At 71.7% G+C, this 57,671-nt stretch carries 39 protein-coding genes (2 of these 39 cut by a window edge); 33 read left to right on the top strand and 6 right to left on the bottom strand.

The features are described from left to right. From P1V51_11320 to P1V51_11345, 6 genes are all read left to right on the top strand, one after another. Positions 1-8,788, top strand: the 3' portion of a protein-coding gene (locus tag P1V51_11320) for a MopE-related protein (GenBank protein ID MDF1563626.1). The gene continues 1,286 nt to the left of window position 1, outside the view; 8,788 of the gene's 10,074 nt are visible here — the last part of the coding sequence; its start codon lies beyond the left edge, outside the window; its stop codon occupies positions 8,786-8,788. A gap of 72 nt (positions 8,789-8,860) precedes the next feature. Beyond that, positions 8,861-9,325: a pilus assembly protein N-terminal domain-containing protein gene (locus P1V51_11325; protein MDF1563627.1), complete on the top strand. Its 465-nt coding sequence runs from the start codon at positions 8,861-8,863 to the stop codon at positions 9,323-9,325. Between the two features lie 31 nt (positions 9,326-9,356). Continuing rightward, positions 9,357-10,514, top strand: coding sequence for a hypothetical protein (locus P1V51_11330; GenBank protein MDF1563628.1), 1,158 nt, complete (start codon positions 9,357-9,359; stop codon positions 10,512-10,514). 23 nt (positions 10,515-10,537) lie between these two features. Beyond that, positions 10,538-11,047 (top strand): hypothetical protein, encoded by a 510-nt coding sequence (locus tag P1V51_11335; protein MDF1563629.1) that lies wholly within the window; start codon positions 10,538-10,540, stop codon positions 11,045-11,047. Between the two features lie 17 nt (positions 11,048-11,064). After that, complete coding sequence (locus tag P1V51_11340; protein ID MDF1563630.1) at positions 11,065-12,675, top strand: tetratricopeptide repeat protein; 1,611 nt, start codon at positions 11,065-11,067, stop codon at positions 12,673-12,675. Between the two features lie 31 nt (positions 12,676-12,706). After that, complete coding sequence (locus tag P1V51_11345; protein MDF1563631.1) at positions 12,707-13,114, top strand: hypothetical protein; 408 nt, start codon at positions 12,707-12,709, stop codon at positions 13,112-13,114. Here the strand turns inward: P1V51_11345 and P1V51_11350 are convergent. Beyond that, positions 13,111-14,490 carry an adenylate/guanylate cyclase domain-containing protein gene (locus P1V51_11350; GenBank protein MDF1563632.1) on the bottom strand — a complete coding sequence of 460 codons (1,380 nt, stop codon included), beginning with the start codon at positions 14,488-14,490 and terminating at the stop codon, positions 13,111-13,113. The two genes, P1V51_11345 and P1V51_11350, sit on opposite strands and share 4 nt — an antisense overlap. Positions 14,491-14,655: 165 nt before the next feature. On the opposite strand from P1V51_11350, the gene P1V51_11355 reads away from it, so the two are divergent. Beyond that, positions 14,656-21,702 carry a carboxypeptidase regulatory-like domain-containing protein gene (locus tag P1V51_11355; GenBank protein MDF1563633.1) on the top strand — a complete coding sequence of 2,349 codons (7,047 nt, stop codon included), beginning with the start codon at positions 14,656-14,658 and terminating at the stop codon, positions 21,700-21,702. 28 nt (positions 21,703-21,730) lie between these two features. Here P1V51_11355 and P1V51_11360 read toward each other — a convergent pair whose 3' ends face one another. Beyond that, positions 21,731-22,867 carry an FAD:protein FMN transferase gene (locus P1V51_11360; GenBank protein MDF1563634.1) on the bottom strand — a complete coding sequence of 379 codons (1,137 nt, stop codon included), beginning with the start codon at positions 22,865-22,867 and terminating at the stop codon, positions 21,731-21,733. A gap of 79 nt (positions 22,868-22,946) precedes the next feature. Between P1V51_11360 and P1V51_11365 the strand changes: the two genes are divergently transcribed. Genes P1V51_11365 through P1V51_11375 form a run of 3 tightly spaced genes read left to right on the top strand, consistent with a single transcriptional unit; the run spans position 22,947 to position 26,625 of the window. Then, positions 22,947-23,834, top strand: a complete 888-nt coding sequence (locus P1V51_11365; protein ID MDF1563635.1) for a hypothetical protein — start codon at positions 22,947-22,949, stop codon at positions 23,832-23,834. After that, a complete protein-coding gene (locus P1V51_11370; GenBank protein MDF1563636.1) occupies positions 23,831-25,249 on the top strand; it encodes a hypothetical protein in 1,419 nt (472 codons plus the stop codon). The genes P1V51_11365 and P1V51_11370 overlap by 4 nt, the downstream gene beginning before the upstream one ends. A gap of 11 nt (positions 25,250-25,260) precedes the next feature. Then, complete coding sequence (locus tag P1V51_11375; GenBank protein MDF1563637.1) at positions 25,261-26,625, top strand: hypothetical protein; 1,365 nt, start codon at positions 25,261-25,263, stop codon at positions 26,623-26,625. Between the two features lie 4 nt (positions 26,626-26,629). Here P1V51_11375 and P1V51_11380 read toward each other — a convergent pair whose 3' ends face one another. Continuing rightward, positions 26,630-27,409 carry a hypothetical protein gene (locus tag P1V51_11380; protein ID MDF1563638.1) on the bottom strand — a complete coding sequence of 260 codons (780 nt, stop codon included), beginning with the start codon at positions 27,407-27,409 and terminating at the stop codon, positions 26,630-26,632. A gap of 44 nt (positions 27,410-27,453) precedes the next feature. Between P1V51_11380 and P1V51_11385 the strand changes: the two genes are divergently transcribed. From P1V51_11385 to P1V51_11465, 17 genes are all read left to right on the top strand, one after another. After that, positions 27,454-29,916 (top strand): FAD-dependent oxidoreductase, encoded by a 2,463-nt coding sequence (locus P1V51_11385; protein ID MDF1563639.1) that lies wholly within the window; start codon positions 27,454-27,456, stop codon positions 29,914-29,916. Continuing rightward, entirely contained in the window at positions 29,910-31,760 is a 1,851-nt protein-coding gene (locus P1V51_11390) for a PAS domain S-box protein (protein ID MDF1563640.1), read from the top strand. Before P1V51_11385 ends, P1V51_11390 begins: the two co-directional genes overlap by 7 nt. After that, complete coding sequence (locus P1V51_11395; GenBank protein ID MDF1563641.1) at positions 31,753-33,159, top strand: sigma-54 dependent transcriptional regulator; 1,407 nt, start codon at positions 31,753-31,755, stop codon at positions 33,157-33,159. The genes P1V51_11390 and P1V51_11395 overlap by 8 nt, the downstream gene beginning before the upstream one ends. A gap of 163 nt (positions 33,160-33,322) precedes the next feature. Beyond that, the gene (locus tag P1V51_11400; protein ID MDF1563642.1) at positions 33,323-35,116 is read left to right on the top strand and encodes an FAD-dependent oxidoreductase; all 1,794 of its coding nucleotides are present in this window, start codon (positions 33,323-33,325) and stop codon (positions 35,114-35,116) included. Continuing rightward, positions 35,117-35,266: a cbb3-type cytochrome oxidase assembly protein CcoS gene (ccoS, locus tag P1V51_11405; protein MDF1563643.1), complete on the top strand. Its 150-nt coding sequence runs from the start codon at positions 35,117-35,119 to the stop codon at positions 35,264-35,266. Continuing rightward, positions 35,263-35,754, top strand: a complete 492-nt coding sequence (locus tag P1V51_11410; GenBank protein ID MDF1563644.1) for a ubiquinol-cytochrome c reductase iron-sulfur subunit — start codon at positions 35,263-35,265, stop codon at positions 35,752-35,754. Before ccoS ends, P1V51_11410 begins: the two co-directional genes overlap by 4 nt. Next, positions 35,751-36,572 carry a cytochrome b N-terminal domain-containing protein gene (locus P1V51_11415; GenBank protein ID MDF1563645.1) on the top strand — a complete coding sequence of 274 codons (822 nt, stop codon included), beginning with the start codon at positions 35,751-35,753 and terminating at the stop codon, positions 36,570-36,572. The genes P1V51_11410 and P1V51_11415 overlap by 4 nt, the downstream gene beginning before the upstream one ends. A gap of 3 nt (positions 36,573-36,575) precedes the next feature. Beyond that, complete coding sequence (locus P1V51_11420; GenBank protein MDF1563646.1) at positions 36,576-37,103, top strand: menaquinol oxidoreductase; 528 nt, start codon at positions 36,576-36,578, stop codon at positions 37,101-37,103. 10 nt (positions 37,104-37,113) lie between these two features. After that, complete coding sequence (locus P1V51_11425) at positions 37,114-38,823, top strand: c-type cytochrome (protein ID MDF1563647.1); 1,710 nt, start codon at positions 37,114-37,116, stop codon at positions 38,821-38,823. A 2-nt stretch (positions 38,824-38,825) separates the two neighbouring features. Then, positions 38,826-40,226 (top strand): cbb3-type cytochrome c oxidase subunit I, encoded by a 1,401-nt coding sequence (locus P1V51_11430; GenBank protein ID MDF1563648.1) that lies wholly within the window; start codon positions 38,826-38,828, stop codon positions 40,224-40,226. A gap of 13 nt (positions 40,227-40,239) precedes the next feature. Further along, positions 40,240-40,785, top strand: a complete 546-nt coding sequence (locus P1V51_11435; GenBank protein ID MDF1563649.1) for a cbb3-type cytochrome c oxidase subunit II — start codon at positions 40,240-40,242, stop codon at positions 40,783-40,785. A 3-nt stretch (positions 40,786-40,788) separates the two neighbouring features. Then, positions 40,789-40,980 carry a hypothetical protein gene (locus P1V51_11440; protein ID MDF1563650.1) on the top strand — a complete coding sequence of 64 codons (192 nt, stop codon included), beginning with the start codon at positions 40,789-40,791 and terminating at the stop codon, positions 40,978-40,980. Then, entirely contained in the window at positions 40,977-41,189 is a 213-nt protein-coding gene (locus P1V51_11445; GenBank protein MDF1563651.1) for a hypothetical protein, read from the top strand. Before P1V51_11440 ends, P1V51_11445 begins: the two co-directional genes overlap by 4 nt. Then, complete coding sequence (locus P1V51_11450) at positions 41,176-42,423, top strand: 4Fe-4S binding protein (GenBank protein MDF1563652.1); 1,248 nt, start codon at positions 41,176-41,178, stop codon at positions 42,421-42,423. The genes P1V51_11445 and P1V51_11450 overlap by 14 nt, the downstream gene beginning before the upstream one ends. Continuing rightward, a complete protein-coding gene (locus P1V51_11455; GenBank protein MDF1563653.1) occupies positions 42,420-42,548 on the top strand; it encodes a hypothetical protein in 129 nt (42 codons plus the stop codon). Before P1V51_11450 ends, P1V51_11455 begins: the two co-directional genes overlap by 4 nt. An 11-nt stretch (positions 42,549-42,559) precedes the next feature. Beyond that, positions 42,560-43,237 (top strand): sulfite exporter TauE/SafE family protein, encoded by a 678-nt coding sequence (locus tag P1V51_11460; GenBank protein ID MDF1563654.1) that lies wholly within the window; start codon positions 42,560-42,562, stop codon positions 43,235-43,237. A gap of 21 nt (positions 43,238-43,258) precedes the next feature. Next, complete coding sequence (locus P1V51_11465) at positions 43,259-45,637, top strand: cation-translocating P-type ATPase (GenBank protein ID MDF1563655.1); 2,379 nt, start codon at positions 43,259-43,261, stop codon at positions 45,635-45,637. On the opposite strand, the gene zupT is transcribed toward P1V51_11465, so the two are convergent. Then, a complete protein-coding gene (gene zupT / locus P1V51_11470; protein MDF1563656.1) occupies positions 45,634-46,434 on the bottom strand; it encodes a zinc transporter ZupT in 801 nt (266 codons plus the stop codon). The two genes, P1V51_11465 and zupT, sit on opposite strands and share 4 nt — an antisense overlap. Before the next feature lie 74 nt (positions 46,435-46,508). On the opposite strand from zupT, the gene P1V51_11475 reads away from it, so the two are divergent. From P1V51_11475 to P1V51_11490, 4 genes are all read left to right on the top strand, one after another. Next, on the top strand, positions 46,509-47,159 hold the full coding sequence (locus tag P1V51_11475; GenBank protein MDF1563657.1) for an MOSC domain-containing protein: 651 nt from the start codon (positions 46,509-46,511) through the stop codon (positions 47,157-47,159). A gap of 83 nt (positions 47,160-47,242) precedes the next feature. Next, positions 47,243-48,223, top strand: coding sequence for a hypothetical protein (locus tag P1V51_11480; protein ID MDF1563658.1), 981 nt, complete (start codon positions 47,243-47,245; stop codon positions 48,221-48,223). 70 nt (positions 48,224-48,293) lie between these two features. Beyond that, positions 48,294-49,973 (top strand): metallophosphoesterase family protein, encoded by a 1,680-nt coding sequence (locus P1V51_11485; protein ID MDF1563659.1) that lies wholly within the window; start codon positions 48,294-48,296, stop codon positions 49,971-49,973. Between the two features lie 154 nt (positions 49,974-50,127). Next, on the top strand, positions 50,128-50,481 hold the full coding sequence (locus P1V51_11490; protein ID MDF1563660.1) for a DUF5684 domain-containing protein: 354 nt from the start codon (positions 50,128-50,130) through the stop codon (positions 50,479-50,481). Positions 50,482-50,564: 83 nt separating this feature from the next. Here the strand turns inward: P1V51_11490 and P1V51_11495 are convergent, their stop codons facing one another. Continuing rightward, positions 50,565-51,845 carry a FecR domain-containing protein gene (locus tag P1V51_11495; GenBank protein MDF1563661.1) on the bottom strand — a complete coding sequence of 427 codons (1,281 nt, stop codon included), beginning with the start codon at positions 51,843-51,845 and terminating at the stop codon, positions 50,565-50,567. Continuing rightward, positions 51,838-52,425, bottom strand: a complete 588-nt coding sequence (locus P1V51_11500; GenBank protein MDF1563662.1) for a sigma-70 family RNA polymerase sigma factor — start codon at positions 52,423-52,425, stop codon at positions 51,838-51,840. Before P1V51_11500 ends, P1V51_11495 begins: the two co-directional genes overlap by 8 nt. Before the next feature lie 94 nt (positions 52,426-52,519). Between P1V51_11500 and P1V51_11505 the strand changes: the two genes are divergently transcribed. Together P1V51_11505 and P1V51_11510 are read left to right on the top strand one after the other, a co-directional pair. Next, positions 52,520-52,831 (top strand): Smr/MutS family protein, encoded by a 312-nt coding sequence (locus tag P1V51_11505; protein ID MDF1563663.1) that lies wholly within the window; start codon positions 52,520-52,522, stop codon positions 52,829-52,831. A 90-nt stretch (positions 52,832-52,921) separates the two neighbouring features. After that, a protein-coding gene (locus P1V51_11510) for a carboxypeptidase regulatory-like domain-containing protein (GenBank protein ID MDF1563664.1) crosses the window boundary here: on the top strand, positions 52,922-57,671 show its 5' portion. Its footprint extends 1,673 nt past the window's final position; the window shows 4,750 of its 6,423 coding nt (coding positions 1-4,750); the start codon lies at positions 52,922-52,924; its stop codon lies beyond the right edge, outside the window.

Below are 57,671 nucleotides of genomic sequence, written 5' to 3' on the forward strand. Positions count from 1 at the left end.
CAAGGGGAGCATCTGCACCAGCGGCCTGGGTCAGTGCCTGGCCACCGGCACCAAGGTCTGCGACACCACGGACACGGCCGGGGCCACCGTCTGCTCGGCCACGCCGGGCGCGGTCGGAACCGAGGTCTGCAACGGTCTGGACGACGACTGCGACGGCTCGACGGACGAGGACGCCCAGTGGACCGACAAGGGCACGGTCTGCAGCGTGGGCACCGGCCAGTGCACCGCCTCGGGCACCCGGGTCTGCGACACCGGCGATCCAGCCGGGCCGACCGTCTGCTCGGCGACGCCCGGTGGCTCGGGGGCCGAGGTCTGCAACGGCCTGGACGACGACTGTGACGGCCTCACCGACGAGGACGCCCCCTGGGCGAACAAGGGCACGGTCTGCTCCAACGGCGCCGGGCAGTGCGAGACCAGCGGCACCATGGTCTGCGACACCGCCGACCCGGCCGGCCCGACGGTCTGCTCGGCGATCATCGGCGCCTCGGGGGTCGAGGTCTGCAACGGCCTGGACGACGACTGCGACGGCCAGACCGACGAGGACGCCCTCTGGACCGACAAGGGGCAGGTCTGCGCGGTGGGCGTCGGCCAGTGCGTGGCCACCGGCACCCGGGTCTGCGACACCGCCGACCCCGCGGGGCCGACGGTCTGCTCCGCGACGCCGGGCGCGCCGGGCACCGAGGTCTGCAACGCCCTGGACGACGACTGCGACGGCTCGACCGACGAACTCACCTGGGCCGACAAGGGCACGATCTGCACCTCCGGCGCCGGCGCCTGCCAGCAGACGGGCACCCGGGTCTGTGACACCGCCGACCCGACCGGCCCCACGGTCTGCTCGGTGGGCGGGGGCGCCCCCGGCACCGAGATCTGCAACGGCTTCGACGACGACTGCGACGGCCAGACCGACGAGGGGACCTGGGCCGATCTCGGCGACATCTGCCGGGTGGGCACCGGCGCCTGCGAGGTCGTGGGCGTGCTCGTCTGCGACACGGGCAACCCGGCCGGCCCCTCCATCTGCTCGGTGAGCGCCAGCGCGCCCGGCAGCGAGGTCTGCAACGGCCTGGACGACGACTGCGACGGCAGCACCGACGAGGAGGCCCAGTGGGCCGACAAGGGAGCGGTCTGCACCGTGGGGGCCGGCCAGTGCTCGGCCACCGGCACCCGGGTCTGCGACACCGCGAACCCGGGCGGACCGACCGTCTGCTCGGCGACCGCCAACGCGCCGGGCAGCGAGATCTGCAACGGCCTGGACGACGACTGCGACGGCAGCACCGACGAGGACGCCCAGTGGACCGACAAGGGGACGGTCTGCACGGTGGGCACCGGCCAGTGCGCCTCCACCGGCACCCGGGTCTGCGACGGCGCGAACCCCGCCGGGCCGACCATCTGCTCGGCGGTGGCCGGCGCCTCGGGGACCGAGATCTGCAACGCCCTGGACGACGACTGCGACGGCAGCACCGACGAGGACGCCCTCTGGGCGGACAAGGGCGCCGGCTGCACCGCGGGCACCGGCCAGTGCACCGCCAGCGGCGTGAAGGTCTGCGACGTGGCCAACCGCGCCGGCGCCACGGTCTGCTCGGCCACGCCTTTCGCGCCGGGCAGCGAGGTCTGCAACGCGCTGGACGACGACTGCGACGGCAGCACCGACGAGGACGCCCAGTGGACCGACAAGGGGACGGTCTGCGTGGTCGGGAGCGGCCAGTGCGCGGCGACCGGCACCCGGGTCTGCGACACCGCCAACCCCGGGGGGCCGACGGTCTGCTCGGCGACGCCGGGCGCGCCGGGCAGCGAGGTCTGCAACGCCCTGGACGACGACTGCGACGGCAGCACCGACGAGCTCGTCTGGGCGGACAAGGGGGACATCTGCACCTCCGGCAGCGGCGCCTGTGAGCGCACCGGCACCCGGGTCTGCGACACCGCCAGCCCCGCGGGGCCGACGATCTGCTCGGCGACGCCGGGCGCGCCGGGCGTCGAGGTCTGCAACGGCCTGGACGACGACTGCGACGGCTCGGTGGACGAGGACTCCTGGACCAACCTCGGTGTGGTCTGCAAGGTGGGCGACGGCATCTGCGAGAACCTCGGCGTGCGGGTCTGCGACACCGCCAACCCCGGCGGCCCCACGGTCTGCTCGGTCAGCCCCGGCTCGCCGGCCATCGAGGTCTGCAACGGCCTGGACGACGACTGTGACGGCCTCACCGACGAGGGCGCCGCCTGGTCGAACAAGGGCACCCCCTGCCTCGACGGCACCGGCCAGTGCCAGGTCAGCGGCACGATGATCTGCGACGCCGGCAACCCCGGGGGGCCGACCGTCTGCTCGGCCACCGCCGGCGGCGGGGGCGCCGAGGTCTGCAACGGCCTGGACGACGACTGCGACGGCCTCACCGACGAGGAGGCCCAGTGGGCGGACAAGGGCGTGGGCTGCACCTCGGGCACCGGCCAGTGCGTGGCCAGCGGGGTGAAGGTCTGCGACACCGCGAACCCGACCGGGCCGACGGTCTGCTCCGCGACCGCGGGCGCACCGAGCGCCGAGATCTGCAATGCCCTCGACGACGACTGCGACGGCAGCACCGACGAGGACGCCCAGTGGTCGGACAAGGGCACGGTCTGCACCAACGGGGCCGGCACCTGCGAGACCTCGGGTACCAAGATCTGCGATGCGGCCAACCGGGCGGGGCCGACGATCTGCTCGGCCGTCGCCGGCGCCCCGGGCAGCGAGGTCTGCAATGGCCTGGACGACGACTGCGACGGCAGCACCGACGAGGATCCCCAGTGGTCGGACAAGGGTGTGGGCTGCACCGCCGGCACCGGCCAGTGCGTGGCCAGCGGCGTGAAGGTCTGCAACACCGCCGACCGGGCCGGCGCGACGGTCTGCTCGGCCACCGCCGGTGCCCCGGGCGCCGAGGTCTGCAACGGCCTGGACGACGACTGCGACGGCAGCACCGACGAGGAGCCGCAGTGGGCGGACAAGGGCGCCGTCTGCTCCAACGGGGCGGGCACCTGCGAGAACAGCGGCACCAAGATCTGCGACACCGCCGACCCGGCCGGGCCGACGGTCTGCTCGGCGATCATCGGGGCCCCCGGGGTCGAGGTCTGCAACGGCCTGGACGACGACTGCGATGGCAGCACCGACGAGGGCGGCGCCTGGGCGGACAAGGGCGTGGGCTGCACCGCCGGCGTGGGACAGTGCAGCGCCAGCGGCGTGCGGGTCTGCGACACGGGCGATCCGGCCGGGCCGACGGTCTGCTCGGCGACCCCCGGTTCGCCGGGGGCCGAGGTCTGCAACGCGCTGGACGACGACTGCGACGGAGCCACCGACGAGGTCGTCTGGGCGGACAAGGGCACCATCTGCACCAGCGGCACCGGCACCTGTGAGCGGACCGGCGTGAGGGTCTGCGACACCGCCGACCCGGGCGGTCCCACGGTCTGCTCCGTGAGCAGCGGCGCGCCGGGCAGCGAGGTCTGCAACGGCCTGGACGACGACTGCGACGGCAGCACCGACGAGGACGCCCTCTGGAGTGACAAGGGGACGGGCTGCACCTCCGGCACCGGACAGTGCCTGGCCTCGGGCACCAAGATCTGCGACCCGGGAGATCCGGCGGGGGCGACCGTCTGCTCGGCGACGCCGGGCGCGGCGGGCACCGAGGTCTGCAATGGTCTGGACGACGACTGCGACGGTGGCACCGACGAGGTGGTCTGGGCGGACAAGGGGACGATCTGCACGGCCGGCACCGGCACCTGCGAGCAGACCGGCGTGCGGGTCTGCGACACCGGGAACCCGGGGGGCCCCACCGTCTGCTCGGTGAGCGGCGGGTCTCCGGGGATCGAGGTCTGCAACGGCCTGGACGACGACTGCGACAGCAGCACCGACGAGGGGGCGCTCTGGTCCGACAAGGGCGCGGGCTGCACCTCGGGCACCGGCGTCTGCCAGGCCTCGGGCACCAAGATCTGCAACGCGGGAGATCCCGCCGGCGCGACCGTCTGCTCGGCGACGCCGGGCGCGCCCGGGAGCGAGATCTGCGACGCCCTGGACAACGACTGCGACGGCGCCATCGACGAGATCGTCTGGGCGGACAAGGGCACCATCTGCACCGCGGGCACCGGCGCCTGCCAGCAGACCGGCACCCGGGTCTGCGACACCGGAAACCCGGCGGGCCCGACGGTCTGCTCGGCGACCGCCAGCGCGCCGGGCGCCGAGATCTGCAACGGCTTCGACGACGACTGTGACGGCAGCACCGACGAGGGCACGTGGGCGAACAAGGGCACCATCTGCACCGTGGGCGCCGGCGCCTGCGAGGCGGTGGGCGTGCTGATCTGCGACACCGCGGATCCGGCCGGCCCATCGATCTGCTCGGTGACGGCGGGGGCGCCGGGGAGCGAGGTCTGCAACGGCCTGGACGACGACTGTGACGGCCTGACCGACGAGATCCTCTGGGCCGACAAGGGCACCACCTGCAGCGTCGGGACCGGCCAGTGCACGGCCTACGGCGTGAAGGTCTGCGACACCGGCACCCCCGGTGGGCCCACCGTCTGCTCGGTGAGCGCCGGCGCGCCGGTGGCCGAGCTCTGCAACGGCCTGGACGACGACTGCGACGGCAGCACCGACGAGGAGGTGCAGTGGGCCGACAAGGGCACGGTCTGCACCGTCGGCGCCGGCCAGTGCGCGGCCACCGGCACCAAGATCTGTGACGCGGGCAGCCCCGCCGGCCCCACCGTCTGCTCGGCGACCCCCGGCGCGGGCGCCACCGAGGTCTGCAACAGCCTGGACGACGACTGCGACGGCAGCACCGACGAGGTGACCTGGGCCGACAAGGGGCAGGTCTGCACCGTGGGCACCGGCCAGTGCGTGGCGACCGGCACCCGGATCTGCGACACCGGCAGCCCCGCGGGGCCGACCATCTGCTCGGCGACCGCCGGCAGCGGCAGCGCCGAGATCTGCAACGGCCTCGACGACGACTGCGACGGCGGCACCGACGAGGACGCGCTCTGGGTCAACAAGGGCGAGGTCTGCACCAGCGGCACCGGCACCTGCCTCCGGAGCGGCACGCTGATCTGCGACACGGGGAACCCGGGCGGCGCGATGGTCTGCTCGGCGACCGCGGGCGCCCCCGGCACCGAGGTCTGCAACGGCCTGGACGACGACTGCGACGGCTCGACCGACGAGCTCACCTGGGCCGACAAGGGTGACATCTGCACCGTGGGCACCGGCGCCTGCCAGCAGACGGGCACCCTCGTCTGCAACGCCGGCAACCCCTCGGGCCCGACCATCTGCTCGGCGAGCGCCGGCAGCGGCAGCGCCGAGATCTGCAACGGCCTGGACGACGACTGCGACAGCCTCACCGACGAGGGCGCCCTCTGGGCCGACAAGGGCACCGGCTGCTCGGCGGGCACGGGCATCTGCGCCGCGAGCGGGGTGAAGGTCTGCGACACCGCCGACCCCGCCGGGGCGACCGTCTGCTCCGCGACGCCGGGGGTGGCGGGCGCCGAGGTCTGCAACGGCCTCGACGACGACTGCGACGGCAGCACCGACGAGGTGACCTGGGCCGACAAGGGTGACCTCTGCACCGTCGGCACGGGCACCTGCGAGGCGACCGGCGTGCTCGTCTGCAACACCGGCAACCCCGCGGGGCCGACCGTCTGCTCGGCGAGCGCCGGCGCGCCGGGCACCGAGGTCTGCAACGCCCTGGACGACGACTGCGACGGCAGCACCGACGAGCTGAGCTGGACCGACAAGGGGCAGGTCTGCACGGTCGGCGCCGGCCAGTGCGCGGTCACCGGCACCCGGATCTGCGACACGACCTCCCCCGCGGGGCCGACCGTCTGCTCGGCGAGCGCCGGGGCGCCGGGCACCGAGGTCTGCAACTCCCTCGACGACGACTGCGACGGGCTGACCGACGAGGTGACCTGGGCCGACAAGGGGCAGCTCTGCACCTCCGGCACCGGCCAGTGCGCGGCGACCGGCACCCGGATCTGCGACACCGCCGATCCGGCCGGCCCGACCGTCTGCTCGGCGACCGCCGGCGCGCCCGGCACCGAGGTCTGCAACGCCCTGGACGACGACTGCGACGGCCTGACCGACGAGGTGACCTGGGCCGACAAGGGCGACATCTGCACGGCGGGCACCGGCGCCTGCGCGCGGACGGGCACCCGGATCTGCGACACCGGCAGTCCCGCGGGGCCGACCGTCTGCTCGGTCAGCGCGGGCAGCGGCAGCGCCGAGGTCTGCAACGGCCTGGACGACGACTGCGACACCCTCACCGACGAGGGCGCCCTCTGGGCCGACCTGGGCGTCGGCTGCATCTCCGGGGACGGGGTCTGCGCCCGCCCGGGCATCAAGATCTGCGACACCGGCTCACCGGCCGGGCCCTCGGTCTGCTCGGCGACGCCCGGCGCCCCGGGGACCGAGGTCTGCAACGGCCTGGACGACGACTGCGATACCAGCACCGACGAGGGCGGCGCCTGGGCCGACAAGGGTGACGCCTGCACCGAGGGCGTCGGCATCTGCCTCGCCGCGGGCGTCCGGGTCTGCGACCTGGGCGACCCCGCGGGGCCGACCGTCTGCACGGCGAGCGCCGGCGTGCCCGGGAGCGAGTCCTGCAACGGCCTGGACGACGACTGCGACAACAGCATCGACGACAACCTGGCGGCCCCCGGCTGCCTCGAGCAGGACGGCGTCTGCAACGGCTCGGTCCAGACCTGCGGCGGCGGCCTGGGGTGGCTGGCCTGCACCGGACCGGAGTACGGCGTGCAGTACGAGCCCACCGAGCTCACCTGCGACGGCCTCGACAACAGCTGTGACGGGAACACCGACGTCGGCATCCCCTCGCAGCTCTGCGGGCTCCAGAGCGGCGTCTGCAACGGCGCCGTGGCCACCTGCAGCGGCGGGGCCTGGGGCGCCTGCGGCGCCGCCGAGTACGGCCCGGAGTACGAGGCGTCCGAGGCCAGCTGCGACCAGCTGGACAACGACTGCGACGGCACGACCGACGAGGGCTGGCTCAACGGTGGCAAGTACGACCAGCACACCGCCTGCGGCAACTGCTACACCGACTGCACCGCCATCTACGCCCGGCCGAACGCCTACGGGACCTGCGACGCCAGCGGGTCCCCGAACTGCGTGATGACCTGCTGCACGATCGGCGATCCCAACCCGGCCTGCGACGGGCTCTACGACTACGCCGACGCCGACCTCGTGGTCAGCAACGGCTGCGAGTTCCAGGACGCGCCCGACGCCGTCTACGTCTCGACGCCGGGCAACGGCGGCATCGACGCGCCTACCTGCGGTCCGGCGAACACCCCCTGCGCGACCGTGAGCTACGGCATCAACATCGCGGACACCACGGCCGGCAAGTCCCGGGTGCTGGTCAGCGGCGGCGCCTACTACGAGAACCCGGTCATGGCCGATGGCATCAGCGTGCTCGGCGGCCACAACCCGACCACCTGGGCCCGGGATCCGGCGGCGAACACCACCGTCATCTACGGCTCCGCTGGAGCGGTGTCCACGCCGGACGACCGCGCGGTGGTGACCTTCTCCGGGATCACCCGGCCCACCGAGCTCTCGGGCTTCGTGATCTTCGGGGAGTTCGTCAACGGCGTCTCGGGCAACAGTGCGGTCATCGACTGCTCGGACTGCGACGCCAACGTCATGATCCTGGACAACACCCTCTACGCCGGAAACGCGGGCAGCGGCGCCGACGGTGGCGACGGTGCCACCGGCAGTGATGGCGTGAACGGCTTCGTGGGCATCGACGCCACCGAGGACGGCACCTGTCCGGCCTGGCCGAAGAACACCCAGCCGCGGAGCGTGGGTGGGTCGGGTGGCATTCTCCTCTGCGGCGCCACCGCGGTCTCGGGCGGCCAGGGCGGCCGGGCCTACTGCCCCGACTTCGACGAGTCCTCTCCTCTCACGGACCCCTTCGAGAACTTCCCGACGGCCGACGCCTTTGGACTACCGGGCCTCGGCGGCGCGGGCGGCAGCGGCGGCAGCGCCGGCTGGGACGGTATGTCCTACGACCCTTCGGGTCCCTCGCCCTGCTCCTGCTACCAGCCCTCGTCGCCGGCGGTGATGGAGGGCGGCGACGGCCTCGACGGAGCGACCGGCTCGAACGGCGGAGGGGGCGCGGGATGTGCCCTCGCCGGCGGCGCGGTGGTGGCGGGGCGCTGGGTCGGCAACCCGGGCGCCACCGGCCAGGACGGTGACGACGGCTCCGGCGGCGGCGGCGGTGGTGTCGGCGGCGGAGTACAGCAGGTCAACTGCAGCCCTGGCGACGCGGGCACCCACGACCTCGGCGGCTCCGGTGGCGGCGGCGGCTCGGGTGGCTGTGGCGGTGGCGGCGGGGATGGCGGTAGCGCCGGAGGCGGCTCCTTCGGCATCTTCCTCCACTTCGCCTCGATCCCAGCCGGTGCGCCGCAGATCGCGGGCAACACCATCGTCACCGGCTTCGGCGGCATCGGGGGCAGCGGCGGCAACGGTGGCTTCGGCGGCATCGGTGGCACCGGGGCCGCGGGCGGCGCCCTGGGCGACGCCGGGTCCCTCTACTGGTGCGCCGCGGGCGGCGGTCGGGGCGGGGAGGGTGGAAACGGTGGGAACGCCGCCGGCGGCGGCGGCGCGTGCGGCGGCGTCTCGGTGGGCATCTACTCCTGGGGTCAGGGGGGCACCGACTTCTCCGCGATCAACGCCGCCAACACCTTCCAGCTCTCGGGCAACGGCGGGACGGGAGGCAGCGGTGGGCTCTCCCTCTCCGCCAACGGAACGGACGGCGCCAGCGGCGTGCACCAGGCCACCAACTTCTAGGGGTCACCAGGCCTCCCCCGCGGCCGCGTCTCCACGGGCGCGTCCGCGGGGAGGGGCCTAGACTCCAGGGGCATGAACCCCTGGAACTCCTGGACGACCCGCATCGCTGCTGCCCCCCTGGGCTTCGTCGCCGGCGCCGTGCTGGCCCTGGTCTGGACCGGCGGCCACCACGCCCAGAAGCGCCGCTGCCACCCGCCGGTGAGCGCGGCCCACGCCTCGGTCGGCGGCTACCACGCCCGGCCGGCAGAAGGCCCGGTCCTCCGTCGCGCGGTGGTGGTCCCCGTGGGTCAGGCCCTGACGATCCACGTCGAGGGCGGCCTGAAGAGCGTGGTCCACGACGCGGCGCTGGCCGAGGTGGCGGAGGTCACGCCCCTGGTCGACGGCTCGCTGCGGATCGAGGGCCAGGCGGCCGGGGAGGGGAGCTTGAGCGTCTGGCGGCCCGACGGCGGCAAGACCGTGTACCGGGTGGAGGTCCTCGGTGAGGACTACCGGCCTTACCAGCCGCCCTGCGGCAAGCGCAGCCTCTGGGTCCATTGATAGAATCAGCCCCTCTTCGCTGGAGGGGTCCATGAGGTTCCGGCTCGTCATCGTCGTCGCGCTGCTCTCTTCGGCGCCGCTGATCCTCCTCGTTGCCGGCTGTGATGCGCTGGCCTGCGGACCGGCGCCGGGCACGGTCTGCGCCGATGACGGTCGACCCGAGCCGCCCTGCTACGTCTGCCAGAACGGGGCGTGGCGGGAGCAGCACTGGGACCCCGCCACCGACGGCGGCACCTACCGACCCGCCTTCAAGACCTGCAGCAGCTCCGACCTGCCGCCGATGGCGACGGTGGACTGGGAGCACCCGGTGCTCACCGGCGCGGTGCTGCTCGCCGGCGCGCCCGACCACTCGGCCCAGGACGTGATCGCGATCGAGGATCAGAGCACGACGATCCCCGGGAAGTTCGCCTACGGGGACATCTCCAAGGATCTCGAGGGAGAGTACGTCGAGGTCTACCTCGACGACTGCTCGGGGCAGCTTCGGTTGATCGGCGAGACCCTCACCGACAGTGATGGCCGGATCGCGCTGAGCGTGCCCTGGAACGAGCGGCCGCCCGTGGGGGCTCATCGCCTCCACTTCCGGGTGAAGGGCGACGACAGCCGCACCTCTTCCTGGCTGCGGGTCGTGCCGCCGGGGACGAAGGCGATGGTCGCCGACATCGACGGGACCCTCACCACCTCGGACCTCGAGCTCTTCCAGGACATCTTCTCCGAGTACTTCGATCAGCTCGGCGCCGGGGCCTACGTCCCGGAGGCGCGGGCGGGGGCCATCGACCTGACCCTGCGGCGGCGGGTCGAGCAGGGCTACCTGCTGATCCTGGTGACCGGGCGGCCCTACTACCTCACCGACATCACCCGGGAGTGGCTGGAGACGACGGGGGTCGCCCCGGCCCACCTCCACGTCACCGACTCCAACGCCGAGGCCGTGCCCAGCGACACCGGGGTGGGGGCCTTCAAGGCCGACTACCTGAACGGCCTGAAGGCGATGGGCCTCGACCTGGTCGCGGCCTACGGCAACGCCACCACCGACATCTACGGCTTCGAGCAGGCCGGGATCGACAAGGCAAGCACCTTCATCCTGGGCAAGCACGGCGGCGAGAGCGGCACCGTGGCGCTCGGCGAGGACTACCTGCAGCACCTGCAGGACATCGCCGCCGAGCCCCCGGCGACTCAGCCCTTCGACGGGTGACCCGCAGCCGGTAGTCTGCGGCCATGACGGCCGCGATCGGACTGACCCTGCTCCTGCTCGCCGGAGGCGATACAGTCGCCCGGGTGAGCGCCCCCGTCCCCTACGCCGAGGCCGAGAAGGCCGCGCTGGCCAGCGCCGGGGAGGCGGCGAGCTACCCGCGCCCCGCCGGCGTGCGCCTGCGCATCCTGGAGCCGGTGAAGCGCACCGAGCACGCCTGGATCCTGGAGGCGGTGCTGGAGAACCAGGGGGAGGCGGCCGCCGAGGTCGTGGTCCTCTCCCTGCCCCTGCACGTGGAGCTGGGCGGAGAGGGCGTGACCCGGGTCCCCCACGAGGGCCCGCCGCCGCCGCCCCCCGTCCCGCCTCGCCCCGAGCGGCTGACGATCCCCGCGGGGGGCTCGATCCTCTTCGCCCACGGGTTGACGCGGGCGTACTACCGGCTGGCCGGGGACGCGAAGCCGGTCCTCCGCTGGTCCTTCCACTTCTGGGACGAGCCCAGGCCCTCCGGTGAGGTGGCGCTCGACCCCCGCCCCTGAACCGCGAGGCCGCGACGATGATCCCCCTGCGACCGCGAGCGAGCCTGCTCTCCCTGCTGGCCCTCCTGCTCCTGCTCACCTCCGGCTGCGCCTTCGGGAAGGCGATGAAGGCCGGCGACGAGCACCTGGCGGCCGGCCGCTACTCCCAGGCCCTGAACGCCTACGAGAAGGCCCTGAAGCTCAAGCCCGAGTCGATGGAGGCCCAGGCGAAGGTGGCCCAGGCGCAGGCGGGGCTCTTCGAGGAGAGCTCGCGCAAGGCGACGGCCCTGCTCCAGGGGGGGGACATCCTCGGGGCCATCGAGGTGGGCAGCGAGGTCCACCGCCGCCTGCCTCCCAGCGCGGCCAAGGACGAGCTGATCAACGGCATCGCCGCCGGCGCCAACGCCCGGATCGATCAGGAGGTGGGGCAGGGGGAGTACGGCGTCGCCCTGGTGGTGATCGACGCCGCGGCGAAGGGGCTGCCGACCTGGTCGGCGGCCATGGAGGGGCGCCGCCAGCAGGTGGTGGCCCGCTGGGTCGAGGTCCTGGAGGGGCTCGGCGAGTCGGCCCGGAAGGCCGGGCGCCCGGGGGACGCGCTCCTCTGCTACGCCCAGATCGCCCGGCTCACCGGCGTGCCCGCCCACCTCGCGCGCCGGGACGAGCTCCGGCGCCAGCTCGACGACGAGCTGCGCTATGTGATCCAGCCGCGGGGGCAGGTGCGGGACGAGGGCTTCATGGCCGTGGCCCCCCGCCTGGCGACGCGGGATCCCGGGCCGCTCCTGCAGGTGCTCGGACCGCGGGAGAAGGGGAGGGCGGCGGTGCAGCTGGGCTTCTCCCTCGGCCGCCCCACCTTCCAGACCTACCGGAGCGACGACTCGAAGTCGGTCGAGTACCAGAGCGGCACCCGGCAGGTGGCGAACCCCTCCCACGAGAGCAAGCAGAACGAGGTCACGGATCAGGAGCGCCGCCTCAACGAGGCGCAGGACGAGGTGCTCACCCAGACCGAGTACGTCGAGCAGTACTCGGAGGACGTCGCCCGCGAGGGCCCCTCCCCGAACACGAGCACCGGCGCCGAGCAGAACCTCTCCAACGCCAAGAATCGCCTGGAGGCCGCCCGCCGCAAGGAGAAGGAGGAGCGGGACCGGCTCCAGAAGCTGCGGGAGGAGCTGCGGGACACCCCCGCCTTCAACGAGGAGCCGGTCTACTCGGTGCACACCTTCCCGGTGGCCACCTACACCCTGCGGGCCGAGATCCGGCTCCAGGGCGACCTCACGCACGGGGACGGCCGGCCGGCGCAGGGCTTCGGCGACCAGCTCGTCACCTCGGCGAGCGACGAGACCTACCCGGCTCAGCCGGTCGCCGGGGTGGCGGAGGATCCGCTCGCGCTCCCCTCCCAGGGGGAGCTGGCCGACCGGCTCTGGGAGCAGGCCCGCCTGCGGATCGAGGCGGAGGTCCGCCGGAGCTTCGACGAGCACCGCCACGCCTTCCTCGCCCAGGCCCGCGCGGCGAAGAGCGAGGCCGAGGTGATCGAGGCCCTGGTCGCCTACGTCCTCCTCGACCCCTCCTCGGTCGAGCCGGAGGTCGGTGACTGGCTCTACCGCCTGCGGCGGATCGGCGGCGTAGCGGATCTGCTCGCCCGGTCCAGGTGAGGGGACTACACTCCCGCGTCTGGGAGACCCCATGACGCGAGAGAACGATCCGACCCTCCTCCCGACCTGGGCCGCCGTCGAGATGGAGCACGAGCACATGTACACCCTCTTCTCCAACCTCGAGGAGGCCGAGGAGCGGGACGAGGCCCTCGAGGCCCTCGGCCAGCTCGAGACCTGGCTCCAGCGCCACTTCGCGCAGGAGGAGAAGCCGGGAGGCTTCCTGGAGAGGATCTGCACCGGGCCCGGCGAGGCCGACGCGCTGCGGGAGGAGCACCGCTCGCTGCTCGTGCTCATCGAGCGGACCCGGGATGTGGTCGCCGACGTGACCGCTCCCTGGAACGAGGTCGCGCAGAAGATCATGGGTGACATCGGTTCAGGGCTGCGCGCCCACGAGAACCGGGAGCGCACCCTCGCCCACCGCCGCCTGGGCCTGAGCTAGCCCGGCAGCGCCAGGGAGAGCAGGGCGGTCGAGCCCGAGCGCCCACGCAGGACGTGGTCGCCGGCCGGCCGGAGCACCAGGGCCTCGACGTCCACCGCGCTGGCCACGTCGGCGGTGAGGAGCACCGGGGCGCCGAGCTCCTTGGTCAGGGCCTCGACCCGGCTGGCGGTGTTCACCGTGTCGCCGATGACGGTGAAGTCCATCCGGTTCTCGCTGCCCACGTTCCCGGAGAGCACCGGCCCTCGGTGGACGCCGATGCCGATGGCCAGCGGCGCGTGGCCGTCGGCGGTCCACTCACCGTTGAAGCGCTCCAGGGCCGCCAGCATGTCCTGGGCGCACTCCAGGGCACGGGTGGCGTCGGTGCCGTCCCCCTCGGGGACCCCGAAGACCGCGAGGATGCTGTCCCCGATGAACTTGTCCACCATCCCGCCGTGGCGGAAGACCACCTCGGTCATGGTCGTGAGGTAGCGGTTGAGCCCCGACACCACCTCCTCGGGGGAGAGCTGCTCGGAGATGCGGGTGAAGTCCCGGATGTCCGAGATGAGGATGGTGGCCACCCTGAGGTCGCCGCCCAGGCTCAGGCGGTGCCGGCCGATGATGATCTGGTCGACGATCTGCCGGGGCAGGTAGCGGCTCATCACCTTGCGCTGGTTCTCGAGGGCCTCGCGCTCCTGGCCGGCGTTCCGGACGGCGGCCAGCGCCAGCACCAGCATGGGCAGGGTGAGGATCGGCCCGAAGATCGAGGCGTTGAAGCCCAGGCCGAGGGCCGGGAGGATGTTGGAGACGAACACCGCCAGCAGGGCGCCGGCGATCGGCCCGAAGGCCCACCGGGCCCGGCTTCGCTGTCCCGAGCCCGCCTCCGCGCGGGCGTAGGAGCGCACGATGATCACCACGCTCGCCAGCACGCAGAGCACGATCTCCAGGGCGTTGGCGATGAAGGCCACCGAGGGCAGCAGGTAGGTGGTCATGTCCCCGCGGTTGGCGGCGTCGACCAGGGCCAGCGGGTCGTCGCTCAGGACCAGGGTGAAGAAGACGGCGCTCCCGGGCAGGCCCAGGAGGAGGGTCCAGTAGTTGCGGCGGTCGAGGGGGCCGAAGGGGTCCAGGAGCTTGCGGGTGAGCAGGTAGAGGAAGGGGCCGAGGTAGCCCGCCAGCAGCATGGGGAGGGCCTGGAGGTGAGGGGAGTCGTCGATCAGCCCCGAGTGCCGGATCCCGACCGTCGCCGCGTACCAGGCGCTGACGATGAAGGTGGCGCCCACCAGGCGCGAGAGCTCCTTGCTGGTGCGCTCCAGGATCAGGCCGATCGCCGCGCCGAAGAGGTGGGCGGTCGCGGCGACGAGGCCGAGGCAGAGAGCGAGGACCTGGAGGGGTTCGAACATGGGACTCCCGGGGCCAGCCTACTACAGCACCGGATGCGGAAACCCTCCGGCTTGGGTATGAATGGGCCGGGGCGTGTCGCCCCCATTGCACCTGTTTTCGGGGGTGGACCGATGTTCGAGTGGAGGGCCTCGATGGCTCGCGGCGGAATACTTCTCGCTCTGCTGATGACGATCGGCGGCTGCGGTACCGAGGTGGCGACCCGGGACAACCCCTTCGACCCCCAGTCCACCAACCCGGCGCCGGGCGCGCTGATCGGCCTCGTCGAGGTGCCGGACCGCGCCGACGCCTCGGGGCTCACCCTGGAGCTGGCCGGCGAGGAGGCCGTCGCGCCGGCGACCACGGACGCGAGCGGCGCCTTCCTCTTCGCCGCGCTGAACCCGGGCCGCTACAACCTCACCCTGGAGGAGACCGGCTACCAGCCCGTGCAGGTCTTCGGGATCGAGATCCCGGCCGGTGAGACCGTCGACCTGGGCCGCCTGATCCTCACCACCACCACCGAGACCTCGCCCAGCGGCATCCAGGGCGTGGTGCTCCTCGAGGGGGCGATCGGTGGAGACCACAGCGGCTCTCACGTCCGGGTGATCGGGCGCAGCTACGACACCTTCTCGGCGCCGGACGGCTCCTTCTCCCTGGTCGTCCCCGAGGGCACCCACGATCTGGAGCTCTCGCACCGGGACCACGTCACCCAGCAGCTCTTCGGCGTCGTCGTCGCGGCGGGGACGCTCGTCACCCTCGCCGAGCCGGTCCTGCTGCCGGTGAACCCGGCCTCGGTGACGGGCAACGTCTCGGCCCTCACCTGTACGGTCGATCCGGCCGACGCCGTGGCGGTGGCCGCCGAGGGCGCCCTGGTCTCGGTGCAGGGCACCGGCGTCACGGCGGTGGTGGCCCCCGACGGGGCCTTCACGCTGACCGGGGTTCCTCCCGGATCCCACACCCTCCACTTCGGCCTCGCCGGACACGAGCCCGCCTCCACCACCGTCCTCGACCTCCACGGCGGCCAGGCGGCGACCCTCCCGGAGACCGTCGTCCTCACGCCCTCCCGGGGGACGGTCGACGGCACCATCCTCCTCACCGGCCAGCCCGAGCACGCGGGCACCGTGGTGCAGCTCACCGGCACCGGCTTCGTCTCGATCACGGGGACCGACGGCGGCTTCCGGATCGGCGAGGTCTGCGCCGGGCAGGGCTACGAGCTCCGCGCCGTCCCGACCCGCAGCGGTTTCCTCCCGGCGGTGGTCGGCGGCATCGAGGTCCTCGCCGGGCAGCGGACGACCCTCCCCACCCAGACCCTGGCGCCGCAGTCCGGTGATCTCAACCTCGGCAACGGCAGCGGCCTGACGAACGATCCCACGCGCGTCGTCCCCTACACCCTGCAGGCCGCGACCGGCACCACCGAGATGCGGATGAGCGAGGACCTCTCGCTCTTCACGGACGCGGCCCGGGCCGCGGAGGGGTGGGGGCCCTACGCCCAGAGCGGGACCTTCACCCTCTCGGCCGGGGAGGGGCGCAAGTGGGTCTACGCCCAGGTGCGAGACGCCGCGGGCGCGGTCTCCGGCCGCCTCGAGGCCACGATCCTCCTCGACCTCACGGCGCCGACGAACCCGGCCATCCTGATCGAGGACGGCGGGATCTACAGCAACGATGGCGACGGCGCGCTCCTCCTCACCCTCACCGCCAGCGAGGCCCCGGATCTCGCCGCCGGCGTGGACGAGGTGAGCGGCCTCGCTCTGCTGCGCCTCCTCAACCATGACCTCCAGTCCGCGGGCACCCCGCCGAGCGACCCGGCGGATCCCGCCTGGGCGGCCGTGACCCCCATCGCCTACAGCCGGATCGTCGATCACCCCCTCCTGCGCCCCTCCACCGACGAGGCCAAGGAGGTCTGGGTGCGCTTCTCCGATCGGGCGGGGAACTGGAGCCTGCCGATCAGCGCGTCGGTCATCCTCGACCGCCAGGCCCCGAGCGGCACCACCCTCGCCATCACCGGCTCGGCTCCCGGCTGGGCGAAGAGCGAGCGGGTGACCCTGAACCTCACCGCCACCGACGCCAACCCCGGCCTCCAGATGCGCCTCGCCCACGACAGCGGCTTCGCGGGGGCGGTCACGACCCCCTTCGCCCCGACGGTCGCCTGGAACCTCCTGCCGGGCGACGGCAGCAAGGAGGTCTGGGTGACCTTCGTCGACGCCGCGGGGAACGCCGCCCAGGCCCTCTCGGCGAGCATCCAGCTGGACACCCTCGCGCCCACCGGCGTCTCGGTGAGCATCGCGCAGGCGCCCTACAGCCCCACGCGCGACCTCACCCTCGGCCTCGCCCAGGCGGGCGCGACCCAGATGGTCGTCTCGCTGAAGGCCGACTTCACCGACGGCGCCGGGCAGCCCCTTGCCTGGCTCCCGGTCGCGCCCACGGCCTCGATCCAGCTCCCGGACCTGGACGGTGAGCACGCCGTCCACGCGAAGTTCCGGGACGCCGCGGACAACGTCTCCATCGCGCCGGCGGCGACGGTCGTCCTCGATCAGCTCACCCCCGACGCCCCCCTGCTCTCGGTCGAGGGGGGGCCGTGGGTGGCCTCTCCGGCCATCACCGCCACCATCGTCGCGGTCGGGCGCCCGATCGACGCCCACGAGATGCGGGTCGATCTGGTCGACCAGGTCTCGGGCTCGACGACCACCGGCACCTGGCGGCCCTACGCCCTCCTCCTGGGCCTCTCCCCGCCCGGTGCCGACGGCGGCAAGCAGGTGGTGGCCCGGGTGCGGGACGCCGCCGGCCACGTCTCGCCGCCGGCCACCGTCGACCTCGTCCTCGACACCTCCCCGCCCTCGCTCAGCGTCTTCGAGATCGAGGGCGGCGCGGCGGCGGTGCGCTCGCCCTTCGTCACCCTCACGGCCACCGCGGCCGGGGCCTACCAGATGCGCGTCTCCGATCGCGCCGACTTCGCGGGCTCGGTCTGGCAGAGCTACGCCCCCACGCTCCCCTGGCGGCTGCCGGCCAGCGACGGAACCCACACCGTCTTCGTCGAGGTGCGGGACGAGGCGGGCCACGTGGCCGGCGCCAGCGACGACATCCTCCTCGACACCACGCCGCCCGGGGCCCTCACCCTCACCCTGGCCGACGGCCAGACCTGGGACACCGACGGCCAGGTCAAGGTCGCGGTCAGCGCCGTGGACTCCGGCTCGGGGCTGGCTCAGCTCTGGCTGGATCACGACTCCTCCTTCTCGAACGCCACGGTCGTGTCCTGGCTCCCGGCGGGCGCGCCCTCGCTGGTGGTGGATCCCTGGGCGCTGCTCCCCGGCGACGGCCAGCGCGCCGTTCACGTCCGCGTGATCGACGCCGTGGGCAACCGCAGCGACGCCGCCCGGAGCATCGCCGTCGACGCCACGCCCCCGGAGGGGAAGGTCGTGATCGACAACGGCGCCACCTGGTCCACCGACACCACCCTCACCCTGAGCCTCAACACCGGGGACGCGGTGGACATGGCGGTCGTGGAGAGCGGGACCGCGCCCGACTGCAGCGTGGGGGGGCTGCCCTGGGAGTTCGTCACCTTCACCAAGACCTGGCCCACCACCGCCACCCAGGGGCTGCACACGATCTGGGTCTGCTTCCGAGACGCCGCGGGCAACACCTTCCGGGTCTTCGACGACATCCTCCTCGACACCACGCCGCCCACCGGGACGATCCGGATCGACGCCGACGCCACCTGGGCCACGAGCACGCAGGTCGTCCTCGGCCTGACCGCTCCTCCGGACACGACCCACATGGCTCTCGCCAACGCCGCCTCCCTGGCCTGCGGCACGGTGGTCTGGGAGCCCTTCGCCCCGAACAAGAGCTGGACCCTGCCGGCCGGCGACGGCCCGGCCACGGTCTCGGTCTGCTTCAAGGACGCCGCCGGGAACGTCGCCGGCTCCTTCTCCGATGGCATCCTGCTCGACACCACGCCGCCCCAGACGCCGACCCTCCTGATCGAGAACGGCGCCACCTGGACCAACGCCCCGGCCCCGGGCCACACGGTGCAGATCAGCCCCTCGGCCGTCGGCGCCACCTGGGTCCGGATCGCCACCGACGGGATCCTCGACACCGAGCCCCTCGAGGCCCTGGCCGGTCCCTTCAGCCGCAGCCTGCCCACCGGGGACGGCCCCAAGACGGTCTGGGCCATCTTCGAGGACGACGCCGGCAACCAGAGCGTGGCGGTGAGCGACACGATCCTCCTCGACACCGCCGCCCCCACGGGGAGCGTCGTCGTGAACCAGGACGCGCCCTACACCAGCTCGCTCGTGGTGAACCTGACGCTCACCATGACCGAGCCCCACGAGATGCGGATCTGGACCGACGGCACCGAGGACGAGCCCTGGGTGCCGGTGGCCACCACGACCCTGGCCAACCTCCCGCCCGGTGACGGGACGGCGACCGTGCGGGCCCGCTTCCGGGACGCGGCGGGCAACGAGAGCGGCGTCTACCAGGACACCATCATCGTGGACACCGTGCCGCCCTCGGCGCCCCAGGTGATCACCGCCGACACGGTGGTGCCGCTGCCGGACAACAGCGTCTTCACGGTCCAGACCTTCGGGCCGGTGCTCGAGGCGAACTTCGATCGCTACGAGATCCTCGGCGGCAAGCTCTCGAGCTGGACCGCCCTGGCCGGCGGCCAGTCCACGACCTCCTTCGACTTCAACCTGCTCGCCAGCCCCTCGGCCGAGACCGGCGTGCCGAACCTCCTGCGGATCCGCGCCCGGGATCTGGCCGGCAACGTCGGCCCCGAGGGGTCGGTGATCGTGACCACCGACATCAACCTGCCGAACGCCGCCACCGCCAACCTGGCCTGGGTGGTCAACGGCAACGGCTCGGTCACCCTCCACTGGCAGCCCGGCAACAGCCCCGACGTGGTCGGCTACAACGTCTACTACGGACCGGCCTCCGGCACCCTCACGGGTCAGTACGCCCACCAGGGCCCCTCCCCGGTGCGGGTGGGGGTCACCGACCGGGCCCTCCTCTCGGGGCTGGTCAACGGCACCCAGCTCTTCGCGACCGTCCGGCCGGTGGATCACGCCGGCAACGAGGGCCCGGTGCCGATCATCGCCGGTGAGGTCCGGGGGCAGCCCTCCGAGCACCCCATCAACCTGGTCGGCGACGTCACCACCGGCATGGAGCGCATCTCCAACACGATCGTCGAGGACGACCTCGTCTACCTCGCCGGCACCAAGAGCACCGACACGATGCTGGAGGTCTACGATCTGGGATCCCTGGCCTCGCCCCTCCAGGGAGGGGTGATCCAGGCGGCGCCGGCGCTGCCGGTGCAGACCGCGACCTTCACCTACGCCGACAACCTCGACTTCCGCTCCTACTACACGACCGGCCCCTCGATCTCCCTGGACGGCCCCTACCTCTTCCTGGCCTCGGGGCCCTACCTGCGCATCTACCGGCTCAGCCAGCCGGAGGCGCCGGCGCTCCTGACCACCCTCGACTTCTCCCCGCGGATCCTCCACGACGTGGTGGCCGAGGGGGAGCGGGCCTTCCTCTCGGTCCGCACCGACGTGACGACCGAGAAGGCCGCGCTGGTGGCCCTCGACCTCGGCAAGCTCTACGACCTGAACCCGGCGACCGTGCCCTCCCCCCTCGATGTCATCGGCGAGAGCGTGGCCGCGGGCGGCTGGCGTCCCTCCAGCCTGGCCTGGACGCGCGACAAGATCGTGCAGTTCAACTCCAGCTCCGGCAGCTTCCTGACCTACGACGTCGCCGACGCCCTCGACGACGACGTCCTGACCGTCTTCGACGACGCCGACTACATCGGAGGCGCCGTGGGGCGCTCCTCTCCGATGCCCGGCGGGGCCGTGGTCAGCGGGAACCGGCTCTACCTGACCAACACCCAGGACTTCGAGGTCTACCCCCTGGAGTCCGTCTGGTCCGGCTCGGCGCTCAACGGCGGCAGCGCGATCCACGTCACGGGGGTCGTCTCCCAGGGTCAGCTGGCGCTGGCCGGCGGCCAGGTCTTCTTCCCCTCGTCCCCGGACAACGGGATCCGGGTGCTCGACCTGGTCGACTTCCCGGCGGGCCGCGAGGTCTCCCGCTACCTCTTCACCGGCTACCAGCCGACCGGGGTGACCCTCGCCGGCAACTATGGCCTGGTGGCCCGCTGGGGCGGGCTGCTGACGGTGGTCGAGCTGGGCGTCCCTCGCCAGCCCCACGAGCTCACCAGCGCCCTCGGGGGTGGGAGCACCCACGAGGTGCGGGGCGGCTTCGTCTACGGTGGCAGCGGCAACACCGTCGATCTCCAGTCCGGCTGGCCCCCCGTCGTGGACAACTCGGAGGGCAACTGCAGCTACAACGCCGCCTTCTACGACGACATGGTGATCCGGACCACCAGCGGCTCACCGGTGATCGCCCACCGGGACAAGGTCATCGATCGGGACCCCTCGACCATCTTCAACGCGGCCTTCGATCGCTACGGCCTCGACGTCACCGACGGGGGGCTGCGGCCCGGCGTGAAGGCCCTCGGGGTCGCCGCCCACGGCAACTACCTCCTCGTCGCCTCGCAGTGGTCCGATGGGATCTACCTCGATGTCTTCCTCGGCTCTCCCCTGCGGGACCGGATCCAGGCCACCGAGCTCGACATGAGCTACCTCATCGAGACCTACAAGCTCACCGACTGGACCTCGGCCGACGCCTGGGTCGAGCTCTCGGTCCACCGGGGACGGCTCTTCGTGTCCCTGGACGCCTACAACTTCGTCAACGCCCCGGCGACGGGCCTCTACATCATCGACCTCGCGCCGGCCCTCGACGACGATCCCGCCACCTCCATCGGGGCGAGCCAGATCCAGGGCGCGGTCGGGATCTCCCGGGTCCGCACCGTGGACGTGAGCGGCGGGACGGCCTACGTCGCCACCGGCGTCGGGCTCGAGATCGTCGACGTCTCGGCCGCCCTCGACGCCAGCCTGGCCACCCTCGTGCCGGCCAACCCCACCACCCTCACCCTCGGCTCCACGGGGGTCTTCTCGGTGGTGGTCCACGGCAGCTACCTCTTCTCCCTCGGCCGGTCGGGCTGGCCCCTCGCCTTCCACGACGTCTCCGACCCCTCGGCTCCCCTGGGCATGGGGACGGTGCCGGTGACCCAGAAGGCCACCAACTGCGGCCTCCCCGGGGGGCTGACCCGGGGCAGCCTGAGCGTCCACGGCTCCACCCTCTATTCCTCGGCCAGCGGGTCCATCCAGCTCTTCGCCCTCGAGTAGCCGACCGAGACCCACGAGGTCCCGACGATCACTCCTGAAGAGCGGGCCTCGCCGTCGTGGCGTCGGGGCCCTTCGGGTCCTTCAGGGTGGCCGGGTCGATGAGCGCGGCGAGGAGCCCCGGGGTGCCGGAGGTCTGGAAGTCGGTGTCGGAGAAGAAGAGCACCTCGATCCCCTCGATCTGCTTCGCCTCCACCAGCGCGAAGCGGGGTCCGCGGACGAAGAGCGCGGTGGCCCAGCCGTCGGCGAGGGTCGCGTTCGGGGCCTGCACGGTCACCGAGGAGAAGCCCCGCGCCGGCTGCCCGGTGCGGGGATCGAGGATGTGGTGGTAGCGGACGCCGTCCTTCTCGAAGTAGCGCTCGTAGTTGCCGCTGGTCGCCATGCCCCGATCCTCCAGCTCCACCACGCTGTGGACGGCCGAGCTGCGCGGATCCCGGATGCCGACTCGCCAGGGCCGATCGCCGCGCTTGCCCGAGGCATAGAGGTCTCCTCCGGCGACGACGAGGTGATCGGTGAAGCCCCGCTCCTTCAGGACGGCGCTGGCCCGGTCGACGGCGTAGCCCCTGGAGATGCCCCCGAGGGCGAGCTTCATCCCCTCCTCCTCCAGGAAGATCGTCCGGGCCTCGGGGTCGAGGACGAGCTTGCGGTAGCTGACGAGCTTCAGCCGGGGGGCCAGCTCCTCGGCGGTCGGGATCTTCGGATCCTGCTGGCGGAAGTCCCAGGCGCCCCGGAGGGCGCCGATCGTCAGATCGAAGGCGCCCTGGGACCTCGAGGCGATCTTCCGCGCGGTCTCGACCACCTCGATGATCTCGTCGGAGACCTTCACCGGCTCCCGGCCGGCCTTCGCGTTCACCTCGGCGACCTGCGTGCCCTCCTTCCACTCGTCGAGGAGGGTCTCGAGGCGATCGATCTCGGCGAAGGCCGCGTCGATGGCGGCGATCTTCTCCGGGGTCTCGCCCCCCGGGAGGGTGATCGTCACCCGGGTGTGCAGCTGCTCCCGCTCGCGGACCGTCACCTCGGCGCCCGGATCGAGCGCCGGCGCCGCCGCGGGGGTGGGCTCCGGGGGGGCCTCGGGCTCCTTCTTCTTCGGACAGCCCGAGACGATCAGGAGCCCCGCCACGAGCAGCCCGAGGCAGCTCCACCTCTTCCAGCCGGAGAGCGTCTTCATGGCCCGGACGTTAGCGCGGGCGGGCGCCGGGCGGGAGGGCGCGCGCGCCGGCCGTCCGTTGGAGGTATCATGCCTCTCCATGGCCGGAAGAGCGCTCTGCATCGTGATCCCCCTGCTCCTCGCCCTGATCTCCGCCCCGGCGGAGGGCGCCGACACCATCAAGATCGCCATCCCCGACGTGCGCCCGGTGGGCAAGGTCGACGCGACGGTGGTCGAGCCGCTCTCGGCCCTGCTGGCCTCGGACGTCGCCCGGCGCGAGGGGGTCTCGGTGCTCTCGGCAGCGGACATCCGCACCATGCTGGGCTTCGAGGCCCAGAAGCAGCTGCTGGGCTGCAGTGAGGATCAGAGCTGCCTGGCCGAGATCGGCGGGGCGCTCGGCGCGGACCTCCTGATCTCCTCCGAGGCCTCGATGCTCGGCGAGTCCTACTTCGTCACGGTGGTGGTCCTCGAGACCGCCAGCGCCACCGGGGTGGGCCGGGCGACCGCCGAGGCCCAGGGCGAGGGCGCGCTGGTCGCGGCCTTGCGGGGCGCCATCGACGCGGCCCTCGATCCCGCCCTCGCGCGCCTGCGGGGCGAAGCCCCCCCGGAGGCGCCGCCGGTCTCGGCCTTCTCCTCGCCGGGGGGCGTCGGGCCGCTCCCCGACGAGGGCGCGGGCGCCGGCCGCGGCGGCCTCTTCTGGACGGCCCTGGCGGTCGGGGCGGCCTCCGCCCTCACCGGGGGCGGGCTGCTCCTCGACGGCAACCTCACCCACCAGCGCTGGAGCGAGGATCCCTCGACGGTGACCTGGGCCCGGGCCCAGACCGCCCAGACCGAGGCGAAGGTCGGTGGGGGGCTGCTGATCGCCGGCGCGGCGATCGGGGCGGGCGCCTTCCTCCTGCCGCGCCCGAAGCACCTGCCGGCCCGGGTCGCCCTCCTGCCGACCCCGGGTGGGTTCCAGGCGATGATCACCCTGGAGCTGATGCCGTGAGGTGGCTCCTGTCCATCTCGTCGCTGGCGCTCCTGCTCGGCGCGGCCGCTTGCCCCGGCTTCTCGGCCGAGGGGGAGTACGGCTGCAGCAGCGCCGCCGACTGCGAGGGCGTCGCGGGGCGGCCCTTCTGCGATCCGGCTCGGAAGCTCTGCGTGGACACCCTGGATCCGGTGGACAGCGGCACGCCGGACGGCGGCGGATCGGATGGCGGTGAGCCGGACGGAGGTCAGCCGGACGGTGGCGAGCCCGACGGCGGCGGGTCCGACGGGGGAACCTCCACCCCGACCTGCGAATACGCGGCGGCGACCTGCGGGGCGAACGAATACGCCTGCGCCCGCGAGATCGATGGTTGCTGCCCCTGGGCCGCCGAGCAGATCCTCGAGGGGGTCACGGCCTTCTCCTCGGGGCGCCTCCTTCACGAGCCGCTCCACGGGTCGTCAGGCCTCGTCCTCCTGCACCGCGAGCACCAGCCCTCCCAGGGAGACGGCCTCTGGCTCCGCCGCCACGACGGGTCGGGCTGGGTGGACTCGGGCAAGATCCACTCCGACGCGGTCTTCGCGGCCGACTTCGCCATCGATGCCCGCGGGGACGCCTGGGTGATCCAGGCGCTGAGCGGCGGCGTGACGAACCTGCTGCAGGTCGACACCTCGAACGGGAACATCCTGGACACCAAGTCGATCGAGACCAGCGCCGGCACCGAGGGGATCTCGGTCGCGATCGACGAGAGCGGCAACCCCTACGTGGCCTGGGTCCCGGACAACGGCCTCCAGGTGCTGGGGAGCAGCGGGGTGCTCATCGTCGACAACGTCATCGGGAGCGCCAGCGCCAACTCGACCATCGAGCGGGTGGCGCACGCCTTCGACAGCCAGGGTGAGCTCCACCTGGCCTGGCTGGAGCTCGGCCCGGGCGGGTACACGGTCCAGATCCAGAAGGGCGCGGGCTCCCCGGAGGGGCTCGTGGCGGGCTTCTCCGGAGCGGACCCCGCCACCCACCCCCGGGAGATCGTCCTGGCGATCGACCCGCTGGATCGTCCGGTCCTGGTCATCCCCGAGTACACGACCACCGGCTCCCTCTCCAAGGTCGTCCTCTATCGGGAGGGCTCCGTGGGCTTCATCCGGACGGTGCTCGACTCGGGCTCCTACAACACGACGCCGAGCACGGACATGGCCGAGCCGACCCTGGCGCTGGACGCCGACGGCAACGCCCACGTGGCCTGGATCTTCGGGCGGGACACGAGCGCGGCCTCCATCCGCTACGCGATCGTCAACCAGCAGGGGGGCTTCATCGGCCCCTACGAGTATCCCGAGACCGCTGCCTTCGGGATCGAGGGGCTGGGGCTGACGGTGGTGGACGGCTGCGATCCGGTGCTGGTCTACCAGAAGGACGAGGGCTCGGCCCTCTGGCTCCTGCGCTAGGAGGACGAAGCGTGGCCTCCCGAACGAAGCGCTGGTGGATGGCCTGCCTCCTCGGCGGGCTGCTTCTCACGGCGGGCTGTCCGAGCTTCCCCTCGAGCGAGGCCTACGCCTGCCAGCGCGACGCCGACTGCGCCGGGCTCGAGGGTCACACTCTCTGCGACACCAGCGCGGGCCTCTGCGTCGCTTCCCTGCCCGATCCCGACGGCGGGGGGGGCTCCGATGGCGGGAGCGAGGACGGTGGCGGGACGGATGGTGGCAGCCCGGACGGCGGCGCCACGGCGGCCTGCCCCCTGACCCAGACCACCTGTGGCACGAGCAGCTACCCCTGCGAGCAGGGCTGCTGCGACTGGAACGACGAGGCGATCCTTCACAACGCCACCCCCGTCACCGGTGTGCTCTTCCGGGAGTCCCTCCGGTGGACCCCCGAGGGCCTCCACCTCCTCCACTCCGACGCCCTCACCGGCCTGCGGCTCCGGATCGAGCAGGGCACGGGTTGGGACCAGAACATCGACTTCGGGCTCGCCGACACCTTCACCGCGGACTTCGTCGTGACCGCCGGCTGGAAGGTGTGGATCGCGCGGGCGATCGGGGGACCCCACATCGAGCTGCTCGAGGTGGACCCCGCCCAGTCCTCCGCGCAGGCCCTGCTCGGCACCACCTCGATCGCCGATGGAAACGGCACCCGGGGTCTGTCGGTGGCGCTCCCCGGCGCCAGCGCCACCACGCCCACGGTGGCCTGGGTCCCCGCCGGCGGCGCCAGTCTGGTCGTCTCGGAGAGCGGCAACTGGTCTCCGGGCACCGCCGTGGCGGCCGCCGGGGGCGGCAGGACGGCCAGCTGGATCGACCACACCTACACCCCCGGGGGCCAGCGGGTGATCGCCTGGCTGGAGGAGGAGTCCGGCGGGGTCACGCTGCGATTGAAGCGGGGCGCGGCGGCCATCGACTCGCTGCGCATCGGCGACCTCTGGGTGGAGACCGACTTCCACCCCCCCGAGGTCCGGATCGAGGCCACCCCGGAGGGGGACACCGTCGTCGCCGTCACCACCTGGACCGGCGGCGGGACCTCGAACCATGGCGTCGAGGTCTACCGGGTCGATGGCGTGACGGGGAGCTTCGACCACCTGTGGACCGCGCAGGCCAGTGACCTCGCCTGGCCCTCCCTGGCCCTGGATCTCGACGGGCGCGCCCACGTCGCCTGGGTGGAGGACACGGCCACCCTCCACCACTTCATCATCGAGCCCGACGGCACGAACCACGGCCCCTTCGTCCACACCCCCTCCCGCGTGGTCGACGGCCTCGGCATGACCCTCTTGAACGGCTGCGCGCCCGCCTTCGTCTACGAGAGCGAGGGCTCGGCCCTCTGGCTGGTGCGCTAGCCAGCTACTCGCAGGGCGCGCAGGTCGACACCCAGCGCGTGGTTCCGCAGGCCTGGCCGGGGCAGCAGCGGCACTGGAAGTCGGCGCAGTCGGCGTGGCCGCTGCCGTCGTTGTCGAGGCCGTCCGAGCAGGTCAGGGCGTTGCCCTCGCAGACCGTGGTGCCGTCGCCTCGCTGGCAGGACCAGTCGGCGCAGTCGGTGTAGCCGTCGGCGTCGTTGTCCACCCCGTCGGCGCAGGCGACGTCGCCCACCTCCTCGTCGCAGAGGCCGGCGTACTGGCAGGAGAGGTCCTGGCAGTCGGTGTAGCCGTCGAGGTCGTTGTCGACGCCGTCCCCGCAGGCGCCGATGCTCAGCTCCTGGCAGGAGGAGGCCGAGGCCCGGCAGGAGTCGTCCTGGCAGTCGGTGTAGCCGTCGCCGTCGTCGTCCACGCCGTCACCGCACTCGGTCGCCCCGGCCTCCACGCTCGCGTCCGCGTCGCAGAGCCCGGCCTCCAGGCAGTCGTGGTCCTGGCAGTCGGTGTAGCCGTCCTGATCGTCGTCGGCGCCGTTGCTGCAGAGCAGGGAGCTGTTCTCCCGGGCGATCGCGCCGCCGTCCTCGCCGCCGCCGTCGACCGTCCCACCCCCGTCGGTGCCGCCACCTCCGTCGGAGCTGCTGCCGTCGGGGGTGCCGCCATCGCTGACGCTCCCGTCGGGGGTGCCGTCATCTCCATCGTCGCCGCCGGGGCCGAAGCAGCCGGGCAGGAGGAGGAGCAGGGTCAGGGCCAGGGGGGCGATCCGGGGTCTCATCTGATCTCGGATCCTACTCCACATCCCGATAGATTCGGGCTCCCATGGCATCGAAACCTCTCCCGGAACAGGCTCGCGTCGTCATCATCGGCGGCGGCATCATCGGCACCTCGGTCGCCTACCACCTGGCCCACGCGGGCTGGAAGGACGTGGTGGTCCTCGAGCGCCACAAGCTCACGGCGGGCAGCACCTGGCACGCCGCCGGGCTGATGGTCACCTTCGGCACCTTCTCCGAGGTGTCGATGCAGATGCGGCTGCACACCCGCCACCTCTGCGAGACCCTCGAGGAGGAGACCGGGCAGGCCACCGGCTACATGCCCATCGGCTTCATCGAGCTGGCCTCGGATCGCGATCGCCTGGAGGAGTACCGCCGGGTGGCCGCCTTCAACCGTCACTGCGGCGTCGACGTCCAGGAGATCTCGCCCTCGGAGGTCAAGGCGCTCTTCCCCCTGGCCAAGGTCGACGACATCCACGCCGGCTTCTACGTGGAGAAGGACGGCCGGGTGAACCCCGTCGACCTCACCATGGCCCTGGCCAAGGGCGCGCGGATGCAGGGCGCCACCTTCATCGAGGACATCGACGTCGAGGACGTCCTCCACGAGCGGGGGCGCGTCACGAGCGTGCGCACCGCCGAGGGCGACATCCGCTGCGAGTACGTCGTGAACTGCGCCGGCGTCTGGGCCCGGCAGCTGGGCGAGAAGTCGGGGATCGTGATCCCCGGCCAGGCCGCCGAGCACTACTACCTGATCACCGAGGCCATCCCGGAGATCAGCCGAAGCTGGCCGGTGATCGAGGATCCGGGCTGCCATGGCTACTACCGGGAGGAGGGCGGCGGCCTGATGATCGGCCTCTTCGAGCCGGTCTGCGCCCCCTGGAAGGTGGAGGGGGTGCCCGAGGACTTCGCCTTCGGTGAGATCCCCCCGGACTGGGAGCGGATGACCCCCTTCCTCGAGCGGGCGATGAGCCGGGTGCCCATCTCATTGGAGGTCGGCGTCAAGAAGTTCTTCTGCGGCCCCGAGGCCTTCACGCCGGATCTCCTGCCGGTGGTGGGCGAGTCCAAGGAGCTGCGGAACTACTTCGTGGGCGCCGGCATGAACTCCATCGGCATCCTCACCGGCGGCGGGCTCGGGCGCATCCTGGCCCACTGGATCATGAACGGCCGCCCCGACGTCGACGTCACCGGCTTCAACATCGACCGGCTCCACCCCTACCAGAACAACCCCGAGTACCGGGCGAAGCGCACGGTCGAGTCCCTCGGCATGGTCTTCCAGGCCCACTACCCGACCCGGGCCGCGCTCACCGCCCGGGACGCCAAGCGCTCCCCCTTCCACGACCGCCTGGCGGCGCGGGGCGCCTACTTCCGCGACGTCAGCGGCTGGGAGGGGGCCGACTGGTATGCCCCCGAGGGCGGCACCCCCGATCCGGGGCCCCTCTCCTGGGGCCGGATGAAGTGGTTCGATCAGTGGGCCGCCGAGCACCGCGCCGCCCGGGAGGGCGTGATCCTCATGGACATGTCCTTCATGTCCAAGTTCCTGGTGCAGGGGAGGGACGCCGGCGCGGTGCTGGAGTGGGTGTCGGCGAACGAGGTGAGCGCGGAGGCGGGCAAGGTCGTCTACACCCAGTGGCTCGATGAGGAGGGCAAGCTGCAGGCCGACCTCACGGTGAGCAAGCTGGACGACGAGACCTACTGGGTCGTGGCCAGCGACACCGCCCACGGCCACGTCGAGACCTGGCTGCGGCGGGCCATCGAGGATCGCCAGGCCCACGCCTTCGTCACCGACGTGACTGGCGCCTACGGGCAGCTCAACCTCCAGGGGCCGCGCGCCCGGGAGCTGATGCAGCAGCTCACCAGCGTCGACATGTCGGACGAGGCCTTCCCCTTCCGCAGCGTGAAGACCATCGACCTCGGCCTGGCCCGGGTGCGCTGCATCCGGATCACCTACCTCGGTGAGCTGGGCTACGAGCTCTACATCCCCACCGAGCAGGCGGTCGTGACCTACGATCGCATCGTCGAGGCCGGCGAGCGCCACGGCCTGAAGCACGCGGGCCTCAAGGCCCTGGCGTCTCTGCGGATGGAGAAGGGCTACCGGGACTTCGGCCACGACATCGACAACACCGACACCGTGCTCGAGGCGGGCCTCGGCTTCGCGGTCGCCCTCGACAAGCCGGGCGGCTTCCTGGGCCGCGAGGCGGTGGCCGCCCAGAAGGCGAGCAAGGTGCTCCACTCGCGCCTGCTGCAGATCCTGGTGAAGGATCCGGAGCCGATGATGTGGCACGGCGAGATCGTCTACCGGGACGGCGTGGCGGTGGGCTACATCCGGGCGGCCTCCTACGGCCACACCCTCGGCGGGGCCGTGGGCCTGTGCATGGCCTCCTCGGCGACCCCCATCAAGAAGGCCTTCTGGGAGGAGGGGAGCTGGGAGGTCGAGATCGCGGGCAAGCGCTACCCGGCGGTGGCCTCGCTGCGGCCGCTCTACGACCCGAAGAACGAGAAGATCCGTTGCTGAGGGCGCCCCTGCAGATCGACCGCCTCGAGGACCTCGAGTCCCTGGGCGAGTCCGCCTCCCTCCTCGGGGTCGGGCTCTCCCTGGTCGATCCGCAGATGCGGGTCGTCTGGCAGAACGCGCTGATGCGGGAGGCCTTCCCGGAGGTGCGCTGCGGTAGCAGCCACTGCTTCACCTCGCACTGGGGGCGCGACTCCCGCTGCCCCGACTGCCTGCCGCTGCTCACCTTCCGCTCCGGCGAGGCCCGGGAGGGGCTGCGGATCCGGGCTCGCCCGGGCGAGGCGCGCCAGACCTACCGGGTGATGGCCCTGCCGGTGGAGAGCCGGGAGGGGGAGGAGCGCTGGGTGCTCGAGACCCTGGTCCACCTCCAGAGCGTGCGCACCCTCGACGTGGACGGCGAGCTGACGACCTCCTATCGCCTCGACGCCTCGGCGCTGACGGCGGCCACCATGGTGATCGATCCCCAGGACCGCATCGTCTCCTGGTCGCCGGGCGCTGGCGCGGTCCTCGGCTACGACCGCGACGAGGTCCTCGGGCGCGCCGCGAGCCTGCTCCTGCCCCCCGAGGGGCAGGCGGCCTGGGCGGAGCTGCGGGAGCGCGTCGCCCGGGAGGGCCGGGTGCTCGGCGAGGAGGGGATGAGGCTGGCCCGCGACGGGCGGTTGGTGCCGGTGGGGGTCTCGGCCGTCGCCCTGCGCGACGAGCAGGGGACGCTCCTGGGCACCTCGATCATCCTGGAGGATCGCTCGGAGGTGCAGGTGCTGCAGCGGCAGCTCGACGCCCAGGAGCAGCTCCTCGATCACCTCCTGCGCGACGTGGGGAGCGCCGTGCTCTCGGTGGATCCCGAAGGCAGGATCACCAGCTGGAACGGGGAGGCCGAGCGCCTCTTCGGGCTGCCTGCCCTCGACGCCGTCGGCCGGCGCCTCGAGACCCTGGCCGGCAGCATCTGCGCCCGGACCATCATCGCGGCCTGTGAGCCCGAGGGAGCGCTGCGCGATCGACGCCTGCTCTGGCGACGCGGCAAGGCCGAGGGCATCCCGGTGGACGTCTCGGCCGCCCCCCTGCGGGAGCGGGCCGGGGGACCGGTGGGCGTGGTGGCCGTGGTGCGGGACGCCCGGGAGGCCATCAAGCTCGAGCGGCAGATGCTCCGCTCCGAGAAGCTGGCGGCGGTGGGCTCCCTGGCCGCCGGCCTGGCCCACGAGATCGGCACGCCCCTGAACGTCATCTCCGCCTCGGCCGAGTACCTGATGCTCGACCAGCCCTCGGAGAGCCCCATCCACCAGGAGCTCAAGGGCATCGTGGCCGAGACCGAGCGGATCAGCGGCCTGGTCCGCGAGCTGCTCACCTTCGCCCGCGACGGCACCCAGGCGCGCACCGCCGTGGACGTGGAGCAGGCGGTCGGGCGCGCGGTCCACCTGCTGCGGATCCCCCTGGAGCAGAAGGGGGTCGTCCTCGACCGGGAGGGGCTCGACGCGCTCCCGCCCCTCGAGGCGGACGCGGACAGCCTCCATCAGATCCTCATCAACCTCCTGCTCAACGCCTCGGAGGTGGTGAAGGAGGGGGGGCGGATCTCGATCCGGGGTCGCGCCGAGCTCGGGGGCGCCGAGAGCGTGGTCCTGGAGGTGCACGACGACGGGCCGGGGGTGCCCGACGAGCTGCGCGAGCGGGTCTTCGATCCCTTCTTCAGCACGCGCGCCGAGGGCACCGGGCTGGGCCTGGCGGTCTGCGCCCGCCTCGTGCAGTCTCACGGCGGCGATCTGCGGGTGGGCCGCAGCCCGCTGGGCGGCGCCTGCTTCTCGGTGCAGCTGCCCGTCTACCTGGACGAGGAAGAGGAGCCGGAAGGTGAGTGAGGCGACGCCGCGGGAGATCGGCATTTCGGTGCTGGTGGTCGAGGACGACGCGCGGATGCGCGACATCCTCACCCGTCACCTCGAGCGCCTCGGCTACGCCGTGCAGGCCGCCGAGGACGCGGCCTCCGCCCTCGGCGTCCTGCGGGAGCTGCCCTTCGACGTGGTCCTCTCGGACGTGCGGATGCCGGGCATGGACGGCCACTCCCTGATGCAGGTGGTGCGGGAGAAGCACCCCGGCATCAAGGTGGTCCTGATGACCGCCTTCGGCACCGTGGACGCGGCGGTCGACGCCATGCAGGCCGGCGCCTACTCCTACGTCTGCAAGCCCTTCAAGGTGGAGGAGATCGCGGCGGTGCTGCGCAACGCGGCCCGCGAGATCTCGCTCACCCGCCAGGTCGAGCGCCTGCGGCGGATCCCGCGGGGGATGCTCTCCGCCGACAGCCTGGTGGGGATCTCGGAGTCGATGCGGGAGGTGCGGCGCTCGGTGCGCGAAGCGGCGGCCGTGACCTCCCCGGTGCTGATCACCGGCCGCTCGGGCACGGGCAAGGAGCTGGCCGCCCGGGCCATCCACAACGAGGGGCCCCGGCGCGAGGGGCCCTTCATGCCGGTGAACTGCGCGGCGATCCCCGAGACCCTCTTCGAGTCGGAGATGTTCGGGCACACCCGGGGGGCCTTCACCGGCGCTCGAGAGGATCGCCCGGGCCTCATCGAGCAGTCCAGCGGCGGCACCCTCTTCCTCGACGAGGCCGGCGAGATCCCCCTGCCGCAGCAGGCGAAGCTGCTGCGGGTCCTCGAGGAGGGGGTCGTGCGTCGCCTCGGCGCCTCCGAGTCGATCCCGGTGGACCTGCGGGTGGTCTGCGCGACCAACCGCAGCCTCGAGGCCATGATCCGCCAGGGGGAGTTCCGGGAGGACCTCTACTTCCGCCTCAACGTCCTGCAGGTGAAGATGCCCGAGCTCTCCACCCACCCCGAGGACATCCCGGCCCTCGCCGATCACCTCCTCTCCCGGCTCGTGGACGAGACCGGGATCCACTGCCACGGCATCGAGCCGGTGGTGCACGAGCGGCTCGGTGCCCGCCGCTGGCCGGGGAACGTCCGGGAGCTGCGCAACACCATCGAGCGGGCGATGCTCAAGGCGCGGGGACGCCGGATCGCCGTGGAGGATCTCCCCGGGGATCTCCAGGGCGAGGGGCCCTCGGTCGACGAGGCCACCCCCGGTGCGCCCGGCGCCCTGCGCCCCCTCTCCGAGGTCGAGAAGGAGCACATCGACGCGGTGCTGCGAGCCTGCGACTGGAACCGCTCGGCGGCCGCGAAGGTGCTCGGGATCGACCGCCGGACCCTCTTCTCGAAGATCCAGCGCTACGGGCTCATCGGCCCGAACCGGCAGGGCCGCGGCTAGGACGGGGTCACTTTGTACAATTTGATCCCAAACCCGCCCGGCAGAACCTTCCCATCCCCCACCTCTTGAGTCGGGAAATCGGGGTCTCTGGCTTTTTTTCTCCGTGAATCCGGTGATGTAGGGAAGGGTGCCACCTGGCCCGGGAGTTGCTACGCCCGCGCCCATGGCCAACCTGCCCATCGAGATTCCGGGGCCCCGGTACTTCGAGAAGCTGATCTCCTGCCGCGAGGCGTGCCCGGTCCACACCGACGCCCGCGGCTACGTGCAGGCCGTGGCCCAGGGAGACTACGCCCTGGCCTACCGCATCGCGCGTGCCCCGAACCCCTTCGCCTCCATCTGCGGCCGGGTCTGCGGCGCGCCCTGCGAGGCCGCCTGCCGTCGCGGCGACATCGACGCGCCGGTCGCCATCCGGGCGATCAAGCGCACCACCACCGAGCGCCACGGCGTCGAGGTGGGGGGGGATCCGAAGGAGAGCCTGATCTTCTCCACCGCGCCGGGCTCCCTCGAGCCCGAGCAGCTTCCCCACAAGGTCGCCATCGTGGGCGCCGGCGTCGGCGGCCTGACCGCCGCCCACGACCTCGCCCGGGTCGGGGTGCAGTGCACGGTCTTCGAGGCCGGCGCCAAGCCCGGCGGGATGCTGCGCACCGGCGTGCCCATCTTCCGGCTTCCCGAGAAGGTCTGGAGCACCGAGATCGACGCCATCCTCTCCCTGGGGGTGGAGCTGAAGTGCAACACCCGGGTGGGCACCGACGTCACCCTCGAGGAGCTCAAGGCGCAGGGCTACGAGGCGGTGATCCTCGCCGTCGGACTGCAGAAGTCCCGGATGCTCGACCTGCCCGGCAAGGAGCTCGAGGGCATCATCCCGGGCCTGGAGATCCTCGAGGAGTTCAACGACCGCAAGCCGCGCGAGGGCCTCGGCCGGGTCGTGGTCATCGGTGGCGGCAACGTGGCCTACGACTGCGCCCGCTCCGCCATCCGGATGAAGGGGACCACCGAGGTCTCCATGGTCATCCTCGAGTCCCTCGAGGAGATGCCCGCCGACGAGATCGAGATCATCGAGGGCGACGAGGAGGGCATCGTCCGCCTGAACCGGCACGGTCCGGTCCGCTTCGTGGGCGAGGACGGGAAGGTCACCGGCCTCGAGACCCGCAAGGTCAGCCGGGTCTTCGACGAGGAGGGGCGCTTCGCCCCGGTGCTCGTCGACGGCTCCGAGGAGATCGTCCCCTGCGACACCATCATCGTCGCCATCGGCCAGGCCTCGGATACGGGCTTCGCCAACGGCGTGGAGGAGCTCGAGCTGGGCCGGGGCGGCGTCGTGGTGGCCGACCGGGAGACCGGCGCCACCTCGATCCCCTGGATCTACGCCGTCGGTGACGTGGCCCTCGGGCCCGGCCTCTTCATCAACGCGATCGCCCACGGGCAGAAGGCGGCGAAGCTCGTCTTCCGCCAGCTGGTCGGCGAGGAGAAGGCCGAGGAGATCCTGCGCCAGCCCAAGACCTTCGGCTTCCTGACCGAGAAGATCCGCGAGGGGCTGCGCCAGGACTACCTGCACCTGAACCGGGCGTTCCCGCCCGCGGCCGACCCCGGTGAGCGGCTCGGGCAGATGGATCTGCAGGTCGAGCACATGTACGACGACCGGGAGGCCCGGCTGCAGGGGTCGCGCTGCCTGCGCTGCGAGGTCGAGACGGTCTTCGACGGCGCCAAGTGCATCCTCTGTGGGGGCTGCGCCGACGTCTGTCCGACCTGGTGCCTGAAGCTGGTGGACACCGAGTCCATCGGCCTCGGTGACCAGTTCCCCGGCAAGTCCGCGATCATCAAGGACGAGGATCGCTGCATCCGCTGCGGCTACTGCGCCGAGCGTTGCCCCACCGACGCCATCACCATGGAGCGCCTGGTGGGCTTCGAGGAGTGGACCGATCAGCCGCTGGTCCAGCTCGGGAAGGTGCGGGGAGCCTGAATGACGCTCATGACCCTGATCTTGCTCGCCAGCGCCGTCCTGATGGCGGCCGGCGCCGGGCTCATCTTCGCCTGGGCCGCCAGGAGCGGGCAGTTCGACGACATGGAAGAGGCCAAGTACCAGATGCTTCGCGAGGATACGCAAAAGTGACCACGTCCAAGCTCAATCCCGAACGCTCCGGAGCCCAGCCCGAAGACCGGCGGAAGTTCATCGCCGTCGCCTCGGCCCTCGTCCTCGGCATCGCCGGCGGCCTGATGGGGCTCTTCAACCTGATCTTCCTCCGCCCGCGGGTCACCTACGGCGCGCCCAGCAAGGTGCGGGTCGGCAAGCCCGAGAGCTACTCCCCCGGCTCGACCATCGAGCTGCCGGCGGACAGCATCGTCGTGAAGCGCGAGGGCGACAGCTTCATGGCCATCAGCACGGTCTGCACCCACCTGGGCTGCACCGTGAAGGCCACGGAGATCGGCTTCGACTGCCCCTGCCACGGCAGCAGCTACGACTCCGAGGGGAACGTGGTCGCCGGCCCGGCGCCGAAGGCCCTCTCCTGGTACCGGATCTCCCTCACCCCCAACGGTGAGCTCGAGGTCGACAAGCAGCAGGTCGTGAAGGCCAACACCTACATGGAGCTGCCGTCATGAGTGTTCAGAACGTCCATGCCTCCGAGGCGCCCGACCGCTCCGGCGAGGGCAACCTCCTCAAGGTCCTCCCCGGGCGCCTCTGGCGCTCGATCTTCCGGACGCGGATCATCCCCACCAACGAGCTGGAGCGGTCGAAGTCGGTCTCCGACAACTTCTTCTTCCACATCCACTCCTCGAAGGTCACCGAGCACACCCTCAAGCCCACCACCACCCTGGGGCTGGGGCTCTTCACGCTCTACACCTTCGTGATCCTGGTCATCACCGGCGTCCTGCTGATGTTCTACTACGTGCCGACGGTGGCCGAGGCCTACGACCGGATGCTCGATCTGCGGGGCGCCGTCTTCTTCGGCACCTTCCTGCGGAACCTGCACCGCTGGTCCGCCCACGCGATGGTCGCCCTCGCGGTGGCCCACATGGTGCGGGTCTACCTCACCGGGGCCCACAAGGCGCCGCGGGAGTTCAACTGGGTGGTGGGGGTCATCCTCCTGCTGCTCACCCTCTTCATGTCCTTCACCGGCTACCTCCTGCCCTGGGACCAGCTGGCCTACTGGGCCATCGTGGTGGGCACGGCCATCGCAGGCTACGCGCCGCTCGTCGGTGACGAGATGCGCTACTTCCTCCTCGGCGACTTCGCGGTGGGTGGGGAGGCGCTGCTGCGCTTCTACGTCCTCCACGTCGTGGTGCTGCCGGCGGTGCTGACCACCTTCATCGGGGTGCACTTCTGGCGCATCCGCAAGGACGGTGGCCTGGCTCGCCCGAAGCCGGCGCCCGCGTCGACCATCCCCACCCCGGTGCTGCCGGATCAGGCGAAGGAGTAGGTCATGTCCGACCCCATCGAGAAGCCCGAGTTCGAGCGGTTCCCCCTGAAGCAGGGCAAGACCTACGGCCTGATGTGCGTGGTGGACGCCAAGTCCGAGGCCACGCAGATCCCGACCGAGAAGCAGGTCCAGGCCTGGCCCAACGCGCTGATCCGCGAGGTCCTGCTCTTCGTCGTCACCCTGCTGGTGCTCTCCCTGGTGGCCATCCTCTTCGATGCGCCCCTGGAGGAGCCGGCCAACCCGCTGCATCCACCGAACCCCGCCAAGGCCCCCTGGTACTTCCTGGGTCTCCAGGAGCTCGTCAGCTACGACGCCTTCTGGGGTGGCATCGGCATCCCCGGGCTGCTGGTCGTCATGGCGATGGCCGCGCCCTACCTGGAGCGGAAGCCCGGAGGGGAGGGGGTCTGGTTCGCCCCCTCGCGCTCGGCGGCCAACTGGATCTTCATCATCATCATGGGCACCCTCGGCATCCTGACGATCATCGGGTCGCTCTTCCGGGGTGAGAACTGGGCCTTCGTGGTGCCCTGGTAGGAGACGATCGATGCGAATCAGGCTCATGCTCCTGGTGACCAGCCTGGCGATGACCCTCGTCGTCGGCTTCGTCATCTTCAAGTCCACGTCCGAGGAGTGGCGGGACCACCAGCTGTCCTACTACGACCTGGCCATGGGGCGGGCTTCCACCGCCGCAACGAAGGAAGCCATCGCCAACGCTGGCCTCGAGATCAAGCAGGACACCCTCACCGCCTTCGGTGAGGAGACCCGGGTCGACCGGTGCCGCACCTGCCACGCCGCTATCGACGATCCGAACTTCGCCGACGGGCAGAACCCGCTGAAGCAGCACCCGAAGATCCCGGAGCATTCCTTCAACGAGTTCGGTTGCACCATCTGCCACGAGGGCAACGGGCGAGGTCTCTCCAAGTACTACGCCCACGGGGAGGACCACTTCTGGCCCGAGCCGCTGCTCACCGGCCCCTTCATCGAGGCCTCCTGCGCCCGCTGCCACCCCGAGCCCTACCTCGAGGAGATGCCCCACATCGCCCGGGGCCGGGAGCTCTTCAAGGAGTACGCCTGCGAGGGCTGCCACACGATCCAGGGCTTCGCCCGCGGCAAGCTCGGGCCGGACCTCACCGAGGTCGGCGCCCACTTCAAGGTGGACTACCTGATCGAGTCGATCGCCGAGCCGGCAGCGAACATGCCGATGACGATCATGCCGAAGTTCCACATGAGCGAGCAGGAGCGCACCGATCTGGCGGTCTTCCTGAAGAGCCAGCGGGGCCGCACCCTGGTGGAGGATCCCATCACCCTGCGGATCACCACCCGCGAGTGGAAGGAGAAGAGCCCCACGCCGGTCGAGGTCTCGGTCGAGGTCGGCCAAGCCGCCTTCGAGAAGCGCGCCTGCATCGCCTGTCACAAGCTGGGCGAGCGGGACGGCAAGCTCGCTCCCGAGCTCGACTGGATCGGCCTGATCCGCGACGAAGCCTACATCGCGAAGCACATCGAGAACCCGCGGGCCCACACCGGCGGCAGCAACATGCCGACCTTCTGGACCTCCAAGGAGGAGCGGCGGGCCATCGCCGCATTCCTGGCCACTCAGCAGACCATCGAGCTGCCGGAGAGCCCGGCCGAACAGTACGCGAAGCTCTGCTCCCGTTGTCACGGCAAGGAGGGGCACGCCGACGGCGTCATCGCCAGCAACCTCCTGCCCCGGCCGCGCGAGTTCACCAACGCCAAGTTCTTCAACTGGCTCCCCGAGCAGCGGGCCCACAACGCCATCCGCAACGGCGTGCCGGGCACGGCCATGCCGGCCTTCGGCAAGATCCTCGACCAGCAGCAGGCCGAGGCCCTCTTCGCCTGGGTGCGGGAGAACTTCCTCAAGGCCGAGCGGGAGGAGTGGAACAAGCCCCGCAAGCTGCCGGAGAAGAAGGCCGTGGCCTACAGCGAGGAGAGCGTCGCCCGGGGAAAGAAGGTCTTCGCCATGCGCTGCTACGGCTGTCACGGGCGGCGGGGCGACGGCAAGGGCCCCAACGCGCCCGACATGCTCCCCCGGCCGCGGGAGCTGACCTCCACCTCCTTCATGGGCCACGTCGACGACATGCGCCTCTTCGAGTCCATCACCTACGGCATCGTCGGCACCGGCATGCCGCCCTGGGACTACCTGCCCGAGAACCAGCGGTGGGACCTCGTGAACTTCATCCGTTCCATCTCCAACACGGCCGAGGCGTCCGGTGACGCTGGTCAGGGAGGCAGCTAGTCATGTCCGATACGACCAAGAAGGGGGTCTGGAGCGAGCCCTCCGCCATGGGCTTCATCGTCAGCTCGGTGGTCTTCTTCGTGATCACCGTGCTGGTGGGCGTCCTGGTCTCCCTCAAGTTCATCTGGCCCGAGTTCATGGGCACCGCGCCCTGGCTGACCTTCGGCCGGATGCGCCCCCTCCACGTGAACGGCGTGCTCTTCGGCTGGCTGCTGGCGGCCGACATCGGCGTGCTCTTCTACATGGTGCCCCGGCTCTGCGGTAACAAGCTCTGGAGCGAGAAGCTCGGCCTGGCGACGCTCTTGCTCTTCGACCTGATCATCCTCGCCGCGGTCTTCACCACCCTCGGGGGCTACACCCAGGGCCTGGAGTACGCGGAGCTGCCCTTCGTGCTCGACGTAGGCGTGACCCTCGCCTGGGTGATGTTCGGGGTGAACATCTTCGCCACCATCGCCACCCGGAAGCACGAGAAGCTCTACGTGAGCCTCTGGTACACCATGGGCGCGGTCATCTGGACGGCCTTCGTCTGGATCACGGGCAACTTCGCCACCGAGCTCTTCACGGGGATCAACCAGGCGAACCTCAACTGGTTCTTCGTCCACAACGCGGTGGGCCTGATCTTCACCCCGCTGGGCGTCGCCATCGCCTACTACTTCATCCCGAAGTCGGCGCAGGCGCCCCTCTACTCCCACAAGCTCTCGATGATCGGCTTCTGGAGCATCGCCTTCATCTACGTCTGGACCGGCGCCCACCACATGATCCACGGGCCCATCAGCCAGTGGCTCCAGACGGTGGCGATCCTCTTCAGCGTCATGCTGATCATCCCGGTGTGGACGGTGATCGTGAACTTCTTCGGCACCGTCGCCGGGCGGTGGGACGTCGTGAAGCAGGAGCCGATCCTCAAGTTCCTGATGACCGGCACCACCTTCTATCTGCTCACCTGCTTCCAGGGGCCGATGCACTCCCTGCGGACGGTGAGCGCCATCGTGAGCAAGACCGACTGGGTGGTCGGCCACGCCCACATGGCGGTGCTCGGGGCCTTCTCCTCCTTCGCGATGGCCGGCGTCCTCTTCGCCGTCCCGGAGATGGCGGGGCGGAAGCTGCACTCGAAGAAGCTGGCGAACCAGGCCTTCTGGCTCTTCCTCACCGGCGGCCTGATCTACTACGTCAGCCTCTGGGTGGGCGGCTTCATCCAGGGCCTGCAGTGGAACGACACGGCCATCCCCTTCATCGACACCGTCAAGTCGATGCGGCCCTACTGGATCGCCCGCTCCTTCTCCGGGCTGCTGATCCTCACGGCGGTCGGGCTCTTCCTCTACAACATCGTCCGGACCCTGGGCCGCCAGGGAGACGGGGCCGCCGAGGCTCCCTCCGCCGACGTCACCCCGGCCGCGGCTTCCTGAAAGGAGAGAGGCAATGCTCAAGAAAATGGACACGAGCGCGAGCGCCCTCTTCCTCGGGGCGCTGGTCTTCTTCCTCGTCGGTGGTCTCCTGACCACCGTCCTGCCCTGGCTCTCCGAGAAGTCCTGGGCGCAGCCGACCGCGCACCTGAAGGACTACACCGAGTCCGAGCAGCGCGGCCGGGACATCTACGTCCGGGAGGGGTGCTGGTACTGCCACACCCAGCAGATCCGCACCCTCGAGGCCGACACCGTCCGCTACGGCTGGCGCGGCGTGGACGCGCCGATCTCCGTTCCGGGCGAGTACACCCGAGACAAGCCTCACCTGCTGGGGACCCGCCGGATCGGCCCCGACCTGGCCCGGGTGGGCGGGAAGTACGACAAGAGCTGGCACAAGACCCACTTCAACAACCCGCGAGATCTGGTGCCGGGCTCGGTCATGCCGCCCTTCCCCTGGATCGTGACCGACAATGGTGGCCAGGATCTGGATGACCTGGTCGCCTACATGCAGACCCTCGGTCGCGGCCAGGACTGGCGTCCGGACGACGACTACGAGCACTAGGCCATGATCTGGCAGAGCGAAGCGATCCTCTACGGGCTCATGATCACGAACGTGTTGGTCGTGGGCGCCGCCCTCGTCTGGGCCTGGCGCTCCGGTCACCTGCGCGATCTCGAGTCCGCCGGGGACGTGCTTTTCGAAGATCCGGCGCCATCTTCTACGCTTGGCGGCGCCGACCACAGAGGAACGAAGTCATGAGCGAGAGCAAGAACGGTGCGCACGAGGAGCTCGCGGTCTACCCCAACGGCATCGAGGAGAAGCCGGGCGGGAACGTCCAGCTCTTCCTGAAGCTGACCTACATCGGGTTCGTCATCTTCGGGATCACCTACTTCATCCTGTACATGTCGGGGGACGGCAGCGAGCTGGTGCAGCAGTTGAATCAGGCCACCGGTCATGCCAGCCCCTGATCCCCTCGCCGTACGCCCTCCCCGGGGAGGGCGCCTCCACACCCGGCGCCGGGCGCTGCAGCTCTTCACCTCGCTCGCCCTGATCCTGGCGCCCTTCCTCGACCTCCTGCGCTTCGACCTCGAGGGCGGGCGGCTGATCCTCTTCCGTACCTCCTTCCACCTCAGCGAGATGGGGCCGATCTACGCCCTGCTCCTGCTCTGCATGCTGCTGATCTTCGCGGGGGCGCTGATCTACGGGCGGCTCTGGTGTGGCTGGATGTGCCCCCAGACCACCCTCTCCGAGCTGGCGGCCACGATCGAGCGGGCCCTCCTCCTCGGGACCAAGCGCAGCCCGGGCCGCAAGGCCCTCTCCAAGGTGCTGATCCTGCTGGTCGCCGCCGGGGTGGCCACGAGCCTGATCTCCTACTTCGTGCCGCCCGCCCGCCTGATCGCGCCGACCCTGCCGGTCGCCGTCACCTGGGCGGTCTTCTTCGGCATCCTCGCCTTCGACCTGCTCTGGGTGCGCCACGACTTCTGCTTCAGCGTCTGCCCCTACGGCATCCTCCAGGGGGTGGTGCAGGACGAGCGCACCCTGGGGGTCACCTTCGGCCGGGACCTCTCCGGCTACTGCGTGAGCTGCAAGGCGTGCGTGCGCTCCTGCTTCATGGGCATCGACATCCGCGAGTCGCCCTTCGATCCCCAGTGCCTCAACTGCGGGGACTGCGTGGACTCGATCAACGAGTCCCACGAGCGCCGCGGCATCCCCCTGATCACCGGCTTCGCCTACGGTCCGCAGACCTCGAGCTGGCCGCTCCCCTTGCTGGCGCTGGGCATCGTCGACTTCCGGCGGGTGGCGGTCGTCGTGCTCATCGCCGTGGTCGGGACCGTCTCGGCCTTCCTCCTCATGGGCCGGGCGCCCATCGACGGGACCATCTCGCCCCGCTTCGATCTGCAGGCCCTCGCCGACGGCCGGGTCGCGAACCACTACAACGTCAGCGTCACCAACCACACCCCGGCCCAGGTGAAGGTGAAGGTCGCGGCCGGGGGGGTCCCCGGCCTGCGCGTGCTCCAGCCCACCAGCGCCGTGGAGATCCCCGCCGGGAAGCGCCAGCACCTCGAGCTGATCCTCGACGCGAGCTGCGCGGGCCTTGAGAGCGGCGCCCACCCGATCACGGTCGAGCTCGACGCCTCCCTCGCCGAGGGGCCCCAGGCGCTGCCGACCCGCTTCTTCATCCCCGGGAAGGACTGCTCATGAAGCACCTCATCACCGGCATCATCGTCGTCTTCGTCGGCATCATGGCCACGGTCTGGATCGTCGCCGAGCGGACCGATCCCAAGATGCTCCCCCAGCCCACCAACTTCGCGGAGCCGCTGAAGTGACCCTCGCGTTGATGGTCGCTGCGGCCACCACCGGCCTCCTCGGCTCGCTCCACTGCGCGGGCATGTGCGGGCCCCTCGCCCTGGCCATCGGGACCGGCAGCGATCACCCCCTCGGCCGGCTGCTCCTCTTCGTCACCGGCAAGGCGGGAACCTACGCGATCCTCGGGACCATCGCCGGCCTCCTCGGCGCCGCCTTCGGCGCGGCCTCGAGCAAGACCGTCCTGGGGGAGAGCGGCCTGGCCTGGGTGGCCCTGGTCGCCGGCACCCTGATGATCGGCCTGGGGGTCCAGAACCTCTGGCGGCGGCTGGCGCCGAGGCCGGGCTCGAGGCCCTCGGCGATCAGCCTGCTCCTGGGCAAGGTCCTGCGCACCCGCAGCCCCTGGTCGCCGGTGGTGGCGGGCGCCCTCACCGGCCTGCTGCCCTGCGGGCTGACCTGGGCCATGACCGCCCAGGCCCTCGCCGCGGGCTCGGCCCTCTCCGGCGCCCTGGTGATGGCCGCCTTCGGGGCGGGCACCGCGCCGGCGATGGTGGTCTCGGGGTGGCTGGGCAGCCGCCTCTCGGGGACCTCCCGGCGCCAGGGCGAGATCCTCGCGGCCAGCGCGGTGATCGCGATGGGCGCGGTGGCGATCTGGCGCGGCGTGATGATCTTGAGCGCCGATCCCGCCGCCGCGGCCTCCTGCTGTCACTAGGTCGTCTGGTAGCCTCGCGCCGTGGAGAGCCAGGCCTGCACCCTCTGCGGCACCCCGACCCCCCGGCCCGAGGACGCCTTCTGCTGTGAGGGCTGCGCCCGGGTGGCCGAGATCCTCGAGAGCTCGGGCTACGCCGGGGACGTCCGGCAGGCGCCGGCCTTCCTCCAGGCCCAGCGCGCCGGGCTCATCCCCGTGGAGGGCAGCGCGGCGCCCGGGCGCGCCCCCGGCCCCGCGCTCGCGCTCGACGAGGCCCAGGCCCGGGAGTGCCCCCTCGAGATCGACGGGATGTGGTGCCCCTCCTGCGCCTGGCTCATCGAGCACACCCTGCGGACCACGCCGGGAGTGATCAGCGCGGAGGTCTCCTTCCTCGCCGATCGGGCGGACATCCGCTTCGACCCGGCGCAGGTGGGCAAGGAGAGCCTCGAGGGTCGGGTGAAGGAGCTGGGCTACGCGGTGAAGGCTCTGGGCTCGGCCCGGGAGACCCGGGGCGCCTGGATCCGCTTCGGGATCTCGGCCGTCCTCTTCGCCAACGTGATGATGATCTCCTACGCCTACTACGGCTATCGCAGCAGCCCGGTGCCGGAGGTCGTCGCCTCGCTCCTGCCCTGGCTACTGGCGCTGCTGACCGCGCCGATCCTCTTCGGCGCCGGCTGGTCGATCCTGCGGCGGGGCGTGCTGGCCCTGCGCTTTCGCAGCGTCACCATGGACACCCTCATCACCGCGGCGGCGCTCTCGGCCTTCGCCTACAGCCTGCAGGCGGCCTGGGCCGGGACCAACGATCTCTACTTCGACGTCACCGCCGCCCTGGTTACCTTCTGGCTCCTGGGCCGGCTCATCGAGCAGAGCGCCTTTCGCAAGGCGGTGGAGACCACCGACGCCGTCCGCCGCCTCCTGCCCCGCAAGGCCCGCCGGCTGGAGGGCGGCGAGCCCCGCTGGGTGGACGTCGTCGAGCTGCAGCCGGGCGATCGTCTGCGGGTGGCGGCCGGGGAGCGGGTGCCGGTGGACGGACGCCTCCTCTCCGAGGAGGCGACGGTCAGCACCGCCATCGTCGACGGCGAGCCGCGCCCGCGGACGGTGCGGGCCGGGGACGCGATCCCCGGCGGGGCGACCGTGGGCGCCGCCGCCCTCGAGCTGGAGGTCGCCGCGGTGGCCGACGCCTCGATGCTCGCCCGCGTGGCGGACCACGTCGCCGCGGTGGCCGCCCGCACCGGCGAGGAGGCGACGATCACCGATGCGCTGGCGCGGGCGCTCCTGCCGGTGGTGATCGTCCTCTCGCTGTGCACGGGCGCCTACTGGATCACCCAGGGGGCCGAGTTCCCGGTCGCATTCGAGCGCGCCCTGGCGGTCCTCGTCGTCTCCTGTCCCTGCGCCCTGGCGGTGGCCGCGCCCCTGGCCCGGGTGGTGACCGCGACCTTTCTCGCCCGCCGGGGGGTGGTGGTGCGCGGGGAGGGCGCGGTGGACGCCGCTGGCCGGGCCCTCGAGGTGGCCTTCGACAAGACGGGCACCCTGACCCGGGGCGAGATGAGCGTGGCCGAGGTGCGCTGCGAGGGCATCGAGCGCGGGGCGCTCCTCCGCATCCTGGCCGCCCTGGAGGAGCGGGCCGGTCACCCCATCGCCTTCGCCATCTCCCGGGAGGTCGAGGGCGAGGCGCTCCCGGAGGTCGAGGGCGTCCGCGTCGAGGCCGGGCGGGGGGTGCGGGGGCGCCACGAGGGCGCCCTGCTCCTGGCCGGCAGGCCCGACTGGGTGGTGGAGGAGTCCTCGCCCGCGCCGCCGGCCCTCGCCGGGGCCATCGAGGCGGCGCGCGAGGCAGGGCGGCCGGCCATCGCCGTCGCCCGGGAGGGCCGGGTGATCGCCACCCTGGCCTTCGACGATCCGATCCGCGGGGAGGCGGCGGCGACCGTGGAGCGGCTCCACGCCCTCGGGCTGCACACGGCGGTGCTCTCCGGCGACGCCGGGCGGGCCGTGGCGGCGCTGGCCGCCGAGGTGGGGGTGGGGGAGGGCCACGGTGATCTGCTCCCCGAGGACAAGGCCGCCTGGCTCGAGGAGCGGCACGCGGCCACCGGCGAGCGGCCGATCTTCGTGGGAGACGGGGTCAACGACGCCCCTGCCCTCGCGGCCGGCGTCGGGGTGGCCGTGGCGGCCGGGACCGACTTCGCCCGGGAGACCGCCGCGGTGCTGCTCCTCGACGCCGACCTCGGCCGCCTGGTGGGCTTCGTCGAGGCCGCCCGCCGGATGCGGCGGATCATCAAGCAGAACCTCGCCTGGGCCTTCGCCTACAACGTGGTGGCCGTCGCCCTGGCGGCCTCCGGCAACCTCGATCCGGTGATCGCCGCCGGGGCCATGGTGAGCAGCAGCGTGCTGGTCACGATGAACTCCCTGCGCTTGCGCCGCCCGGCCTAGAGGAGCTGCAGGGTGATGGCCATGACGGCCATCCCCGCGATGAGCCCGTAGAGGCTCTCGTGTCCCTGGCCGTACTTCTTCGCGTTCGGGAGCATCTGGTCCAGGGAGATGAAGACCATCACCCCGGCCACCCCGGAGTAGACCAGCCCCTGCAGGCTGTCCGAGAGGAAGGGGGCGAGCAGCGCCCAGCCCAGGAGGGCGCCGATGGGCTCCGAGATCCCCGAGAGGAAGGAGAAGATGAAGGCCTTGCGCTTGCTCCCGGTGGCGTAGAGCACGGGCACGGAGATCGAGATGCCCTCGGGGATGTTGTGGAGGGCCACGGCGATCGCGATGGAGACGCCCACCGCGGGATCGTTCACGGCCGCGAAGAAGGTGGAGATCCCCTCCGGGAAGTTGTGGACGCCCACCGCCAGCGCGGTGAAGAGCCCGAGGCGCTCGAGGTGCTTGCCGTCGCCCGCCGGGAGCTCCACGTCCTCGAGGAGGACCGCGTCGTGGGGGTTCTCGTAGGAGGGCACCAGGAGGTCGATGGCGAAGATGAGGAGGATGCCCACGAAGAAGGCGATCATGCTCCACCAGCCGCTGGCGCTCTCGCCGAGGTCGCCGATGAGCAGCTCTCGCCCGCCGGGCAGCATCTCCACGAAGGCGATGTAGATCATCACGCCCGCCGAGAAGCCCAGGGTCGCCGAGAGGAAGCCGGGGTGGCTGCGCTTGCCGAAGAAGGCGATGGTCGAGCCGATACCCGTGGAGAGTCCGGCGAGGAGCGTCAGCCCAAGTGCGAGTAGAATCCTGTTGTCCATGATCGGGCGCGCCCGGAACCCTCGTCTACACCTTCGGGTCCCGTCTCCTCAAGGCGCAAGGTAGAGTGACCCCCATGCACCTGGCCTCGATCCACGTCGGCCGACCGCGGGCGGTGAGCTGGCAGGGAAAGACCCTCCAGACGGCCATCTTCAAGGAGCGGGCCGGGGGTCCGGTGCGGGCCGCCTTCGGCCGCCTCGAGGGGGACGAGTCGGCTCACAAGGAGGTCCACGGCGGGGAGTACTCGGCCGCCTACTCCTACGCCTCCGAGCACTACGCCTTCTGGCGGGCCGAGCTCGCGCGGGCCGAGCTCGCCCCGGCGGCCTTCGGAGAGAACCTCTCCACGGTGGGCCTCGACGAGGCCGAGGTCTGCGTCGGTGACCGCTACCGCTTCGGTGAGGTGCTGCTCCAGGCGACCCAGCCCCGGATCCCCTGCGCCAAGCTGGAGATGGCGACCGGGACTCCCGGCATGATCGAGCGCTTCTCGGCCTCCGGCCGCTGGGGGATCTACTGGAGGGTCCTCGAGGAGGGGGTGCTTCGAGAGGGCGACCGCATCGAGTGCGTCTCCGTGGATCCCGCCCGGCTGCCGATGTCGCTCTTCTACGACTACGAGTCCGCTCCCCGCGCCCTCCTCGAGGCGACCCTCGAGCACGAGGCCCTGCACCCGATGTGGCGCAAGCGGATCCGCCAGCGGTTGAACAAGCAAGACGAGGGTCCGTCGAACTGACAAGCGCCCGGCCTTGCCGTAGGTTGGCGGGGTCTTCGATGGCCAATGCGCCCGTGGGTGGGCGCCCGGAGGACAGGACGACCATGCGCTCCACGACCCGCTTCTTCGCTCCAGTCGGGCTCCTGACCCTTCTCCTCGGCGCCCTCCTCCTCCCGCGGCCGGCTCCGGCCTTCTACAACGTGAAGGCGGGGGATCCGGTCCCCGCCGACGCCCTGCCCACCTTGACCGGCGACGAGGCCCGGCTCTGGGTGGAGGGCGTGGACGCCAGCGTCTTCGTCTTCTTCAAGCCCGATCAGCCCAACTCGGTGACCGCCCTGGAGGCCGTGGCCAAGCTGCCCGAGGCGATGTCCGGCAAGAAGCTCCACATCGTCGCCGTCGTGAGCACCACGTACGAGGAGGAGCAGATCGAGACCGCCCTGGCCAAGGCCGGCTTCGAGGGGCCGGTCATGTTCGACCTGGACGACGAGTTCTACGGGAAGCTCGGCGCCGTGCTCACTCCGGCGATCGGGATCACCTCTTCGGAGGGCAAGCTGGTGCACTACCAGGCCTTCCACCAGCTGAACCTCGGCCGGATCCTCCAGGCCCACCTCCAGCACCACTTCGGCGAGCTCGACGACGAGGGCCTGAAGCGGGTGCTCGAGCCCCCGAAGGCCACCCAGGGGGGCGACGGCGCGATCGCCCGCCGGCGGGTGAACATGGGGCGGATGCTCTTGATGGCCAAGAAGCTGGAGAAGGCCCTCAAGATGGCGGACGAGGCCATCGAGAAGGATCCCGAGTTCGTGGGCGGCCACGCCCTGCGCGCCGCGGTGCTGGCGGCGGGGGAGAACTGCAAGGGGGCCCGCGCCAGCCTGAAGAAGGCCGTCGCGCTGGATCCCGAGCACGAGCTCGTCCTCCAGGCCCAGGAGGCCTGCCCGGAGAAGGCGGGCGGGAAGAAGGAGGCCAAGGCCGAGCCCGGAGCCAAGGCCGAGCCGAGGGCGAAGCCCGAGGAGAAGCCCGAGGCGAAGGCGGAGGAGAAGCCCGAGGCGAAGGCCGAAGAGAAGGCCGAGGAGAAGCCCGCAGAGTAGTCGGCAACCCCGCCGGCCCCGAGCGGCTATGATGGTGGCTTCTGGCCGCCCTCGGACCTGGAGCCCGCTCATGCCCTGCCGCCTCGCCTCGACCTCGATCCCGGCCCTCCGCACCCTCGCCCTGGGCCTCGGGCTCCTCTGGATCACCTCCGCCTGGGCCCAGCCCCGCTGGGTGCGCCTCTCCTACGAGGGGGACGCCTCGAGCTCGGTGACGGTCTCCTGGAACACCGACTCCGCCACCGATAGCGAGATCGTGCGCTACGGTCCGACCACCCAGTACGGAACCGAGGTCTCGGCGACCGACGCCCCCATCCCGCTACCCGGCACCCTGGGCTTCGTCCACCAGGTCCAGATCCTCGGCCTGGAGCCCGAGACCGAGTACCACTACAGCGTCGGCGGTCCGGGGGCCTGGTCGGCCGACGCCATCTTCCGCACCGCGCCGGCGGATCGCTGCGGGGGTCCCCTGCGCTTCGTGGCGCTGGGCGACGGCCGCTCCCAGGACGACTCGGGGGTGGACGACAAGTGGCACGAGATCCTCCTCGACGCCGTCGCTCACGACCCCCTCTTCATCCTCGACACCGGTGACCTGGTGAAGGACGGCAAGAGCGATCCCCAGTGGGTGGACTGGCTCACCGAGACCGACGCCTTCAATCCCTACTTCCCCCACCAGCCCTCCATCGGGAACCACGACGACGACACGATGACGGGCGACGGGGCGATGTACAACGACATCTTCGCCCTGCCGCGAAACCTCTCCAGCGGGACCGAGGACTTCTACTGGTTCACCGCCGGTGACGCGATCTTCGTGGCCATCTCGTCGACCACCTACAACCAGGACGCCTTCGCCCAGCAGGCCGCCTGGCTGGACCAGGTGCTCACCGACAACCCCCGGCGCTGGAAGTTCGTCTGGATGCACCACCCGCCCTACACCTCCCACGCGAACTTCTTCGGGACCGAGTTCAACCACCCCCCGAACGAGGTGAACCAGAACGCGGCGCTGGTGCCCATCTTCGACAAGCACCACGTCGACGTCGTCTTCGCCGGCCACAACCACTACTACGAGCGCTTCGACCCCCTGAACTACAACCCGGGCGATGTCGAGCAGGGGCAGCTCGCCAGCGGCTTCGACACCGGGACGGTCTACGTGATCACCGGCGGCGCCGGCGCCTTCACCTACGACGAGTTCGACCTGGGCGGGGTCACCATCGACCTCATCGACTGGGTCTGCAGCCCCTTCACCGCGGCGAGGGGCTCCGCGATCTGCTCGGGCAAGCACCACTACACGGTGGTCGAGATCGTGGACAACGTGCTGACCTTCGAGGCGATCACCACTCGCAAGCAGAACTTCGGCGACGAGACCCCCTTCACGATCGAGACCTTCCAGATCACCAAGCCCGATCTCGGCCCCTGCCCGCCCCCGGATCCCACCGACGGCGGCACCGGCGACGGGGGCCCCGGTGACGGGGGCGCGGACGGCGGCGCCGACGCGGGTCCCGACGCGGGAGGCGAGCCGGACGCCGGCACGGATCCGGACGCGGGTCTGCCGGATGGCGGCGTCCCGGACGGGAGCACCCCCGACGGCGGGACGATCACCGACGCCGGGACCACCGGGGACGGCGGGGGCGGCGGCACGGAGGCCAAGGGCTGCGGCTGCGAGAGCGAGGGTCCCGCGGGGGGAGGGCTCGCGCTCCTCCTGGCGGGTCTCCTCGGGCTCGCGCTCCCCGGCCGCCGCCGCCGGACGGGGGACTGAACGCCGCCGGCGAAGGTTCGGTCAGAGCTGTGACTTCCGTCATGGCAGCCGGAATTCGGCTCACCTAGGGTTGCGCCTCCCCTGAGCCTCGCGGAATCATGCGTCCGTTCGGGGAGTAACCGAATTGGTCCAAACCTAGCTGGGAGAAAACACAATGGAAGGTAGTGGTGGTGGTGGCGGCGGGATCGTCGTCCTCCTGATTCAGCTCGCGATCGCGGTCCTGATGATCGCTTCGATGTGGAAGATCTTCGTCAAGGCCGGGCAGCCGGGCTGGGCGGCCATCGTTCCGATCTACAACGCCGTCGTGCTGCTGCAGGTCGCGGGCAAGCCGATCTGGTGGATCGTGCTCTTCTTCATTCCGCTCGTGAACTTCGTGATCGCGATCCTGGTCATGGTCGCCCTCGCCGAGCGCTTCGGGAAGGGCGTGGGCTTCGCGATCCTCATGCTGCTCCTGCCCTTCGTGGGCTACCCGATGCTGGGCTTCGGGGACGCGCAGTACCAGGGCTGATCCGATAGAGCCTGACGGCTCTCGACGAGGGAGGGCTCCTTCTTTGAGGGGGGTTCTCCCTTCGTCTTGGTTCGAGGGGTCGGCTACTTCCCCAGGCTCGACTGGAAGTACTGACCGACCCGCTCCCGGATCCGGGCCGCCTCCCGGGCGGCGTCCTCGGGCTCTCTCTCCCCGTCGGCGGGCGTGATGGTGACCGCGAAGTTGTCGCTGGTCTCCTCCTCGCCGGCCTCGTTCCGGCGCTTCATCCGCGAGACCATCATCTGGGTGTCGCTCTCGTCCTCGGGGTACTGCTCGGCGAGGCGCGCCTCGAAGCGGCCGAGCGCCTCCCGCAGGGCCTCCTCGGTGTCGCCGACCGAGAGCACGCCGTGGACGATGCAGGGGTACTCGCTGCAGTCGATGGCCCGGACGTCGCCGGGGATCTCCCCCAGGCGCAGCGCCTCCTGGAAGGCGCTCATCAGGGCCTCCTCCCGGTAGCGGGCGTCGAGGCCATCGGGGAAGGGGATCGCCTGGCGGATCGGATCCAGGTCGGCCTTCTTCATCGCGTGGAGCTTCTCCCGTAGCGCCTCCACCTCCTGGCGGAGGGCGACGGTCTCACCGTCCAGCACCTCCGGCGCGATCCGGCCGCCCTCCTTCAGGGAGCTCAGCTGCTTCTCCAGGCTCTCGACCCGGCCCCGGAGGGCGTCCCGCTCGGCCAGGGTCGCGTCCAGCTCGCCCGGCGCCGCGGCCCCGGTGTCCACCCGGAGCACCCGCTGCTTGCGCGGCGCTCCCTTCACCCCGGTGGAGGCGACCTCTCCGGGGCCGACCCGCACCTCGCCGCCCTCGTTGGAGAGGAGGACGCCCCCCTCGTAGACCGACACCACCAGGCCGCGCTCGGCCACGAGCTGCACCCGGAAGCAGGTGCCCTCCACCACGACCGAGCCGGCCGGGGTCTCCACCCGGAAGGGCGCCCCGGTGTCCACCCGGTAGAAGACGTCGCCGCGCTGCTGCTGCACGGTGGCCTGCCCTCCCATCTGCACCGACCAGAGGAGCGCGGCGCCGGCCTCCGCGACGGCCCGGGCCCGCGCGCCGATGGCGAGCTCGGTGCGGGTGTCGGCGTGGCTGCTCCCGCTCGAGGGCAGGATCAGCCAGTGGTCGATGCCGCCGAGCACGACGACGGCGAGGAGGGCCGCGGCGGCGCCGAGGCTCATCGGAGCGAGGCGCGCTCGCCAGCGGCGGGCAGGCGCCTCGGCGGGGGCGGAGAGGGTCTCGGCGGCGCGCGCCGCCAGGACCCGGTCGGCGAAGCCCTCCCGGGCGCTCGGGGCCGACCAGGCGGCGCGCAGCTCTTCCTCCAGCCGGGTGTCGTTCGCTTCCCTGGGATCAGTCATGGCTCACCTCTTCGAGGGCGTCTCGCAGAGCGGTACGCGCCCGGGCGATGCGGGACTTGATGGTGCCCTCCTCCACGCCCAGCAGGCCGGCGATCTCCCGGTAGGAGAGCTCGTGGTGGATGCGCAGGACGAAGGCGGCCCGGTACTCGGGCGTGAGGGTCGAGAGGAGGGCGTCGACCTCGGCGAGGAGCACGCGCTGCTCGGGCCGGAGGGCCTCCCGCTCGTCCACGGCGAGGCTCTCCTCGATCGCGTGGGGCAGGCTGTCGGGCCGGATCCGGCGGAGGCTGTCGATGGCCAGCCTCGTGGCGATGGTCAGGATCCAGGTGGAGAGGCGGGCCGGCCCCTGGATCTGGAAGCGGGGCAGGGCGCGGAAGACCCGCAGGAAGCACTCCTGAGCCAGGTCGTCGATCTCGGCGCCTCTCCCGGCAGGCCCCAGGAGCCGGCCGAGGAGGGCGTGGACCGGCCCCTGGTAGCGCTCGATCAGGGCGCGGCTGGCCCCCGGGTCGCCCTGGCGGGCGCGGGCCACGGTCAGATCGTCGAGCTCCCCCGGGGGGGCGGCTCGCCGGGAGGCGTCGGGCATGGCCAGGCTCATACCCCGTTTCACGGGCGGGAGGGCAGAAGGTTCCCGGGCCTCGCGGGATTCCCCCCGGGCGGCGCGAGGGTAGAGTCGGGCCATGGCCGCCGATCGCCCCGAGGACGTCGACCCTCGCGAGGACGAGGTCGTGGAGCTGCCCATCGACGGCACCCTCGATCTGCACACCTTCCACCCGAGGGAGGTGAAGACCCTGGTGCCCGAGTACCTCGAGGCCTGCCGCGAGCGGGGGATCCTCGAGGTGCGGCTGATCCACGGGAAGGGCACCGGCCAGCTGCGAGAGCGGGTCCACGCCATCCTGCGCCGCCTGGACGGGGTCGAGCACTTCGCCCTGGCGGGGGAGGATCGCGGCGGCTGGGGGGCCACGGTGGTCTTCCTCGGGCCCCTGCCCTGAAGCTCCCCGCGGTGGATGTGGGGGACGAAGCCGAGGGCTAGAATGAGGGGTGAACGGGGGGGCGAGATCGCACCCTCCCAGGGAGGCGTCATGCGAGTTCGCATCATCGCGGGGATGGTCATTCTCTTCTCTTCGTCCCTCCTGGCCGCGGGCTGCGACCCCGGCCTGCAGGCGGACAACCCCTTCGACCCCGCGACGCCGGCGAACAACCAGGCGCCGGCGAAGGTGGAGGGGACGGTCTTCGCGCGCAGCGCCGAGGGCGCGGATCCGCGCCCGCTGCAGAGCGCTCACCTGAGCCTCCTGCGCACGGATCGCACCGAGCCCCTCACCTACGACACCGCCGCCGCGGGGACCTTCGCCTTCGAGGACCTGCAGCCCGGCACCTACCTGCTGGACGTCAGCCACGCGTCTCACCTCTCCCAGGCCCGGGAGTTCGAGCTCGGGCCGGGGGAGACCCGCAGCCTGCCCATCCTCCTCGACCCCATCCCCACCGTGGTCGGGGCCGAGGCGGGCGCGCTGACCGGCGTCGTCCTGCTCGAGGGGGAGCAGTCCAAGCCCGCCGGCGTGCAGGACCACTCGGGCATCCTCGTCGAGGTGGTCGGAGAGAGCCTGCGCACGACCACCGCCAAGGACGGCCGCTTCGACCTGATCCTCGCGCCGGGCGACTACACCCTGCGGATCTCCGCCCGCAACCACGCCGATCACCTCACGGCCGACCCGCTCTCCGTCTCCGCCGACACCGTGACCGAGCTCTCCACGGCCGCCTCACCCCTGGTGCTCCTGGCCCTCCCCGGCGCCATCCTCGGCAGCGTCGTGCTGGAGAACGTCGATCCGGCCGAGCCCACCTACCCCGTGGACCTGCCTGGCGCGGGAGTGAACGTCGCCCTCCTCGGCGCCAACGACGGTCCCACCGCCGCCGACGGCACCTACCGGGTCACGGCGCCGGCGGGGACCTACGTCCTGGCGGTCTCCCGGCCGGGGTGGGTGACCGACGAGACGCGGGTGGTGACGATCGAGGGCGGCGTCGATCTCTCCCTGCCGCCGATCCGCCTGCGGGCCTCGCGGGGCTCGGTGGCGGGCCGCGTCATCCTCGAGGGCCGGGCGGACCACGCGGGCGCGCTGGCCTCGCTCTCCGGCACGACCTTCGCGGCCACCAGCACCCCCACCGGCGAGTTCGAGATCCGCGAGGTGCCGGTGGGCACCTACGAGCTGATGGTGCAGCGGGATGGCTATCGCACCCGTACGCTCGGCAGCGTCACGATCTCCGAGGGCCTCGCGACCCCGGTGGGTGACATCGACCTCTTCCAGCAGGTGGGCGCCTTCGCCATCAACGCCGGCGCCGAGTTCACCAACGACCCGGTCGTGACCCTCTCCCTGGGCAACCAGAACGCGGTGGCGATGCGGATCAGCCATGACAGCTCCTTCACCGATCCGGCGCTGGGGGACACCGCCTTTGGCCCCTTCGCCCAGACCCCGAGCTTCACCCTCGTGGGGAGCGACGGCACCAAGACGGTCTACGTGCAGTACCAGGACGCCGCCGGGAGCAGCGGGCCGGTCTTCTCCTCCAGCATCGTCCTGGACACCACGCCTCCCCAGAGCGTCGGGCTGGTCATCGATCAGGGGAGCCCCTACACGAACGACGCCGGCGCGATCGTCTCCCTCCAGCTCCCGGCCGTGGACGATGCCGCCCCGGGGGCCGACCGCTCCAGCGGCGTCGACGCGATGCGGATCTCCAACGATCCGGCCTTCGCCGGCGCCAGCTTCGTCCCCTACGAGCTCTCGCGGGTCTGGACCCTCGCCACGCCGGGCAGTGACGGGTCCAAGACCGTCTACGTCGAGTACCGGGACCGGGCCGGGAACGTCTCGGCGCCGGCCAGCGACGGCATCGTGCTCGACCGGCAGGCGCCCACCCTGGTGGCGGGCACCTTCCAGATCGCCGGGGGGGCCGCCTACACCCGGCGCGCCTCGGTCGTGCTCACCCTCTCCAGCCCCGACGCGACCCGGATGGCCTTCTCCCAGGATGCGGGCTTCCCGGTGAAGGTCTACGAGCCCTACGCCGACGCCCGGATCTACGACCTGCTCCCGGGCGACGGGCCCAAGAGCGTCCACCTCCTGCTCATGGACGAGGCGGGCAACGAGGCCGGGCCCTTCCAGGCCAACATCACCCTGGACACCACCGAGCCGGGCGCGGTGACCCTCACCCTCACCGGCACCATCGCCGGAGGCCTCCCCTCGAGCTCCCTCACCGGCAGCCGGACCGTCGATCTCACCATCGGCGCCAGCGACGCCAGCGGTCTGGACCGGATGTGGATCGCGAACGACGCGGGCCTGGTCGGCGCCACGCAGGAGCCCTTCGCGACGAGCAAGCCCGGCTGGACCCTGCCCGCGGGCGCCGCGGATGGGCCCATCGCCGTCTACCTGATCGTCAGCGATCTGGCCGGGAACACCGGCCGGACCACCGCGACCATCGTCCTGGACACCACCCCGCCCGAGCTCCCCTCGCTGACGATCACCCAGGGGGCCTACACGACCTCGCCCACCGTGGACCTGCGGCTGGGCGCGGTGGGGGCCACCCAGATGTTCATCTCCGGCCAGGTGGCCGCGGCGGCGAACACCAACACCTGGATCCCCTACCAGACCGGCCAGCAGGTGCCCCTGGTCGCCTCCCCCGAGGGCGCGCGCAGCGTCACCGTGCGCTACCGGGATGCGGCGGGCAACGAGGCCGCCGCCGTGAGCGCCGCAACCGTGCTGGATACGCAGGCGCCCACCAGCCCCGGCATCACCCTCCAGGGGATCGTCGCCGACGGAGCCACCAGCGCCTCCCTCACCGGTCGCCTCGGGATCACCGCCTACCCCACCGCCACCGGGGCCACCGAGGTCATGCTGAGCAACGACGCCTCTTTCAGCGGCGGCGTCTGGCTGGCCTACAGCCCGGGCCTGGCCGTCCCCTGGAACCTCCTGCCCGGCGACGGGGCCGGGAAGGTGGTCTGGGCCCGCTTCCGGGACGCCGCGGGCAACCTCACCTCGACCCAGAGCCTGCCCATCGAGCTGGACACCACGCCGCCGGGGAGCGCCGCCATCGTCGCGGGCAGCGGCGAGGCCTACACCGGCTCCACCTCGATCACGGTGCGCCCCTCCGCCACCGGCGCCTGGCAGATGCGCCTCTCCACCGACGGCGTCTTCGACGGAACCCTGAACGGGGGGAGCGCCGCCGCCTGGGAGAGCTGGGCGCCCTACGGCAACTCGGCGACGGTGAGCCTTCCCCCGCCGGACGGTACGAAGACCGTCTACGCCGTCTTCCGGGATCAGGCGGGCAACGAGAGCCCGGCCGCCACCGACGCGATCGAGCTGGACACCACCCTGCCGACCTCCCCGGAGCTGCGGATCGACGAGAACGCCCTGGGCTTCGTCTCCACGGTCGCGGTCACCGTCCGGGCCCGGGTCGATCCGGGGAACAACGAGCGCGCGGAGATGCAGATGCGCCTCTCCACCGACGGCGTGCTCGACTCGGAGCCCTGGGTGGCCTACGCCGAGACGGCGGTGGTCCTCCTGCCCGGCGGGGACTGCGCCACCGCCGCCCCCGGCTGCAAGGAGGTCTGCGCCGAGTACCGGGACCCGGCCGGCAACACCACCAGCCAGGCCTGTGACACCACCACCCTCGATGGCACCCCGCCCACGACGCCCTCCCTGGTCACGCCCACGGAGACGGTGAACACCTCCAGCTCCAGCTACGTCCTGGCCATCGCGGCCCCGGTGGACGACGACTTCTTCGACCACTACGAGGTCGTGGTCGCCGCGCCGGATGGAGCCACCCAGAGCTACAGCTTCCCGGACCCCGGGCTCTCCCAGACCAACTTCCCGGTGAACATCACCCAGGGGGGCTCGGCCTACGACGCCGCCGCCCGCAACACCCTGCGGATCACCGGCGTGGATCGCGCCGGGAACCGCAGCTCGGACGCCGTCGCGGTGGTCATCGAGGACTCGGGGGTGCCGGTGGCGCCCACCCTGGTCGGGCTGACCGACGCGGTGGTGAACGCCGACACGCTCCTGGTCACCCTCGACCGCGCGGACTCGGCCAGCCGCGACGCGACCTTCTCCCACTTCGAGACGGCCGTCTCCACGATCGCCGGCTGCCCGCCCACCGGCCCCGACTGGGCGGCCACCTCCAGCACCCGCTCCTTCACCTTCCAGCTCCGCCAGGGCAACGGGGTGGACTGCTCGGCGGCGGTGCCCTGCTCCCAGCAGCTCTGCGTGAAGGCCGTCGACGCCGCCGGCAACGAGGGCCCGCCGACCTTCGTCTCGCTCCAGGAGGACTCGATCCCGCCGACCACCCCCTCGGCCTCCCCTCGGCGGTCGACCGTGAACGCCCCGAGCGTGGACGTGCGCCTCGACACCCTCTCGAGCGACGACACGGCGATCACCTACGAGGTGCTGGGCGGTCAGTACTCGACCTACACGACCTCGCCCACCCAGGCCTACTTCTCCTTCGATCTCGCGCAGGATCAGGTCAGCGACTTCTGCATCCGGGCCCGGGACGAGGCCGACAACTTGAGCGTGCCCGACTGCGTGGAGATCACCGAGAAGTCCACCGCCCGGGTGACCTCCACCGACTACCACGAGGTGCCGGCGGCGATGCAGGGCGACTGGGTGCTCTACGAGCGCCACCAGGTCACGGCCCCCGATGACCCCTCGTGGATCTACCTGAAGAACATCGCCACCGACGAGGAGATCTACATCGGCTGGGGAAGCCGCGCCCGGATGGCGGTGACCGCCACCGACTTCTGGTTCGTCTGGGACAACGACACCCAGTCCGTGGACGGAGACGTCTACGTCCAGGCCC

The sequence above is a fragment of the Deltaproteobacteria bacterium genome (genome assembly GCA_029210625.1).
Taxonomy (GTDB): domain Bacteria; phylum Myxococcota; class Myxococcia; order SLRQ01; family SLRQ01; genus JARGFU01.

Bases quoted from the DNA above. Each gene is read 5' to 3' on its own strand.
- P1V51_11420 (MDF1563646.1), top strand. From the start codon at position 36,576: ATGTCCGACCCCATCGAGAAGCCCGAGTTCGAGCGGTTCCCCCTGAAG.
- P1V51_11430 (MDF1563648.1), top strand. From the start codon at position 38,826: ATGTCCGATACGACCAAGAAGGGGGTCTGGAGCGAGCCCTCCGCCATG.
- P1V51_11385 (MDF1563639.1), top strand. From the start codon at position 27,454: ATGGCATCGAAACCTCTCCCGGAACAGGCTCGCGTCGTCATCATCGGC.
- zupT (MDF1563656.1), bottom strand. From the start codon at position 46,434: ATGGACAACAGGATTCTACTCGCACTTGGGCTGACGCTCCTCGCCGGA.
- P1V51_11475 (MDF1563657.1), top strand. From the start codon at position 46,509: ATGCACCTGGCCTCGATCCACGTCGGCCGACCGCGGGCGGTGAGCTGG.
- P1V51_11340 (MDF1563630.1), top strand. From the start codon at position 11,065: ATGATCCCCCTGCGACCGCGAGCGAGCCTGCTCTCCCTGCTGGCCCTC.
- P1V51_11380 (MDF1563638.1), bottom strand. From the start codon at position 27,409: ATGAGACCCCGGATCGCCCCCCTGGCCCTGACCCTGCTCCTCCTCCTG.
- P1V51_11355 (MDF1563633.1), top strand. From the start codon at position 14,656: ATGACGATCGGCGGCTGCGGTACCGAGGTGGCGACCCGGGACAACCCC.
- P1V51_11400 (MDF1563642.1), top strand. From the start codon at position 33,323: ATGGCCAACCTGCCCATCGAGATTCCGGGGCCCCGGTACTTCGAGAAG.
- P1V51_11450 (MDF1563652.1), top strand. From the start codon at position 41,176: ATGCCAGCCCCTGATCCCCTCGCCGTACGCCCTCCCCGGGGAGGGCGC.
- P1V51_11455 (MDF1563653.1), top strand. From the start codon at position 42,420: ATGAAGCACCTCATCACCGGCATCATCGTCGTCTTCGTCGGCATCATG.
- P1V51_11505 (MDF1563663.1), top strand. From the start codon at position 52,520: ATGGCCGCCGATCGCCCCGAGGACGTCGACCCTCGCGAGGACGAGGTC.
- P1V51_11440 (MDF1563650.1), top strand. From the start codon at position 40,789: ATGATCTGGCAGAGCGAAGCGATCCTCTACGGGCTCATGATCACGAAC.
- P1V51_11480 (MDF1563658.1), top strand. From the start codon at position 47,243: ATGCGCTCCACGACCCGCTTCTTCGCTCCAGTCGGGCTCCTGACCCTT.
- P1V51_11460 (MDF1563654.1), top strand. From the start codon at position 42,560: ATGGTCGCTGCGGCCACCACCGGCCTCCTCGGCTCGCTCCACTGCGCG.
- P1V51_11495 (MDF1563661.1), bottom strand. From the start codon at position 51,845: ATGACTGATCCCAGGGAAGCGAACGACACCCGGCTGGAGGAAGAGCTG.
- ccoS (MDF1563643.1), top strand. From the start codon at position 35,117: ATGACGCTCATGACCCTGATCTTGCTCGCCAGCGCCGTCCTGATGGCG.
- P1V51_11345 (MDF1563631.1), top strand. From the start codon at position 12,707: ATGACGCGAGAGAACGATCCGACCCTCCTCCCGACCTGGGCCGCCGTC.
- P1V51_11330 (MDF1563628.1), top strand. From the start codon at position 9,357: ATGAGGTTCCGGCTCGTCATCGTCGTCGCGCTGCTCTCTTCGGCGCCG.
- P1V51_11445 (MDF1563651.1), top strand. From the start codon at position 40,977: ATGAGCGAGAGCAAGAACGGTGCGCACGAGGAGCTCGCGGTCTACCCC.
- P1V51_11425 (MDF1563647.1), top strand. From the start codon at position 37,114: ATGCGAATCAGGCTCATGCTCCTGGTGACCAGCCTGGCGATGACCCTC.
- P1V51_11485 (MDF1563659.1), top strand. From the start codon at position 48,294: ATGCCCTGCCGCCTCGCCTCGACCTCGATCCCGGCCCTCCGCACCCTC.
- P1V51_11435 (MDF1563649.1), top strand. From the start codon at position 40,240: ATGCTCAAGAAAATGGACACGAGCGCGAGCGCCCTCTTCCTCGGGGCG.
- P1V51_11335 (MDF1563629.1), top strand. From the start codon at position 10,538: ATGACGGCCGCGATCGGACTGACCCTGCTCCTGCTCGCCGGAGGCGAT.
- P1V51_11500 (MDF1563662.1), bottom strand. From the start codon at position 52,425: ATGCCCGACGCCTCCCGGCGAGCCGCCCCCCCGGGGGAGCTCGACGAT.
- P1V51_11350 (MDF1563632.1), bottom strand. From the start codon at position 14,490: ATGTTCGAACCCCTCCAGGTCCTCGCTCTCTGCCTCGGCCTCGTCGCC.
- P1V51_11325 (MDF1563627.1), top strand. From the start codon at position 8,861: ATGAACCCCTGGAACTCCTGGACGACCCGCATCGCTGCTGCCCCCCTG.
- P1V51_11365 (MDF1563635.1), top strand. From the start codon at position 22,947: ATGGCCGGAAGAGCGCTCTGCATCGTGATCCCCCTGCTCCTCGCCCTG.
- P1V51_11415 (MDF1563645.1), top strand. From the start codon at position 35,751: ATGAGTGTTCAGAACGTCCATGCCTCCGAGGCGCCCGACCGCTCCGGC.
- P1V51_11360 (MDF1563634.1), bottom strand. From the start codon at position 22,867: ATGAAGACGCTCTCCGGCTGGAAGAGGTGGAGCTGCCTCGGGCTGCTC.
- P1V51_11490 (MDF1563660.1), top strand. From the start codon at position 50,128: ATGGAAGGTAGTGGTGGTGGTGGCGGCGGGATCGTCGTCCTCCTGATT.